The organism is Pseudomonas sp. Yb2C2 (genome assembly GCF_052112325.1).
Lineage (GTDB): Bacteria > Pseudomonadota > Gammaproteobacteria > Pseudomonadales > Pseudomonadaceae > Aquipseudomonas > Aquipseudomonas marginalis.
This window is the reverse complement of record NZ_JAVAJK010000004.1, coordinates 225,468-279,550: the sequence shown is the minus strand read 5'-3', so window position 1 is coordinate 279,550 and position 54,083 is coordinate 225,468. Positions and strand designations below refer to the sequence as shown.

The following is a 54,083-nucleotide window of genomic DNA, read 5'->3' as shown; positions in this document are numbered from 1 at the left end:
GAGGCTGACGCAAAAGGTGGTGGCGCTGTCGATGCCTTGCAGGATGTTCATGTCATAGGTGACAGCGGCCTGGGTCTGCACGTCGCCGCTCAGCCGGTAGTTCCAGCTGGCCCAGGCGAGTTTGCGGTCGGGCAGCAGGCGCGTGTCGGTATGCAGCACCACGTCATTGTCGGCGTAGGGCAGGGCGCCGAGGATCTCCTGCTCGGCCTGGCTCGGGTCGCCGAGCAAAGCGAGTGCCTGGTCGCTGTGGCAGGCGAACACCACCTTGTCGAAGGCTTCGGTGCCGGCGGCGCTGTGGATAATCACCCCCTCAGCGTCACGCTCGACCAAGTGCACGGGGCAGTTGAGGCGCACGTGTTCACGAAAGCTGCGGGTCAGCGGTTCGATATAACGGCTGGAACCGCCCTCGATCACGCACCACTGTGGACGGTTGTTCACCGAGAGCAAGCCGTGGTTCTTGAAGAAGCGCACAAAGAACTGCAGCGGAAAGTTCAGCATGTCCGCCAGGGACATCGACCAGATCGCCGCGCCCATCGGTACGATGTAATGCCGTATAAATCGCGGCCCGTAACCCCCAGCCTCGAGGTAGTCACCCAAGGTCATCTCGGCGCTGATGCGCTGCTCTTGCAGGTCCAGCGGCGCCTGGCGATTGAAGCGCAGGATGTCACGCAGCATGCCCCAGAAGCCCGGCGACAGAATATTGCGGCGCTGGGCAAACAAGCTGTTGAGGTTGTTGCCGTTGTACTCGAAGCCGCTGCCCTGGTCGCACACCGAAAAGCTCATTTCGGTAGGCTTGAAGGTGACGCCGATCTGCCCCAGCAAGCGGATGAAGTTGGGGTAGGTCCAGTCGTTGAACACGATGAAGCCGGTATCCACCGCATAGGGTTTGCCCTCGACGGTGACGTTGACCGTGTGGGTATGCCCGCCGATACGGTCGCCCGCCTCGAACAGCGTGATGTCGTGACGGCGGCTGAGCAGGTAGGCGCTGGTCAGCCCGGCGATGCCGCTGCCGATAATGGCGATCTTCACAGGTCGTCCTTTTTCGGTGGCGGGCTGCGCAACATGCGTTTGCCGATGATCAATTGCGCGCGGTTCGGCAGTTTCGACAGCGGCCACAGCGTGGCGATAAACAGCGCGGGGAAGGCGATCTCCAGCGGGCGTTTTTCCAGCTTGGCGAAGATATGCCGCGCAGCCTTGTCGGCTGGCCAGCTCAGGGGCATCGGGAAGTCATTGCGCTCGGTGAGTGGGGTGTCGACGAAGCCCGGGCTGATCACCGTGACATCGATGTTTTCGGGCGACAGGCTGATGCGCAGGGATTCGAACAGGTAGCGCAGCCCGGCCTTGGACGCGCCATACGCTTCGGCCCGTGGCATCGGCAGGTAGGTCACGGCGCTGGCGACGCCCACCAGGTGTGGTGTGCGCCCGGCGCGCAACAACGGCAGCGCCGCTTCAATGCAGTAACTGCTCGCCAGCAGATTGGTGCGCACCACGTGTTCGATAATCGAGGCATCGAATTGCCTGGCGTCGACATATTCACAGGTGCCGGCGTTGAGGATCACGCTGTCGACCGAACCCCAGGCCGCGCCGATGTGTTCACCGATCTCGCGCACGGTCTGGCTGTTGGTCAGGTCGCCGGCCACCACCAGCACCTGGCCGGGGTACCGTTGGGCGAGCGCTTCCAGCGGGCCTTTGGTGCGTGAACTGAGGGCCACGTGGGCGCCGCTGTTGAGCAGCTCCACGGCCAGCGCGGCGCCGATGCCACTGCTGGCACCGGTCAGCCAATAACGACGGGGCGGCAGTGCGTTCATCCCACTCTCCTTTTCAACCAACTGACGACCCCACCCAACACGGGAAGGTGTTCGTACAACAGGGCGCCGGCGTCGAAGTAATCGCGGTGGCGGTACACCTTGTCACGCCACATCAAATGCGAGCAGCCCTCCACGCGGATGATCTTGCCTTTGCCCAGGCGCGGGTGGCAGAAACTCATGTTCCAGCGCAGGTAACCTTCGCCTTCGGCCACCTGGTCGAAACCATGGAAGTCGAAGCGCAGCTGGCTGACGTTGCTGTACAGCTCGGCGAAATACGTGTGCAGCGCGGTCAGTCCATGGACTTCATGCAGCGGGTCGGTGAACGCGATGTCCTGGCTGTAGAGGCTGTCGAGCAGTTGCAGGTTGTGCTTGTCCAGCGAGGCAAAGGCCTGGGCGAAGCGGCGCAGGAAGTCACTCATGTTCGGCGACCTCCTGGCGTGAAGGCAGGTTGCGAAAGGCTGCGAGGGCGCGTTCGCGGGATTTTTTCAGGTCGACAATCGAGCGCGGGTAATCCGCCACGCCAAACAGGCCGCCGAGCGCCTGCGGGTTGTGCACTTCCTTCTTGTTCAGCGTGGCCAGCTCCGGCAGCCAGTGCTTGATAAACACGCCTTCGCTGTCGAATTTTTCCGACTGGCTCAGCGGGCTGAAAATCCGGAAATACGGCGCCGAATCGGTGCCGGTGGATGAACTCCATTGCCAGCCGCCGTTGTTGGCGGCCAGGTCGCCGTCGATCAGGTGGCGCATGAAGAAGCGCTCGCCTTCGCGCCAGTCGATCAACAGGTTCTTGGTCAGGAACATCGCCACCACCATGCGCAGGCGGTTATGCATCCAGCCGGTTTCCAGCAACTGGCGCATGGCGGCATCGATGATCGGCAGGCCGGTGCGCGCCTGTTGCCAGGCGGCGAGGTCCTCGGGCGCATCGCGCCAGGCCAGGGCTTCGGTCTCGGGACGGAAAGCGCGGTGACGGGAGACCCGTGGGTAGCCGACCAGAATGTGCTTGTAGAACTCACGCCATAGCAGCTCGTTGATCCAGGTGATGGCGCCGATGTCGCCGCTTTCGAACTCGCCCTGGTTGGTTTGCAGGGCGGCGTGCAGGCATTGGCGCGGCGAAACCACGCCGGCGGCCAGGTAGGCGGAGAGCTGGCTGGTGCCGGGCTTGGCCGGAAAATCCCGTTCGTCTTTGTAGTAGCTGATCTGCTGGTCGGCAAAGGCGTCGAGGCGGCGACGGGCTTCGTCTTCGCCGGCGGGCCAGAGGGCGCGCAAGGTGTCGCTGGGCGGTTCGAAGCCGTCGACCTGTTCGGGAATCGGATCGCTCTTGAGCGTGAGCACGGCTTGGGCCTTGGGCGTTGCGACCCGACGCGGCAGGGCGCTGTGCAGGCGCGCGTAGCAGACCTTGCGGAACTGGCTGAACACCTGGAAGTAGGTGCCGGTCTTGGTCAGCACGCTGCCCGGTTGGAAAAGCAGTTGGTCCAGGTAGCTGTGGAACGTCACGCCGCCGGCTTCCAGCGTCTCAGCGACAGCTGCATCGCGACGGCTTTCATGGATGCCGTATTCCTCGTTGACGTGCACCGACTCTACGGCCAGTTCCCGGCACAGTTCACTTAACACGGCGGGAACCTGATCCCAGGTAGCAGCGTGGCGGATCAGCAAGGGAATGTTCAGGGTGCCCAGGGCCTGGCTCAAGTGCTGCAGGTTGCGCAGCCAGAAATCCACTTTGCAGGGGGCATCGTCATGGGCCAGCCATTGCTCGGGCGTGACCAGGTACACGGCCGCCACCGGGCCTCGCTGGCAGGCCGCGGCCAGGGCGGTGTTGTCGTGAAGGCGCAAGTCGGTGCGCAGCCAGATCAAGTGCATTTAGATAAGTCCACGCTGGATCAGGAGCTGATGGGCCGACAACGGGTCTTCGGCCACGAACAATTGCGCAATGTCTTGGGTTAATACGGCCAGCTCGGCCTGGTGGATGCAGACCGTGGGTCCGACGAGCAGTTTTGCGCAATTGACGCCAGCCAGCAGCTTGGTCAATGCCGGCAATTGCAGGGCCTTGCTCGAGTACAGGAGCACGGCGCGCGGTTGCAGGTGTTCCGCCGCAAGGGCCAACTCGCCGGTGGGCAACGGCCAGTCGAAGACTTCCACCGGGCAATCGGCGCTGCTGGCCAGCCAGGCGCTGAGCCACAGGTGCGGCTCCAGGGGCAGGTCGGAGTGGTTGACCAGCAGCAACGGCGCGCCGTGCAACTGCCGGTTGTTGTGGTAGATGCGTGCACCAAACTTGCTGCGCAACCAGGACAGGAAAAACACCCGCTCCATCTGAGCGCCAAACTGGCCTTGCCAGCGCTGTTCCAGCTCCTGCAGCAGCGGCAGCAGCAATTGCTCGCACAGGGTGCGCGGCGGGTACAGCGCCATGGCCTGGTTAAACACATCGTCCACCCGGCGTTCGGCCAGTTCGCTGACGGCCTGCACCAGGTTCTGGCGCAAGGCTTGCCATTCGTTCTCTACGGCATCGGGAAGGGCCTGGGCGGAATCGATCAGGCCTTTTACCTGGCTGACCGGCACGCCGCGATTGAGCCAGGTGAGGATGGTGTGGATGCGTTGTACATGCTCGGCATTGAACAGCCGATGGCCCTTGGGGGTGCGCTGGGGCACGATCAGGCCATAGCGGCGTTCCCAGGCGCGCAGGGTCACGGCGTTGACGCCGGTCTGGCGCGCCACTTCACGAATCGGCAGCCAGCCGTCTTCGAGGGCTTGGGCGATGTCTGCGCCGGGTTCGTCTTGCAAGATAGCGGTCATGACGCTTTTCATGGTTTAGATCGCATTACGCAGGCTGAGATTTTCCGGGTGCGGCTGCAAGTAGGCCTGCTGCGCGATGTAGCGGTCCGGGTGTTGGCGAAAGTGATGCTTGAGCAGGGTCAATGGCACCACCAGCGGCACGATGCCCTGGTGATACTGGCTGATGACTGTCTGCATTTCCTGTTTGTCGTCGGCGCTGATGGCCTGCTTGAGGTAGCCGCTGATGTGTTGCAGCACGTTGGTGTGGGTGCCGCGGGTGGCGCACTTTTTCAGGCCGGTCATCAGGTCGCTGAAATAGCAGGCGGCCACCTCGTCGAGGTTGACGTCCCTGGCCATGCTGCCGAGGCGGTGGCCCAGGCTCTTGTAATGCATCAGGCTGTGGGCCATCAGCAAATACTTGTAGCGCGCGTGAAACGCCAGCAGGCGGTGGCGGGTCAGGCCCTCGGCCAGCAGTTGCTGCCAACTGGCGTAGACGAAGACGCGGGTCAGGAAGTTTTCCCGCAGTACCGGGTCATTCAGGCGGCCATCTTCTTCCACAGGCAGGTTCGGGTGGCGCGCGCAGAACGCCTGGGCGTAGATGCCACGCCCGCCGCCCTCCACCGGCGCTCCGTTTTCACGGTAGACCTTGACGCGTTCCAGGCCGCAGGACGGCGACTTCTGCATGAAGATGTAGCCGCACAGGTCGGTGTGTTCGGCGGCCATTTTGCGGCCGTATGCGTTCAGCGGCGCGGTGACATTCAGTTCGCGGTGTACGGTGCCGACGGCCTGGGGCTGTTCGGCATCGCCCACCAGGCGAATGGTTTCACGGGGGATACCCAGGCCGATCGCCACTTCCGGGCACAGCGGCACGAAGTCGAAGTACTCGGCGAGGACCTCGCTGCATAGCTGGGATTGCTTGTGACCGCCATTGAAACGCACGTTTTCGCCCAGCAGGCAGGCGCTGATGCCAATCTTCGGCTTGATGGACGGTGTGCTGGGCATGGCCAAACCTCTGCAAGATTCCTGTACAAGATCTGAAATCTGTACAACTAAATCTCATCATAGGTTTGGTGCTGTACAAGTCAAATATTTTGTACAAGTATTTGCGTGGAGGCTATTTCCAGCCGATTTGCCAAGCCTCGGCATTTTGCAGGGTTTGCCAGGCCAGGCGCTCAGCGCGCAGGGTCATGACGGCTTGCAACTCGATTTCCAGCACTGTGCCGTCCTCGTCACGAAACAGTTCGGTGACCAGGAAGTGTTTTTCCTTGTTGCGGGGCCGGGCTGCCGTCCACTTCGACAGCAGCAATTTGGCCGGGTTGATGCGGTTCATTGCAGGTGCTCGATCAACCGTCGCGCGGCTTCCTGGCCACTGAGCCATGCCCCTTCCACGCGCCCCGAGAGGCACCAGTCGCCACACACGTACAGGCCCAGGTCGGCGTCGGCCAGCACCCCGAACTCATGGGCGCCTGACGGTCGTGCGTAGAGCCAGCGGTGGGCCAGGCTGAAGGACGGTGGGGGCATGGCGCTGTGCAGCAATTCGGCGAAGGCGCCGTGCAGGTGTTCGATCACCGCTTCCTTGGACAGGTCCAGGTGGGCCTTGCTCCAGGTGCTGGTGGCGTGCAGCACCCAGGTATCGAGGGTCGTATCGCGCCCAGGCTTGCTGCGGTTGCGCGCCAGCCAGTCCAGCGGGCTGTCTTGCACGAAGCAGCCTTCCATGGGGGTATCCAGGGGCTTGTCGAAGGCCAGGGCAATGGCCCAGGACGGGTCCATCTTCACGCCGGCGGCGGCACTCGCCAATTTGGGCGCTGCCGCCAACAGGGCCGTGGCCTGGGGGGCGGGCGTGGCGATGATCACATGGCTGAACGGGCCGTGGTTTTCGCCGTCGGCATCCAGCAGGTTCCAGTGTTGCTTGCCTTGGAACACCTCGGTGATCCGGCAGCCGAACTCCACCGGCAGGTCGTCAAGCAGGGCGCGGGTGATGGCGCTCATGCGCGGCGTGCCGACCCAGCGGATCTGTTCATCGGGGGAGGGGGTGAGTTGGCCGGACTTGAAATTGTACAGCTGGGGCTTCCATTGCTCGGCCCAGCCGTTGCTTTGCCAGCGCTGCACTTCGTTGACGAAGCGTCGGTCGCGGGCGGTGAAGTATTGGGCACCCATGTCCAGTGCGCCGGCGTCGCTGCGCTTGCTGGACATGCGGCCGCCGCTGCCGCGGCTTTTATCGAAGAGTTGTACAACGTGCCCGGCGTCTTGTAACGCTCGGGCGGCGGAGAGACCGGCGATGCCGGTGCCGATGATCGCGATGGGGACAGTCATGGGAGGCCTCGTTTTACCGTTGGGTACAGGCTACGCCGACACCAATAGCTGTACAATATTATTTTTTGGTATAAGTTTTGGCGTACCTGATCGCTTGGCGTGACCTATGGTTAACCATGAGGCTTAAACAAAAGTCACGCTCGATTACAAATTGATCCCTGCTTATAAAATAGACTAGTGATCGGCGGCGAACGTTACATGAGGAGCGTCCCATGCATATTTTGCTGACCGGCGGTACCGGCCTGATCGGTCGCCAACTCTGCCAACACTGGATTGCCCAAGGTCATCGCCTGACGGTGTGGAGCCGCCATCCTGAAGACGTCGCCCGGTTATGCGGTGCAACGGTGCTCGGGGTGGCTCGTCTGGAGGAGGTGATTGGCGCGGTGGACGCGGTGGTCAACCTGGCGGGTGCGCCGATTGCTGACCGTCCCTGGACCCACAAACGCAAGGCGCTGCTCTGGAGCAGCCGCATCGGCTTGACCGAAACCCTGCTGGCCTGGCTCGAAAGCCAGGCGCAGAAACCGGCGGTGCTGGTTTCCGGTTCGGCGGTGGGCTGGTACGGCGACGGTGGCGAGCGCGAACTGACCGAGGCCAGCGGCCCGGTACAGGACGATTTCCCCAGCCAACTCTGCATCGCCTGGGAAGAAACCGCCCAACGTGCCGAAGCGATGGGCATCCGCGTGGTGCTGGTGCGCACCGGCCTGGTACTGGCGGCCGAGGGCGGCTTTTTGTCGCGCCTGTTGCTGCCGTTCAAACTCGGGCTGGGCGGGCCTATCGGCAGCGGGCGGCAGTGGATGCCGTGGGTTCATATCAAGGATCAAATCGCCCTGATTGATTTTCTTCTGCACAAGGATGACGCCAGCGGTCCTTATAATGCCTGCGCGCCGCACCCAGTGCGTAACCGCGAGTTCGCCAAGACATTGGGCCAGGCGCTGCACCGCCCGGCGTTCATGCCGATGCCGGCCTTTGCATTGAAGGTGGGTTTGGGCGAGTTATCGGGGCTGTTGCTGGGCGGGCAGAAGGCGATCCCCGAACGCTTGATGGCCGCCGGTTTCATTTTCCAGTTCACTGAGTTGCATGCGGCTTTGGATGACTTGTCCAGCCGCCTCTAAGAGATAGGATGTTGCATGACGGATCACGCGTTGTTACTGGTCAACTTGGGTTCACCGGCCTCCACTTCGGTGGCCGATGTGCGCAGCTACCTCAATCAGTTCCTGATGGACCCTTATGTCATCGACCTGCCGTGGCCGGTGCGGCGCTTGCTGGTGTCGTTGATCCTGATCAAGCGCCCTGAGCAATCTGCGCATGCCTACGCCTCTATATGGTGGGACGAGGGTTCGCCGCTGGTGGTGCTCAGTCGTCGCCTGCAACAGCAGATGACCGCGCAGTGGACCCAGGGGCCCGTGGAGTTGGCGATGCGTTATGGCGAGCCTTCCCTGGAAACGACGCTCACGCGGTTGGCCGCCCAAGGTATTCAGAAAGTGACTCTGGCGCCTCTGTACCCGCAGTTTGCCGACAGCACCGTGACCACGGTGATTGAAGAAGCCAAGCGGGTAGTGCGCGAGAAAAAGCTCAACGTACAGTTCTCGATCCTGCAGCCATTCTACGATCAGGCGGAATACCTCGACGCGTTGGCCGCCAGCGCCCGACCTTATATAGACGCGCATTACGACCACTTGCTGCTGAGCTTCCACGGCTTGCCCGAGCGCCATCTGAAAAAGCTCGACCCGACCGGCCAGCATTGTTTCAAGGATGCGGACTGCTGCAAGAACGCCTCGCCTGAGGTGCTCGCGACCTGCTACCGCGCACAATGCTTCAGCGTTGCCCGCGACTTCGCCGCGCGCCTGGGCTTGCCTGACGACAAATGGTCAGTGGCGTTCCAGTCGCGCCTGGGCCGTGCGAAGTGGATCGAACCCTACACCGAGGCACGCCTGGAAGCGCTGGCCCGTCAAGGGGTGAAAAAGCTGCTGGTGATGTGCCCCGCGTTTGTTGCCGACTGCATCGAGACCCTGGAAGAGATCGGTGATCGTGGTCGGGAGCAATTCCGCGAGGCGGGCGGTGAGGAGTTGGTGCTGGTGCCGTGTTTGAATGACGATCCGCAGTGGGCGGCAGCGCTCAATACGCTCTGCGAAAGAGCACCGCTGTCACTGTAGGAGCGAGGGACGCCTAGTTCTTGCTCGCGAAGGTCGTTAACGATAACGCAGCGCCTCTGGGGTAACGCGGCGCTCTCAGGTGCTTCGCGAGCAAGCTCGCTCCTACAAGGGGGGGGTTACAGGTTGAGGGTCAGGCTGACGGTGAGGTTGCGCGGTTCGCCGGGATTGACCCAGTAATTGCTGTAGGACCGTTCGTAGTACTTTTCATCGAACAGGTTGTTGAGGTTCAGGCCCACGGTGACGTTCTGCGTGGCCTTGTAATGGGCCAGCAAATCGACGGTGTGGTAAGCGGGCAGTTCAAAGCGGCTGCCGGCTTCACCTGAGCGATCCCCCACATAGGTGAACGCCGCGCCCAGGTCTGAACCGCGCAGCGCGCCGTCCTGGAATTCATACACCCCCAACAGGCTGCCACTGTGCTTGGCTACGCCGAGGATGCGGCTGCCCGCAGGAATGGCTTTATCACCCTTGGTCACTTCGGCGTCGATGTAGGCAAAGGCGCCGATCACGCGTACCGCATCGGTCAGTTGTCCTGTCAGTTGCAGGTCGAAGCCCTGGCTGCGTGCCTTGCCCATGGCGCGGTTGGTATTGGTGGCCGAGTCCAGGGCCAGTACGTTTTCCTTTTCGATATGGAAGGCGGCGAGGGTGGCGCTGAGGCGGTCGTCGAACAGCTCGCTCTTGATCCCCACCTCATAGCCCACGCCTTCTTCGGGCTTGAAGGTCTTACCGCTGGCGTCCAGGCCGCTGTTGGGCTTGAACGAGGTGGAAGCGTTGGCGAATACGCCGACCTCTGGCGTCAGTTGATACAGCAGGCCGGCGCGCTGGGTAAGTGCGTCGTGGGTTTGCCGACTCTTGGCGTGGTTGCGGGTGAAGTCGTCGGTGCTTTGTTCGAAATGCTCGAAGCGCGCGCCGACCATGCCGCGCAGGCGGTCGGTGAAGATGATCTGGTCTTGCAGGTTCAGCGCCTGGCTTTTGGTCTGTTCGAAGAAGTCGGTGCCGGAGCGTGCGCCATTGGGTTTGGGCTGGCCGTAGACCGGGTTGTAGAGGTCGATGGCGTAGGGGCTGCCGGCTATGGCGGTGACGCGCTCCTTCTTGCGGTAGTCCTCGTATTCGGTGCCGACCAGCAATTCGTGCTGCCAACTGCCAAGGTCGAACAGGCCGCGCAGTTCCAGCTGGGTGATGCTGTCGTGCCAGCCCGTGGAGCGTTCGCGGTAACGGCGGTTAAGGGTATGGCCGTCGGTGTTCAGTGCGCGGTTTTCCGAGGCGTCGCCCCACAGGCTGCCTTGTTTGTAATGGCTGGCCAGGCGCAGTTTCCAGGCGTCGTTGAGATGATGCTCGAGGGTCGCCTGGATGCGGTTGTTGTGGTTGTCGATATCGCCGTCGTTGGGTTCGCCGAGGAAGGTGGAGCGCGATACGCCTGGGGCATCGACGATGCCCCGGTCGAAGGTGGAGCTGTGGCGTACGAATTCGCTCTCCACCAGCAGGGACGTGTCCGGGGCCAGCTGCCAGCTGAATGAGGGCGCGACAAATACACGCTTGCTCTCGACGTGATCGCGGAAGCTGTTGTTGTCTTCCACCGCCAGGTTGACCCGCGACAGCAGGTTGCCCTCGCTGTCCAGCGGCGTATTGACGTCGACGGCGGTGCGATAGCGGTCCCAACTGCCGGCGCTGGTTTGCAGGGTGGTGAAGGCTTCAGGCTGAGGTTTTTTGGTGACGATATTCACGGTGCCGCCGGGATCACCACGGCCATACAGGCTGGCGGCCGGGCCTTTGAGCACTTCGATGCGTTCGATATTGGCCGCGTCCGGGGTGCTCGGGTAGCCCCGGTTGGCGCTGAAGCCGTCTTGGTAGAACTCTGATGTGGTAAAGCCGCGCACGCTGTATTCGTAGAGCGTGAGGCCGCCAAAGTTGTTCTGCTTGGACACGCCGCCGGCAAATTCCAGGGCGCGCTCCACGTTGGTGCTGCCCAGGTCCGTGAGTACCGAGGCGGGAATCACGCTGATGGACTGTGGGATGTCGCGCAGGGCGGTGTCGGTTTTAGTCGCGCTGGCAGAGCGGGTGGCGCGGTAGCCGTTGACCGGGCCGGTGGCGGATTCATAGGCGTCGGTGGTGACGCTGATGGTCTCCAGCTCAACGGTGTTGTCTTCGGCAAAGGCGGGATCCAGCAGCAAACCCAAGGCCAGGCCAGCCAGGGGGGCAAACGTTCGAGACGGCATGATAGAGCGTTCCAATAGCGGTATTGAAACAATATAACATGTCTAATGAGAATGGATTTGCTTTGAAATATGAGCTTACAGGTACCCGCGAACGGGTACCTGCCGAGGTGATTTATTCCTCTTCCTTGACCGGTGCAGGCGGTGGGCGCAGGCCGATTTCCGCCAGCAGCTTGATCTCTTTACCGTTGCGCATAACTTGGATCGCCACCTTGTCGGTCGGCTTGATCCGCGCCACCTGGTTCATCGACTTACGGCCATCGCCGGCCGGTTCGCCGTTGATACTGAGGATCACGTCCCCGAGTTGCAGGCCGGCTTTCTGCGCCGGGCCATCGCGGAAGATCCCGGCGACCACTATACCTGGGCGCCCGGTCAGGCCAAACGACTCGGCCAGTTCCTTGGTCAACGGCTGTACTTCAATCCCCAGCCAGCCGCGAATTACCTGGCCGTGCTCGATGATCGACTTCATCACTTCCATCGCCAGCTTTACCGGGATCGCAAAGCCGATGCCCTGGGAGCCGCCGGACTTGGAGAAAATCGCCGTGTTGATGCCAGTCAGGTTGCCATTGGCATCCACCAGTGCGCCGCCGGAGTTGCCCGGGTTGATCGCCGCGTCGGTCTGGATGAAATCTTCGTAGCTGTTAAGCCCCAGTTGGTTACGCCCGGTGGCGCTGATGATGCCCATGGTCACCGTCTGGCCCACCCCGAACGGGTTGCCGATGGCCAGTGCCACATCACCCACCCGCAGCCCATCGGAGCGGCCTAGGGTGATGGACGGCAGGTTTTTCAAATCGATCTTCAGGACCGCGAGGTCGGTTTCCGGGTCGCTGCCCACCACACGGGCCAGGGTTTCGCGGCCGTCACGCAGGGCCACCACAATCTGGTCGGCGCCGGTGGTCACATGGTTATTGGTGAGGATGTAGCCTTCGGGGCTCATGATCACCCCCGAACCCAGGCTGGACTCCATGCGGCGCTGTTTGGGCCCGTTGTCACCGAAGTAGCGGCGGAACTGCGGGTCTTCAAACAGCGGATGGGCCGGCTTGTTGATGACCTTGGTGGTGTACAGGTTGACCACGGCAGGGGCCGCAATGACTACCGCATCTGCATAAGTCACCGGGCCTTGCACTACCGCACTGGTTTGCGGTGCCTGTTGCAGGTTCACATCAAGGCTGGGTAAGCCCACCCACTGGGGATAACGCTGAATAATCAGCATCGCGATCAGCACGCCAGCCAACAATGGCCATCCAAAAAAACGCAGTGCCTTGAGCATCAAGTAAGTCCTGACAGGTTGCAGGGGGCGGGAGAGCGCCCATAATGTCGCGCATTATACGAGGCTGCGAGCGCCTCGGAACGGGATATTTAGGAGTCTTTTATGGCCGTCCCCCTTACCACCCTCGTCGAGGAAGCGGACCGCTACCTTGGCAGCGCAAAAATTGCCGATTACTGCCCCAATGGCCTGCAGGTCGAGGGGCGGCCGCAAGTGATGCGCATCGTCAGCGGCGTTACCGCAAGCCTTGCCCTGCTGGACGCGGCCGTCGAAGCCCAGGCCGATTTGATCCTGGTGCACCACGGTTATTTCTGGAAAGGCGAAAACCCCTGCATCACCGGCATGAAGCAACGCCGCCTGAAAACCCTGCTCAAGCACGACATCAGCCTGCTGGCCTACCACCTGCCGCTGGACCTGCACCCCGACGTTGGCAATAACGTGCAACTCGCCCGCCAGTTGGACATCACCGTCGAAGGCCCACTGGACCCGAGCAACCCCAGGATCGTCGGCCTGGTCGGCTCGCTCGCCGAACCGCTGTCGCCCCGCGACTTCGCCCGGCGTGTGCAGGATGTGATGGGCCGCGAGCCGCTGCTGATCGAAGGCAGCCAGATGATCCGCCGCATCGGCTGGTGCACCGGCGGTGGCCAGGGTTACATCGACAACGCCATCGCCGCGGGCGTCGACCTGTTCCTGAGCGGCGAAGCTTCCGAGCAAACCTTTCACAGCGCGCGCGAAAACGACATCAGCTTTATCGCCGCCGGACACCACGCCACTGAGCGTTACGGTGTACAGGCGCTGGGCGATTACCTGGCGCGGCGCTTTGCCTTGGAGCATCTGTTCATCGATTGCCCCAACCCGATTTGACTGCCAAACCTTGGGGCATATTGATATACCGTTTCGATCTAGCTGGTGCCCTGAATAGAAGAAGGTGCTGTGCTAGCATGCCCCGCTCGAACACGGCCCGCTGGCCGTCCATAAGATCGTTTTTCCGTGAGTAACCATGGTCGACAAACTGACGCATCTGAAACAGCTGGAGGCGGAAAGCATCCACATCATCCGCGAGGTCGCCGCCGAGTTCGACAACCCGGTGATGCTCTACTCGATCGGTAAAGACTCCGCCGTGATGCTGCACCTGGCGCGCAAGGCCTTCTTCCCGGGCAAGCTGCCGTTCCCGGTGATGCACGTCGACACCCGCTGGAAATTCCAGGAGATGTACAAGTTCCGCGACAAAATGGTCGAGGAGCTGGGCCTGGACCTGATCACCCACGTCAACCCGGATGGCGTGGCGCAGGGCATCAACCCGTTCACCCACGGCAGCGCCAAGCACACCGACATCATGAAGACCGAAGGTCTCAAGCAGGCCTTGGACAAGCATGGTTTCGACGCCGCCTTCGGCGGTGCCCGTCGCGATGAAGAGAAATCCCGTGCCAAAGAGCGCGTGTACTCGTTCCGCGACAGCAAGCACCGCTGGGACCCGAAGAACCAGCGCCCGGAGCTGTGGAACGTCTACAACGGCAACGTCAACAAGGGTGAGTCGATCCGTGTGTTCCCGCTGTCCAACTGGACCGAGCTGGACATCTGGCAGTACATCTACCTGGAAGGCATCCCGATCGTGCCGCTGTACTTCGCCGCCGAACGCGATGTCATCGAGAAGAACGGCACGTTGATCATGATCGACGACGACCGCATCCTCGAGCACTTGTCCGACGAAGACAAAGCCCGAATCGTCAAAAAGAAAGTACGTTTCCGTACCCTTGGCTGCTACCCGTTGACGGGCGCGGTGGAGTCCGAAGCCGAGACGCTGACGGACATCATTCAGGAAATGCTCCTGACGCGAACTTCCGAGCGCCAGGGCCGTGTCATCGACCACGATGGTGCCGGCTCGATGGAAGATAAAAAACGTCAAGGCTATTTCTAAGGGGCTGTCATGTCGCATCAATCTGATTTGATCAGCGAGGACATCCTCGCCTACCTGGGCCAGCACGAGCGCAAGGAAATGTTGCGCTTCCTGACCTGTGGCAACGTCGACGACGGCAAGAGCACCCTGATCGGGCGCCTGCTGCACGACTCCAAGATGATCTACGAAGATCACCTGGAAGCCATCACCCGTGACTCGAAGAAGTCCGGCACCACCGGTGACGACATCGACCTGGCGTTGCTGGTCGACGGCCTGCAGGCCGAGCGTGAGCAGGGCATCACCATCGATGTCGCCTACCGCTACTTTTCCACCGCCAAGCGCAAATTCATCATCGCCGACACCCCCGGCCATGAGCAGTACACCCGCAACATGGCCACCGGTGCATCCACCTGTGACCTGGCGATCATCCTGATCGACGCGCGCTACGGCGTGCAGACCCAGACCCGTCGCCACAGCTATATCGCCTCGTTGCTGGGCATCAAGCACATCGTGATCGCCGTCAACAAGATGGACATCAATGGCTTTGACCAAAGTGTGTTCGAGTCGATCAAGGCCGATTACCTGAAGTTCGCCGAGGGCATCGCCTTCAAGCCGAGCACCATGGCATTCGTGCCGATGTCGGCACTCAAGGGCGACAACGTGGTGAACAAGAGCGAGCACTCGCCCTGGTACACCGGCCAGTCGCTGATGGAGATCCTCGAGACTGTCGAGATCGCCAACGACCGCAACTACACCGACCTGCGTTTCCCGGTGCAGTACGTCAACCGTCCGAACCTGAACTTCCGTGGGTTTGCCGGCACCCTGGCCAGCGGCATTGTGCATAAGGGCGACGAAGTCGTGGTGCTGCCGTCAGGCAAGAGCAGCCGCGTCAAATCCATCGTCACCTTCGAAGGTGAGCTGGAACACGCCGGCCCAGGCCAGGCCGTGACCCTGACCATGGAAGACGAGATCGACATCTCTCGTGGCGACCTGCTGGTGCATGCCGACAACGTGCCGCAAGTGACCGACGCCTTCGACGCCATGCTGGTGTGGATGGCCGAAGAGCCGATGCTGCCGGGCAAGAAATACGACATCAAGCGCGCCACCAGCTACGTGCCGGGTTCCATCACCAGCATCGTGCACCGTGTGGACGTGAACACCCTGGCCGAAGGCCCGGCGAGTTCGCTGCAGTTGAACGAGATCGGCCGGGTCAAGGTCAGCCTCGATGCTGCCATTGCGTTGGATGGCTATGACAGCAACCGCACCACCGGTGCGTTTATCGTCATCGACCGCCTGACCAACGGCACCGTGGGCGCCGGCATGATCATCGCACCGCCGGTCACCCACGGCAGTGCGGCGCATCACGGCAAGTTGGCCCATGTCGCCACCGAGGAGCGCGCCCAGCGTTTCGGCCAGCAACCGGCTACCGTGTTGTTCAGCGGCCTGTCAGGCGCGGGCAAGAGCACCTTGGCCTATGCGGTCGAGCGCAAGCTGTTCGACATGGGCCGTGCGGTGTTCGTGCTGGATGGCCAGAACCTGCGCCACGACCTGAACAAGGGCTTGCCCCAGGACCGTGCCGGGCGTACCGAAAACTGGCGCCGTGCCGCTCACGTGGCGCGTCAGTTCAACGAAGCCGGCCTGCTGACCCTGGCCGCATTCGTCGCCCCGGATGCCGAAGGCCGTGAACAGGCCAAGGCGCTGATTGGCAGCGACCGCCTGCTGACCGTGTACGTGCAGGCCTCCCCGCAGGTGTGCGCCGAGCGTGATCCGCAGGGCTTGTACGCGGCGGGTGGGGATAACATCCCTGGCGAATCCTTCCCGTACGACGTGCCGTTGAATGCCGACCTGGTAATCGATACCCAGGCCCTGTCACTGGAAGACAGCGTCAAGCAAGTGCTGGAACTGTTGCGTCAGCGCGGCGCGATCTAAGTCTCGCGGCCACAAAAAAGCCCGCCACCGAGTGATCGGTGGCGGGCTTTTTCACATCTTCAAGACCGGGCGCGGTCAAATGTGGGAGGGGGCAAGCCCTAATGCCAGTCAGTTAAGCTTACATCGCCTCCTGTAGGAGCGAGCTTGCTCGCGAAAAACGTCAACGATAACGCGTGCTTCCTGAATGAGCGCGGCGCCTGTGAGTTTTTCGCGAGCAAGCTCGCTCCTACAAAAAGCCTTAACTGACTGGCATTTGGGCAAGCCCCCTCCCACAGGTTGATCATCGCTTGCTTGGGAATTCGGTGTGAAGCTGATCCAGCAACGCATCCTTGGTTTCCCACAGCTGGTTGATCCACCCCTGGAACGCCAGTCGATACTCCCCATCCTGCTCATAATTCCTGCCGATAAACTCTGCCGGAATCTGCACCTCTTCAAACTGCACCACCACGTCCTGCACCTTCCCGCACAGCAGGTCCCAATACCCAGGACGTCCGCCAGGGTAGTGAATGGTCACATTGACCAGTGATTTCAGCTGTTCCCCCATGGCATCCAGCACAAACGCGATACCACCCGCCTTGGGCTTGAGCAGGTAGCGAAACGGCGACTTCTGCTGCGCATGCTTGCCCGGTGTAAAACGCGTGCCTTCGGCAAAGTTGAAAATACCCACGGGGTTGTCGCGAAACTTCGCACAGGTCTTGCGAGTGGTTTCCAGGTCCTTGCCTTTCTTCTCCGGGTGTTTTTCCAGGTAGGCCTTGGTGTAGCGCTTCATGAAGGGAAAACCCAGTGCCCACCACGCCAGGCCAATCACCGGCACCCAGATCAACTCCTGCTTGAGGAAGAATTTCAGCGGGCGAATCCGACGATTGAGCACGTATTGCAGGACCATGATGTCGACCCAGCTCTGGTGATTGCTGGTCACCAGGTACGAGTGCTGGTAGTCCAGGCCTTCAAGGCCTTTAAGGTGCCAACGGGTATGGCGCACCAGGTTCATCCAGCCCTTGTTGTTGGTGACCCAGGCTTCGTGGGTGTGGTTCATCAGCCATTCGCTGAAGCGCTTGGCGAAGGGCAGCGCCTTGAACAGCGCCACGATAAACAGGAACGAACACAGCAGGATCGTATTCAGCGCCAACAGCAGCGAAGCGATCACCCCGCGTACGGCGGCAGGTAGAAAATCCAGCATTTAGATATCCATAGGTCGGTTGGCGGCTTGGATCGCAGTCAGCGCGATGGTGTACACGATGTCGTCGACCTGGGCGCCGCGTGGCAGGTCGTTGACCGGTTTGCGCAGGCCCTGGAGCATCGGCCCCAGGCTGACGCAATCGGCACTGCGTTGCACGGCCTTGTGCGTGGTGTTGCCGGTGTTCAGGTCCGGGAACACGAACACGGTGGCTTTGCCGGCGACCAGGCTGTCGGGGGCCAGTTGGCGGGCGACGGTTTCGTTGGCGGCGGCGTCGTATTGCAGCGGGCCGTCGATCAGCAGTGAGCTTTGCTGTTCATGGGCGAGCAGGGTGGCTTCGCGGACTTTCTCCACTTCCTCACCGCTGGCCGAGTCGCCGCTGGAGTAGCTGATCATCGCCACACGCGGGGTGATGCCGAAGGCGGCGGCCGAGTCGGCGCTTTGCAGGGCGATTTCCGCCAGCTCGGCGGCACTGGGGTGCGGGTTCATCACGCAGTCGCCGTAGACCAGCACCTGCTCGGGGAACAGCATGAAGAACACCGACGACACCAGGGTGCAGCCCGGTGCGGTCTTGATCAACTGCAGGGCCGGGCGAATGGTGTTGGCGGTGGAGTGGATAACACCGGAAACCAAGCCGTCCACTTCATCCAGTGCGAGCATCATGGTGGCGATCACCACGGTGTCTTCCAGTTGCTGCTCGGCCATCGGTGCATTCAGGCTCTTGCTCTTGCGCAGGGCAACCATGGGCTCCACGTAGCGCTGGCGAATCAGGTCCGGGTCGAGAATCTCCAGGCCTTCGGGCAATTCGATGCCCTGGGCGCGCGCGACCGCTTCTACGTCAGCCGGCTTGGCCAGCAGCACGCAGCGCGCGATGCCCCTTGCCTGGCAGATAGCGGCGGCTTGCACGGTCAGCGGCTCGCTGCCCTCGGGCAGCACAATGCGTTTGTTGGCCGCCTGGGCGCGCTGGATCAACTGGTAGCGGAACACCGCCGGCGACAGGCGCATCTCCCGTGGCGTGCCGCAGCGCTGGTGCAGCCAGCGCGCATCGAGGTGGCTGGCGACGAAATCGGTGATGATCTCCGCGCGCTCGCGGTCATCGATGGGGATTTCCTTGTTGAGGTTGTTGAGCAGGTTGGCGGTCTCGTAGGAACCGGTACTCACCGACAAAACCGGCAGCCCAGCCTGGAACGCGCCGCGGCACAGATCCATGATGCGCGGGTCGGGCAGGGTGTCGCTGGTCAGCAGCAGGCCGGCCAGGGGCACACCGTTGATCGCGGCCAGGCTGACGGCGAGGATGATGTCGTCACGGTCGCCGGGGGTCACCACCAGCACGCCGGGCTTGAGCAGCTCCACGGTGTTACGCATGGTGCGGGCGCAGATGATGATCTTGGTCATGCGCCGGGTTTCGTAGTCGCCGGCGTTGAGGATCTGCGCGCCCATCAGGTCGGCCACGTCGCGGGTGCGCGGCGCGTTGAGTTCCGGCTGGTAAGGAATGCAGCCGAGCAGGCGGAAATCACCGCTGCGCAGCAAGGGCGAATGCTCCTTGAGGCGCGCCGAGAAGGCTTCCATGCTTTCGTCGGTGCGCACCTTGTTCAGGATCACGCCGAGCACTTTCGGGTCTTTCGGGCCGCCGAACAGCTGGGCCTGCAGTTCCACGCGGCCGGAGAGTTCGGTGAGCACTTCGTTTTCCGGGGCCGAGACCAGGATCACTTCCGCATCCAGGCTCTTGGCCAGGTGCAGGTTGACCCGGGCCGCATAGCTGGCGCTGCGGGTCGGTACCATACCTTCGACGATCAGCACGTCCTTGCCCACGGCGGCCTGCTGATAAAGGGTGATGATTTCTTCGAGCAGCTCGTCGAGCTGGCCGTCGCCGAGCATGCGTTCCACGTGAGCCAGGCCTAGCGGTTGTGGCGGCTTGAGGCCATGGGTGCGAGCCACCAGCTCGGTGGAGCGTTCGGGGCCGGTATCGCCGGGATGTGGCTGGGCAATCGGCTTGAAAAAACCGACTTTCAGGCCGGCTCGCTCAAGGGTACGCACCAGCCCAAGGCTGATGGAGGTCAGACCCACACCAAAATCGGTGGGCGCGATAAAAAAAGTCTGCATGCGAATTCTCTGGAGGTGCATGGCTTCGGTGGCGCCCTATGGTTGAGTGCCTACCGGGAATCAGGCGCCAAGGTTATCGTTATTCGGGCGCTTGCGCACACCAGCCGCAGGCAAAGGGCTGGCCTATTTTTTCCAGGCGCTGTGTGGCGTCGAGTACCCAGGCGCGAGACTGCCATGGCGGCTGGTGGCGCAGGTGCTGGGTGTGGCCGCAGGACAGCTCGGCAACCCAGTGACCCTCCTCGTCCTGGTGGAAGCCGATGATCAAGGATGCCGTTGATCGGCCCCGTCCGTCCGGGTTCTGTTCGCTTTCGGGCAAATCCTTGTTTAGACTTGTCCGTTCTTCATTCTTATGCAAAAGGTCTCGCCCCATGACGATCGCCGCTAACAAGGCTGTCTCCATCGACTATACCCTGACCAACGACGCTGGTGAGGTCATCGACAGCTCAGCCGGCGGCGCGCCGCTGGTCTACCTGCAAGGCGCAGGTAACATCATCCCAGGCCTGGAAAAGGCTCTGGAAGGCAAGAGCGTTGGTGATGAGCTGACCGTTGCCGTAGAACCTGAAGATGCCTACGGCGAATACTCCGCCGAACTGGTCAGCACCCTGAGCCGCAGCATGTTCGAAGGTGTTGATGAGTTGGAAGTGGGCATGCAGTTCCACGCCTCCGCGCCGGACGGTCAAATGCAGATCGTCACCATTCGTGATCTGGACGGCGACGACGTCACCGTCGACGGCAACCACCCTCTGGCTGGCCAGCGCCTGAACTTCCAAGTGAAGATCGTTGCCATCCGCGACGCTTCCCAGGAAGAAGTGGCCCACGGTCACGTCCACGGTGAAGGCGGTCATCACCATTGATTGATGTTTTGATCAAGTGGTAGCAAAAAAAACGCCCCGACTGGTTCGGGGCGTTTTTTGTGCGCTTGAAAATCTCTACCGGATCCCCCCGCCACATTTTGATCGTGGTGTATTTTCAGGCACAAACAAAAATGCCCCAGACCTTTCGGTACGGGGCATTTCTTAACTGTTTCGCAACCTGGGCTGCGTGGCAGTTGTTACCACTTAGGCAGCAGCAGGAACGCTCAGAGCCTTGATGTGGCCATTCAGGCGGCTCTTATGACGAGCGGCCTTGTTCTTGTGGATGATGCCTTTATCGGCCATACGGTCGATAACTGGCACAGCCAGAACGTAAGCTGCTTGAGCTTTTTCAGCGTCTTTGGTGTCGATGGCTTTAACTACATTCTTGATGTAGGTACGAACCATGGAACGCAGGCTGGCGTTGTGGCTGCGACGCTTCTCAGCCTGTTTTGCACGTTTTTTGGCGGAAGGTGTGTTGGCCACCGTCGAGCTCCTCGAAAGACTTTTTAGGAAATAGCAAACAAAATAGGCCGCGAATCATGCCGATGACTTGATGTGTTGTCAAGGCCGGCTGATGCGAACTGCTGAGTGGTCGATCTGAAGAGGCGGGTGATTTATTTCCGGCGCTTGACCTGTAAACTCGCGAGCTTTGGCGCTGTGCTGTTGCAGGCGCGCAGTATCGCATAAGTAGGCGCTTAGTTCGCCTGCTCTTTATCTATAGGCGCAAACTCTTTCAATGAATCTGCTCAAATCGTTGGCCGCCGTCAGCTCTATCACGATGATCTCCCGGGTTTTGGGGTTCGTGCGTGACACCCTGCTGGCGCGTATTTTTGGCGCCAGCATGGCCACGGATGCGTTCTTTATTGCGTTCAAACTGCCCAACCTGCTGCGGCGGATCTTTGCCGAGGGCGCGTTTTCCCAGGCGTTCGTGCCGATTCTGGCCGAGTACAAGACCCAGCAGGGGGAGGAGGCGACCCGTACCTTCATTGCCTATGTCTCGGGCCTGCTCACCCTGGTGTTGATGCTGGTGACCATCGTCGGCATGCTCGCCGCGCCCTGGGTGATCTGGGCCACGGCGCCGGGTTTTGCCAATACGCCGGAAAAATTCGCGCTGACCACTGACCTGTTGCGGGTGACCTTTCCTTATATATTGCTGATCTCACTGTCATCCCTGGCCGGTGCGATCCTCAACACCTGGAACCGTTTCTCGGTGCCGGCGTTCGTGCCGACGCTGCTTAACGTCAGCATGATTATTTTTGCGCTGTTCCTGACACCTTACTTCGATCCGCCGGTCATGGCCCTTGGCTGGGCCGTGCTGGCCGGTGGCCTGGCGCAGTTGCTCTACCAACTGCCGCACCTGAAAAAGATCGGCATGCTCGTATTGCCGCGCCTGAACCTCAAGGACACCGGCGTCTGGCGCGTGATGCGCAATATGTTGCCGGCGATCCTTGGGGTGTCGGTGAGCCAGATTTCCCTGATCATCAACACCGCGTTCGCCTCGCTGCTGGTATCCGGCTCGGTGTCATGGATGTATTACGCCGACCGCCTCATGGAACTGCCGTCTGGCGTGCTGGGCGTAGCCCTCGGCACCATTTTGCTGCCGACGCTGGCACGCACCTATGCCAGCAAGGATCGCCAGGAATACTCGCGCATCCTCGATTGGGGACTGCGCCTGTGTTTCGTGCTGGTGCTGCCGTGCGCACTGGCGTTGGGGATCCTGGCCGAGCCGCTGACAGTGTCGCTGTTCCAATACGGGCAATTCGATGCCCATGACGCGTTGATGACCCAGCATGCGCTGGTGGCTTATTCCGTCGGCCTGCTCGGCATCATCGTGATCAAGGTGCTGGCGCCTGGCTTCTATGCCCAGCAGAACATCCGCACGCCGGTAAAGATCGCGATCTTCACCCTGATCGTCACGCAACTGCTCAACCTGGTGTTTATTGGTCCGCTGGCCCACGCCGGCCTGGCCCTGGCCATCAGTGCCGGTGCGTGCATCAATGCCGGCCTGCTGTTTTATCAGCTGCGCAAACAACAGATGTTCCAGCCTCAGCCTGGCTGGGGCATGTTCGCCCTCAAGTTGCTGGTGGCGGTTGCGATGATGTCGGCGGTATTGCTCGGCCTGATGCACTTCACGCCGGCCTGGGATGAGGGGCATATGCTGGAGCGCTTCATGCGCCTGGGCGTGCTGGTCGTGGCCGGCGTGGTGGTGTACTTCGGGATGTTGCTGCTGCAAGGCTTCCGCCTGCGGGATTTCAATCGCAAGTCGTTGAGCTAGAGAGTTTGCCGCGATAAAACGGTTGTTTTATCGATTCGATCCATTTGCCCTGCGCTGTTGCCTGTCGTCCGGGGCCGGGTGTGGTTATAATCGACCACTTTATGAGCAAGAAGCGCGTTATGCAGCTGGTTCGAGGTCTCCACAACCTGCGCCCTGAGCATCGGGGCTGCGTCGCCACTATTGGCAACTTTGACGGTGTTCACCGTGGCCACCAGGCTATCCTGGCCCGGCTGCGCGAGCGTGCGGTCGAGTTGGGCGTACCCAGCTGCGTGGTGATTTTCGAGCCGCAGCCGCGGGAATATTTCACCCCGGAAACGGCACCGGCACGTCTGGCCCGTCTGCGGGACAAGCTGCAACTGCTGGCCGAAGAAGGCGTGGACCGCGTCCTCTGCCTGGCTTTCAACCAGCGTTTGCAAAGTCTCAGCGCTGCCGAGTTCGTCGACCGCATACTGGTAGATGGCCTGGGCGTACAGCATTTGGAGGTCGGCGACGACTTCCGTTTTGGCTGCGACCGGGTCGGGGATTTCGAGTTCCTGCAACACGCCGGTATCACCCAGGGCTTTACCGTCGAAGCCGCGCAAACCGTCGAACTGGACGGCCTGCGCGTGAGCAGCACCCAGGTGCGTAACGCCCTGGCCGCTGCCGACTTCGCCTTGGCCGAGCGTTTGCTCGGTCGCCCGTTCCGCATTGCCGGGCGGGTACTGCACGGCCAGAAGCTGGCGCGCCAACTGGGCACGCCAACCGCCAACGTGCAACTCAAGCGCCGCCGTGTGCCGCTGACCGGGGTTTACCTGGTGAGCGTCGATATCGACGGCCAATCGTGGCCGGGAGTCGCCAACATAGGCGTCAGGCCCACGGTTGCAGGTGATGGCAAGGCCCACCTGGAAGTTCATCTGTTGGATTTTGCCGGTGATCTGTATGACCGGCGTTTGACGGTGGTTTTCCACCAGAAGCTGCGTGAAGAGCAGCGTTTCGCCTCGCTTGAGGCGTTGAAAACGGCGATCAATGCGGATGTCGCCGCCGCCCGTGCACTAGCCGCACCTAGCGCCCATCGCTAACCGAAGAGCCTTAAATGACCGACTATAAAGCCACGCTAAACCTTCCGGACACCGCCTTCCCAATGAAGGCCGGCCTGCCACAGCGCGAACCGCAGATCCTGCAGCGCTGGGACAGTATTGGCCTGTACGGAAAGTTGCGCGAAATTGGCAAGGATCGTCCGAAATTCGTCCTGCACGACGGCCCTCCTTATGCCAACGGCACGATTCACATCGGTCATGCGCTGAACAAGATTCTCAAGGACATGATCCTGCGCTCGAAAACCCTTTCGGGCTTCGACGCGCCTTATGTCCCAGGTTGGGACTGCCACGGCCTGCCGATCGAACACAAGGTCGAAGTGACCTACGGCAAGAACCTGGGCGCGGATAAAACCCGCGAACTGTGCCGTGCCTACGCTGCCGAGCAGATCGAAGGGCAGAAGTCCGAGTTCATCCGCCTGGGTGTGCTGGGCGAGTGGGACAACCCGTACAAAACCATGAACTTCAAGAACGAGGCCGGTGAAATCCGTGCCTTGGCCGAAATCGTCAAGGGCGGTTTCGTGTTCAAGGGCCTCAAGCCCGTGAACTGGTGCTTCGATTGCGGCTCGGCCCTGGCTGAAGCGGAAGTCGAATACGAAGACAAGAAGTCCTCGACCATCGACGTGGCCTTCCCGATCGCCGACGACGCCAAGCTGGCCGAGGCCTTTGGCCTGGCAAGCCTGAGCAAACCGGCTGCCATCGTGATCTGGACCACCACCCCGTGGACCATTCCCGCCAACCAGGCGCTGAACGTGCACCCGGAATTCACCTACGCCCTGGTGGACGTCGGTGATCGCCTGCTGGTGCTGGCCGAGGAAATGGTCGAAGCGTGCCTGGCTCGCTACGAGCTGCAAGGTTCGGTAATTGCCACCACTACCGGTTCCGCGCTGGAGCTGATCAACTTCCGTCATCCGTTCTATGACCGTCTGTCGCCGGTGTACCTGGCTGACTACGTCGAGTTGGGTTCGGGTACAGGTGTGGTTCACTGCTCGCCGGCCTATGGCGTGGACGACTTCGTGATCTGCAAGAAGTACGGCATGGTCAACGATGAGATCATCAACCCGGTGCAAAGCAACGGTGTTTATGTGCCTTCGCTGGAGTTCTTCGGCGGCCAGTTCATCTTCAAGGCCGACCAGCCGATCATCGACAAGCTGCGTGAAGTCGGTGCGCTGATGCAAACCGACACCATCAAGCACAGCTACATGCACTGCTGGCGCCACAAGACCCCGCTGATCTACCGCGCCACCGCGCAATGGTTTATCGGCATGGACAAAGAGCCGGCCAGCGGCGATACCCTGCGTGTACGCTCGCTCAAGGCTATCGAAGACACCCAGTTCGTCCCGGCCTGGGGCCAGGCGCGCCTGCATTCGATGATCGCCAACCGTCCGGACTGGTGCATCTCCCGTCAACGCAACTGGGGTGTGCCGATCCCGTTCTTCCTCAACAAGGAAAGCGGTGAGCTGCACCCACGCACCGTCGAACTGATGGAAGTGGTGGCCCAGCGTGTCGAACAGGAAGGCATTGAAGCCTGGTTCAAGCTGGACGCCGCCGAGTTGCTGGGTGACGAAGCGCCGCTGTACGACAAGATCAGCGACACCCTCGACGTATGGTTCGACTCCGGTACCACCCACTGGCACGTGCTGCGCGGCTCGCACCCGATGGGTCACGAAACCGGCCCGCGTGCCGACCTGTACCTGGAAGGCTCCGACCAACACCGGGGCTGGTTCCACTCGTCGCTGCTGACCGGTTGCGCCATCGACAACCACGCCCCGTATCGCGAGCTGCTGACCCACGGATTCACCGTCGACGAGACGGGCCGCAAGATGTCCAAGTCGCTGAAGAACGTGATCGAGCCGAAAAAGATCAACGACACCTTGGGCGCCGACATCATGCGCCTGTGGGTGGCGTCGACCGATTACTCCGGCGAGATCGCCGTGTCGGACCAGATCCTGGCCCGTAGCGCCGATGCCTACCGCCGTATCCGTAATACCGCACGCTTCCTGCTGTCGAACCTGACCGGTTTCAACCCGGCCACCGACATCCTGCCGGCCGAGGACATGCTCGCCCTGGACCGTTGGGCCGTGGACCGTACCCTGTTGCTGCAGCGCGAGTTGCAGGAGCACTACGGCGAATACCGCTTCTGGAACGTGTACTCGAAGATCCACAACTTCTGTGTGCAGGAGTTGGGTGGTTTCTACCTCGACATCATCAAGGACCGCCAGTACACCACCGGTGCCAACAGCAAGGCCCGCCGTTCGGCGCAGACCGCGCTGTACCACATCTCCGAAGCGCTGGTGCGCTGGATCGCACCGATCCTGGCCTTCACCGCCGATGAGCTGTGGGAATACCTGCCGGGCGAGCGTAACGAGTCCGTCATGCTCAATACCTGGTACGAAGGCTTGACCGAACTGCCGGCCGACTTCGAACTGGGCCGCGAGTACTGGGAAGGCGTAATGGCCGTCAAGGTTGCGGTGAACAAGGAGCTGGAGGTTCAGCGTGCGGCCAAGGCCGTCGGTGGCAACCTCCAGGCCGAAGTCACCCTGTTTGCCGAGGAAGGCCTGACTGCCGACCTGACCAAGCTGAGCAATGAGCTGCGCTTCGTGTTGATCACTTCCACTGCGAGCCTGGCACCGTTTGCCCAGGCACCGGCGGATGCCGTAGCCACCGAAGTGCCGGGCCTCAAGCTCAAGGTGGTCAAGTCGGCCTTCCCTAAGTGCGCCCGTTGCTGGCACTGCCGTGAAGACGTCGGGGTGAACCCTGAGCATCCGGAAATCTGCGGTCGTTGCGTCGACAACATCTCGGGTGAAGGCGAGGTTCGCCACTATGCCTAATGCAGCCAGTCGTTTCGGACGCCTGGGCTGGCTCGTACTGAGCGTGCTGGTCCTGGTCATCGATCAGGTCAGCAAGGCTCATTTCGAGGGCTCCCTGGAAATGTTCCAGCAAATCGTGGTGATCCCGGATTACTTCAGCTGGACCCTGGCCTACAACACCGGCGCCGCCTTCAGCTTCCTGGCTGACGGCGGCGGCTGGCAGCGCTGGCTGTTCGCCCTGATCGCAGTGGTGGTCAGTGCGGTGCTCGTGGTCTGGCTCAAACGCCTGGGCCGCGATGACACCTGGCTGGCCATCGCCTTGGCCCTGGTGTTGGGCGGTGCCCTGGGCAACCTGTACGACCGTATTGCCCTGGGCCATGTGATCGACTTTATCCTGGTGCATTGGCAGAACCGCCATTACTTCCCGGCGTTCAATTTTGCCGACAGCGCCATCACCGTCGGTGCAATCATGCTGGCGCTGGACATGTTCAAAAGTAAGAAAACCGGAGAGACCGTCAATGACTGATCAGGTATTGGCTGGGCAACGCATCGGCCAGAACACGGAAGTCACCTTGCATTTCGCACTGCGCCTGGAGAATGGCGACACGGTCGACAGCACGTTCGACAAAGCCCCGGCGACTTTCAAGGTCGGCGACGGCAACCTGTTGCCAGGTTTTGAAGCGGCCCTGTTCGGTTTCAAGGCCGGCGACAAGCGCACCCTGCAGATCCTGCCGGAAAACGCCTTTGGCCAGCCCAACCCACAAAACGTGCAGATCATCCCGCGTTCGCAGTTCCAGGACATGGACCTGTCGGAAGGCCTGCTGGTGATCTTCAACGATGCGGCGAATACCGAACTGCCCGGTGTGGTCAAAACCTTCGATGACGCGCAGGTAACCATCGACTTCAACCACCCGTTGGCCGGTAAAACCTTGACGTTCGACGTTGAAATCATCGACGTTAAAGCTCTTTGATCAACGCCCCGATCTAAAATGTGGGAGGGGGCAAGCCCGCTCCCGCCCTTGGTCGCCATTGTCAGTTCAGTAGCATCAACTCTGGCCCAAGCGCCAGACACGAGGCACAGCATGCAAATCAAACTCGCCAACCCCCGTGGCTTCTGCGCCGGCGTGGACCGGGCGATCGAAATCGTCAACCGCGCCCTGGAAGTCTTCGGGCCGCCGATCTATGTGCGCCATGAGGTCGTCCATAACAAGTTCGTGGTCGAAGACCTGCGCGCACGTGGCGCCATCTTTGTCGAAGAACTGGAGCAGGTGCCGGACGACGTTATTGTTATCTTCAGCGCCCACGGTGTTTCCCAGGCCGTACGTACCGAAGCGGCTGGCCGTGGCCTGAAAGTATTCGACGCCACCTGTCCGCTGGTCACCAAGGTACATATCGAAGTCGCGCGCTACAGCCGTGATGGTCGCGAATGCATCCTGATTGGCCATGCCGGTCACCCGGAAGTCGAAGGCACCATGGGCCAATACGACGGCAGCAATGGTGGCGCCATCTACCTTGTGGAAGACGAAAAAGACGTCGCCAGCTTGCAGGTTCACAACCCGGAGCGTTTGGCGTTCGTGACCCAGACCACCTTGTCCATGGACGACACCAGCCGCGTCATCGACGCGCTGCGCAGCCGCTTCCCGGCCATTGGTGGGCCACGCAAGGACGACATCTGCTACGCCACCCAAAACCGCCAGGATGCAGTCAAACAGTTGGCCGATGAATGCGATGTAGTGCTGGTGGTCGGCAGCCCTAACAGCTCCAATTCCAACCGCCTGCGCGAATTGGCCGAACGCATGGCGACACCGGCGTACCTGATCGACGGTGCTGAAGATATGCAGCGCAGCTGGTTCGATGGTGTCGAGCGTATTGGCATCACGGCTGGCGCTTCGGCCCCGGAAGTCCTGGTGCGCGGCGTCATCCAGCAGTTGCATGCCTGGGGGGCTACGGGCGCCGATGAGTTGGCCGGTCGTGAAGAGAACATCACTTTCTCCATGCCCAAGGAGCTGCGGGTTCGCTCCCTCCTCTGAATGCCAGGGTGCCGGAGTAACTTCGGCACAACGCCTGTTCGGCTCTATCGCTGCGCAGGCTGATGCGCCCACTGGGCGCCAGCACCACCTGGTACAGGCTCTGTACCGAGTCCGTGGCGCATATATGTACAGTGCCGGCACGAAAACCTCCCCCAGCAAATACCGGCTCGCCCAATCCGCTGAAGCGTACCTGGCTTTTGACCGGTCCATTCCCGACGATCGGCACCCGTCCGCTGCCCTGGCGCTCCAGTAACACCGGGTTGTCGTCGTCCAGATGGCCACGCCCGCTTACATCCAGCACGACCCGCCAACCCCGGCTCCAGTCATCGTCCAGTGCGTGGATGACCACCGCGCGGTTACGCGTGATGGCTTCAGTGCGTGCGAAGCGAAATCCGTTTGTCAGTGATTGCGCCGCGCTTTGTCGCTGCTGTGATTCCAGCAGGCCGGTGAAACTGGGCGTAGCCAGATGCGCCAGGATGCCGCTCACGATCAGTCCGAGCAGCAGTTCGATCAGGGTGAAACCTCGTTGCTCCATAGGCCGTCCCTCCGTGGGCGTGTGTACATACAGGGTTGAAACATAGGTATAGCGTCCGGCTCGGAGTGTCGAATGATGGCCTTTATGTCCAAAGTATTTCCCTTTGTTCCGTAACCGGCGCCGGCGAAAAACCGACGCTAGTCTTGGGTCTCACAGCAGGGTTTTCCTGCTTTTTTCGGCCCTCGACACGGATGACGACGGTAATGCCTGCCTGCCTGAAAACCTGTTTCTTCCCGACTTTTCCTCGGTACCAAATCGGCATGACATTGATTGAAGTGCTGGTGGCGGTGCTGATTCTCGCCGTCGGGCTGTTAGGTGCAGTGATGCTCCAGCTCAACGCCCTCAAGTACACCGACAGTTCGAGGATGACCAGCCAGGCCAGTTTCATCGCCTACGATATGCTCGACCGAATCCGTGCCAATTCCGGTGCCGACTACTCGTTGCGTCGTGGCGCTCGAGCGCCGGCCAGTACCGCGACCACCAGCGTGCGTGACGTGGACCTGCATGATTTTGAAGCCAATATTCGCGGTTTTGCCGGGGAGAGCGGCAAAGGCTCTGTGGCGGTCAGTGCAGATGAAGTGACTGTCAGTATCAGTTGGGATGACAGCCGGGGTGCAAACACGCCTGGCACGCGGGAAACCTTCACCCTGACCAGTCGCATCGATAATGAGCCGGGGGTGATGCAATGAGGCATCGGGTTAGAGGTTTCAACCTGGTGGAATTGTTGCTGGCCCTGGCCGTCGGTTTGGTGCTGGTGCTTGGCGGGAGCCAGGTGCTGATCAATTCCCGAGCGACCCACGCCAGCCAGCAGGCGGCCATGTTGCTGCAGGATGATGCGCGGTTTGTGCTGGGCAAGATGATCCGGGATATTCGCCAGGCGGGTATGTTTGGCTGTTTGGCCCCGGCCTTTATCGAGAATGCCCCGCCAGCCTTTGAAAGGCCGGTCAGCTGGAATGCCGGGGGCAGTTCAAAGTCGCTGACGCTGGTCACTGCCGATGTCGGCGGCGGCAGGCCTGACTGGACGGTGCTCTCCGACTGCACTGCTGGCGCCCAAGCCTATTCAGGCAGCTCACCTGCACCTGCTCCCGGGCAGATTCGATTTGCGATTCGGCAACTGACCTACACCTTCGAGGCGGGCCAGTTGAAGGTCAGCACGCTTGCGTCGCCGGCCAGGGCTGTGTTGGTGGATAACGTACGGGCTTTCGATGTCAGTTTCGGCGTGGCTGCCAGCCCGGTATCCGTTCGGGTTGTGCGTTATGACGCTATCCCGACCGATGAGTCCTTGATCCGCAGTGTGCGCATCCGCATGACGTTGCAAGACCCGACGGGGCGGGTAAAAGATCAAACCTACAGCGTCGTGGCGGCGCTGCGAAACCGCTTGGGCTAGGGCGACCATGGTGCTTGCTGGGGGTGTTTCTTCGCGGCAGGGGGGGATGGTCCTGCTGATAAGCCTGGTGTTTTTGCTGCTGTTGTCGTTGATCGGCCTGTCTTCGATACAGGGGGCGGTCACCCAGCAAAAGATCACCGGTAGCCTGTGGCACCGCAACCAGTCGCTGCAAGCCGCAGAAAGTGGCTTGAGGCTGGGAGAGCAAGGTGTGAGGCGAAAGGGCGCGGCCTTGCCGCAGTGCCAGTCGATCGCTGCCTGCGGACCACCGGATGAAGCGTTTTCGGTGGTGGGTGCCGGGCCCCATCCTGTGTCATCGGTTAACTGGGTTGCCATCAAGGGTGGGCTCTACGGTATTCAGTCCCTGGGGCCTGGCGCAGGGCTGCCGCATGTGCCGCCGCAAGCCCTGGCGACGTTGTACCGGGTAACAGCGGTCGGGCTCAGTGGTCAATCGCGCACGGTATTGGAGAGCGTATATGCGCGGGTGGAGGAGGAGAGTGGCTCGCGGTTTCGGCGGGTTTCGTGGCGGCAACTTCAATAAGGAGCAATGGAATGGGCATGGACAGCCAGGGTTTTACCCTGATCGAGCTATTGATCACCGTGGCGATCATCGCGTTTCTGGCCGGAATCGCTTACCCCGGGTACACCGGCCATGTGAAAAAGGTCTATCGCACGGAAATCGTCGCGCTGTTGACCGAGCAGGCTCAGCGCCTGGAGCGGTTTCATATGAGGAACGGCACTTTTATTGACGCAAGCGGCGTCAGTACGGGCAATGATCGCTATAGAATCACCGTAGCGTTGAACCCTCAGGATTTCTACCTGGTTGCTACACCGGGCGCCGATTCGTTGATGGCCGGCGACCCTTGCGGTGACTTCAGCCTGGACAGCAGCGGTGCGCGTGGCAATCCGGGGGCGGCACCTGAAATGTCGCGCCAGACATGCTGGGGGCAATGATGAGGGTGCTGGATGATTGGGCGCCGGGGGCGTTTATTCCTATTTATCGACTGGATCAAATGATGGCTAAGCAACAGCAAGTGGTGATTGTCGGTGGCGGAGTCATCGGCTTGTTGACGGCGTTCAATCTGGCAACCCAGGGGCAGGCTGTGATCTTGCTGGAGCGTGCCGGTGTGGGGCAGGAGTCGTCATGGGCGGGCGGAGGCATTGTTTCGCCACTGTATCCGTGGCGCTATAGCCCGGCGGTCACAGCGTTGGCCCATTGGTCCCAGGATTTTTATCCGCAACTGGCTGAGCGGCTGTTTGCCGCTACCGGTGTCGACCCGGAGGTCCATACCACGGGGTTGTACTGGCTGGACCTGGACGATGAAACCGAGGCGCTGGACTGGGCTGCTCGTGAAGGTCGGCCTCTGAGCAAGGTCGATGTGTCTGCCGCCCATGACGCGGTTCCTGTCTTGGGTGGCGGGTATTCCCAGGCGATCTATATGGCCAACGTGGCCAACGTGCGCAACCCGCGCCTGGTCAAATCCCTGAAGGCCGCGCTATTGGCCCTGCCTGCCGTGACCGTTCACGAACAGTGCGCAGTGACCGGTTTTGTTCTGGATGGCGGCAACGTAGTGGGCGTGGATACGGCAGAGGGGCCGATTCTAGGGGATCAGGTGGTGCTTGCAGCGGGGGCGTGGAGCGGCGAGTTGCTCGGCACACTGGGCTTGGCGCTGCCGGTAGAGCCGGTCAAGGGGCAGATGATTTTGTACAAATGCGCGTCGGACTTCCTGTCGAGCATGGTCCTGGCCAAAGGGCGTTATGCGATCCCTCGGCGTGATGGGCACATCCTCATCGGCAGCACTCTGGAATATGAGGGGTTCGACAAGACGCCAACCGACACCGCGCTGGAAAGCCTCAAGGCTTCGGCTGTGGAACTGATTCCCGCCCTGGCCGACGCCGAAGTGGTGGGGCATTGGGCCGGCTTGCGGCCCGGCTCGCCGGAGGGCATCCCCTATATCGGTCGGGTACCCGGCTTCAGCGGGCTGTGGCTCAACTGCGGGCATTACCGCAACGGGTTGGTCCTGGCGCCGGCATCGTGCCAGTTATTTGTCGATTTGCTGCTGGAGCGTGCGCCGATCATCGATCCGGCACCCTATGCCCCCGAAGGTCGGATCAACGCTGGATAGACTTCGGTCCTTGCTCCAGATGCGCCTGGGTGCAATACCACTCCTGGCGCGAACTCAGGGCGCGATCCTGCGGCAAGTGCACACCGCAATGTGCGCAGCGCACCATCAACGCAGCGCCGGGCTCGCTGGTGCGTTGCTGCCTGGCGGTCGGGCTTTTGAATTTGCGCCAGAACCATACCGCGGCAGCAATAACGGCAATCCAGAACAGAAGACGAAGCATGATGGGCGGTTTCTCGATAAGGAATGCGCCAGTTTAGCCAAGGACGTGGCAGGCGCACAGCGCAATAATCCTTGCCCATAAAAAAGGAGCCCCGAAAGGCTCCTTTTTGCGTTGCGTCGACAGGCTCAGTCGAACACACCGAAGGTCATGTAGCTGAACCACGAGCGGTCCTGGTTGTTGCCCAGGGCCTGCGGCTCTTCTTCTTCGATCACGTCGCCGTTCTCGTCGTGCGGCTTGAGGTCCGAAGGAATGGCTTCCTTGGCATCCTGGAACTGCTTGATCACGTCCTGGTTGGCGCGAGTTTCGCCCGGCGGCAACGGCGGCCGCGACTCGATCAAGCCCAGGGTGTACTTGCTCAGCCACGAGCGGTTGTCTGCTTCGGCAACCTGAGGCACGAACTGGCCGTCTTTCAGGCTCGGGTGATCAGGGTAGTTGAGCTTCAGGGTTTCCAGGCTGGTGCTGGCCAAGTCGTCCAGGTGCAGACGTTGGTAAGCCTCGGTCATCACCGCCAGGCCGTCACCCACGGAAGGGGTTTCCTGGAAGTTTTCCACCACATAACGACCACGGTTGGCGGCAGCTACATACGCCTGGCGGGTCAGGTAGTAGTGGGCCACGTGGATTTCGTAGGAAGCCAGCAGGTTACGCAGGTAGATCATGCGCTGCTTGGCGTCCGGCGCGTAGCGGCTGTTTGGGTAGCGGCTGGTCAACTGGGCGAACTCGTTGTAGGAGTCGCGAGCGGCGCCTGGGTCTCGCTTGGTCATGTCCAGCGGCAGGAAGCGCGCCAGCAGGCCAACATCCTGGTCGAACGAGGTCAGGCCCTTCATGTAGTAGGCGTAGTCCACGTTCGGGTGTTGCGGGTGCAGGCGGATGAAGCGCTCGGCGGCGGACTTGGCAGCCTCCGGCTCGGCGTTCTTGTAGTTGGCGTAGATCAGCTCAAGCTGGGCCTGGTCGGCGTAGCGCCCGAACGGATAGCGCGACTCCAGGGCCTTCAGCTTCGCTGTGGCGCTGGTGTAGCTATTATTGTCCAAGTCTTTCTGTGCCAGTTGGTACAGCTCGACTTCGCTCAGGTTTTCGTCGACGACTTCCTTTGTTGACGAGCAAGCAGCAGTCATGGCGAGGATGGCGATCAGCAGCAGGTGTTTCACTTGCATGGCGGCTTGCGTCCCTATGACGGCCGCTGTCTTGGGCGGGGCCGTCCTGTTATGATGAGCGCCCCGTTGAAAGCCTCGGGGCAAAAGACGCCGTATTTAACCACAAGCGCGCAGCCGAAACCAAAGGCTGTGCCACGCCTAGTCTGAGCATGTCCGATAAAATTGAACTTCGCGCAGAGGTGCCGTCCGAATTGGGCGGCCAACGCCTCGATCAAGTCGCCGCACAATTATTCGCTGAGCACTCGCGCTCGCGCCTTTCCGCCTGGATCAAAGACGGCCGCCTGACTGTGGATGGAGCGGTTATCCGCCCGCGAGACATAGTCCATGGCGGTGCGATTCTTGAGCTGACTGCCGAGCAGGAAGCCCAGGGAGAATGGGTCGCCCAGGACATCGAGCTGGACATCGTCTATGAAGACGACGACATCCTGGTCATCAACAAACCCGCAGGCCTGGTGGTTCACCCGGCGGCCGGGCACGCTGATGGCACCTTGCTCAATGCCCTGTTGCACCACATCCCCGACATCGTCAACGTGCCGCGTTGCGGCATCGTGCACCGTCTGGACAAGGACACCACCGGCTTGATGGTGGTGGCCAAGACCATTCAGGCGCAGACGCAACTGGTTACGCAATTGCAGAGCCGTAGCGTCAGCCGTATCTACGAGTGCATCGTGATCGGTGTGGTCGTGGCTGGCGGCAAGATCAATGCCCCAATCGGTCGCCACGGCCAGCAGCGCCAGCGTATGGCGGTGATGGAAGGCGGCAAGCAGGCGGTGAGCCACTACCGCGTGCTCGAGCGTTTCCGTTCCCACACCCATGTGCGGGTCAAGCTGGAAACCGGTCGTACCCACCAGATTCGCGTGCATATGGCCCACATCAACTTCCCGTTGGTGGGCGATCCGGCCTATGGCGGCCGCTTCCGCATTCCGCCTGCGGCGAGCCAGACCATGGTCGAATCGCTCAAGACGTTCCCGCGCCAGGCCTTGCATGCACGTTTCCTGGAGCTGGACCATCCGACGAGCGGTAAGCGCATGAGCTGGGAATCGCCACTTCCAGACGATTTTGTCTGGTTGCTGTCGCTGCTCAAGCAGGATCGCGAGGCGTTTGTCGGATGAATGACTGGCTGATTCCTGACTGGCCCGCGCCTGTCGGGGTGAAAGCCTGTGTGACTACCCGTACGGGCGGCGTCAGCCAGGCGCCGTTCGACAGCCTTAACCTGGGCGATCACGTTGAGGACAGCCTTGAGGCCGTCCTTGAGAATCGTCGTCGCCTTACCGAAGCCTTTGATATTCAGCCGGCCTGGCTGCGCCAGGTTCATGGCGTGGATGTGGTCGAGGCCGACCCTGGCCGCACCGCCGAAGCCGACGGTAGCTGGAGCAGCACCCCCGGCATCGCCTGCACCGCGATGACCGCCGATTGCCTGCCTGCGTTGTTCTGCAACCGTGCCGGCACTCGTGTGGCTGCGGCCCATGCCGGTTGGCGTGGGCTGGCGGCGGGCGTGCTGGAGGCGGCCTTCGAAAGCCTCGACGCAGAGCCTTCGGACGTCTTGGTATGGCTGGGCCCGGCGATTGGCCCACAAGCTTTTGAGGTTGGCCCTGAAGTGCGTGAAGTCTTCATGCAGCACCTGCCGACAACTGCCGAAGCCTTTGTACCAAGCCTCAATCCCGGCAAATTCATGGCCGACATCTATCAGTTGGCCCGCCTGCGCCTTGCTGCGCGGGGCATCACCGCTGTTTATGGTGGTGGCTTCTGCACCGTGACCGACCCGCGCTTCTTTTCGTACCGGCGCAGCCCCCGCACCGGACGTTTTGCCTCCCTTATCTGGCTTGAACGCTAGACTCTGCTGATCTGGGTCAACGCTGATCCATATCAACCGCCGCTCGCTTGAATCTTCCAGAATCCACCCCATCTATAAGGGTATCTGGCAGGTTTCTTCATTCAGGATGTTTTATAGCTCCGGCCTGCTCAAAAGGAAGGTGACTAATGCGTATTGATCGTTTAACCAGCAAATTGCAGTTGGCCTTATCGGACTCCCAATCCTTGGCGGTGGGGCTTGACCACCCGGCCATTGAGCCTGCGCACTTGATGCAGGCACTCCTGGAACAGCAAGGTGGTTCTATCAAGCCCTTGCTGATGCAGGTGGGCTTTGATGTCAATAGCCTGCGCAAGGAGTTGAGCAAAGAGCTCGACCAACTGCCGAAAATCCAAAACCCTACCGGCGACGTGAATATGTCGCAGGATCTGGCGCGCCTGCTTAACCAGGCCGACCGCCTGGCCCAGCAGAAGGGGGACCAGTTCATCTCCAGCGAACTGGTGCTGCTCGCCGCCATGGACGAGAGCAGCAAGCTTGGTAAGTTGTTGCTCGGCCAAGGCGTGAGCAAGAAGGCCCTGGAAAACGCCATCAACAACCTGCGGGGCGGTGATGCGGTTAACGACCCTAACCACGAGGAGTCGCGCCAGGCCCTGGACAAGTACACCGTCGACCTGACCAAGCGTGCCGAAGAGGGCAAGCTTGACCCGGTGATCGGCCGTGACGATGAAATTCGTCGCACCATCCAGGTTCTGCAGCGTCGCACCAAGAACAACCCGGTGTTGATCGGTGAACCTGGCGTGGGTAAAACCGCGATTGCCGAAGGCCTGGCCCAGCGCATCATCAATGGTGAAGTGCCGGACGGCCTTAAAGGCAAACGCCTGCTGTCCCTGGATATGGGGTCGTTGATCGCCGGTGCAAAGTTCCGCGGTGAATTCGAAGAGCGCCTGAAATCCCTGCTTAATGAACTGTCGAAGCAGGAAGGGCAGATCATTCTGTTTATCGACGAGCTGCACACCATGGTCGGCGCCGGCAAAGGCGAGGGCTCAATGGATGCTGGCAACATGCTTAAGCCCGCCTTGGCGCGAGGTGAGCTGCATTGTGTCGGTGCTACCACGCTTAACGAATATCGCCAGTACATTGAGAAAGATGCGGCCCTTGAGCGTCGTTTCCAGAAAGTCCTGGTGGAAGAACCGAGCGAAGAGGACACCATCGCGATCCTGCGGGGCCTGAAAGAGCGCTACGAGGTCCACCATAAAGTGGCGATCACCGACGGCGCGATCATTGCGGCGGCCAAATTGAGCCATCGCTACATTACCGACCGTCAATTGCCGGACAAGGCCATCGACTTGATCGACGAAGCGGCCAGCCGCATTCGCATGGAGATCGACTCCAAGCCGGAAGTGCTCGACCGCCTGGATCGTCGCCTGATTCAGCTGAAAGTCGAATCCCAGGCCCTCAAGAAAGAAGAGGACGACGCGGCCAAGAAACGCCTGGAAAAACTCCAGGAGGAAATCGTCCGCCTGGAGCGCGAGTATTCGGATCTCGAAGAAATCTGGACCTCGGAAAAAGCCGAAGTACAGGGCTCTGCGCAGATCCAGCAAAAGATCGAGCAGTCGCGCCAGGAGCTGGAAGCCGCACGTCGTAAAGGTGACCTGAACCGCATGGCCGAGTTGCAGTACGGGGTGATCCCGGACCTGGAACGCAGCCTGCAAATGGTCGACCAGCACGGTAAGGCTGAAAATCAGCTGTTGCGCAGCAAGGTGACCGAGGAAGAAATCGCCGAAGTCGTTTCCAAGTGGACCGGCATCCCGGTGTCGAAAATGCTTGAAGGCGAGCGTGACAAGCTGCTGAAGATGGAGCACCTGTTGCACCAGCGCGTGATCGGCCAGGAAGAGGCGGTCGTGGCGGTGTCCAACGCGGTACGGCGTTCCCGCGCCGGCTTGTCCGACCCGAACCGTCCGAGCGGCTCGTTCATGTTCCTCGGCCCGACCGGCGTGGGTAAGACCGAGCTGTGCAAGGCCCTGGCCGAGTTCCTCTTTGATACTGAAGAGGCCATGGTACGGATCGACATGTCCGAATTCATGGAGAAGCATTCGGTGGCTCGCCTGATCGGGGCTCCACCAGGCTATGTGGGCTACGAGGAGGGCGGTTACCTGACCGAGGCCGTGCGGCGTAAGCCTTACTCGGTGATCCTGCTGGATGAGGTCGAGAAGGCTCACCCGGACGTGTTCAACATCTTGCTGCAAGTGCTGGAAGATGGACGACTCACGGACAGCCACGGGCGCACTGTGGACTTCCGCAACACGGTGATCGTCATGACCTCCAACCTGGGCTCGGCGCAGATCCAGGAACTGGTAGGTGATCGTGAGGCCCAGCGCGCTGCTGTAATGGATGCATTGACCACGCACTTCCGTCCGGAATTCATCAACCGGGTCGACGAAGTGGTGATCTTCGAGCCATTGGCGCGGGATCAGATCGCGGGCATCACCGAGATCCAGCTGGGGCGTCTGCGCGGTCGCCTGGCGGAACGCGAGTTGTCGCTGGAGCTGAGCCGCGAGGCGTTGGACAAGCTGATCGCGGTTGGTTACGACCCGGTGTATGGCGCACGGCCTCTGAAACGTGCGATCCAGCGCTGGATCGAGAACCCGCTGGCGCAGTTGATCCTGTCGGGCAGCTTTATGCCGGGCACCAGCGTCGAGGCGACTGTGGAGAACGACGAAATCGTCTTCCACTGAGCCCGGATTGCACTGCAATAAGAGAAGGCCCTGCATCCCAGGGCCTTTTTTTTCGATAGGGCGTTGAACTGTAAGGCAAAGGCTTGTAAAGTGCGCCCCGCAGCAACGTCAGCCCACGGGTTTCTTCTCCCCAAGAAGAAATCAGAAAGAAGCGCAAATCATTGTCTTAAAAGCAATTTAAAGGGTTGACAGGGGTTTTTAAGATTGTAGAATAGCGCGCCTCAGAGACGCTAACGTAGCGATACGGACAGGGTCGAAGAGAAGGTTACACAGCAGTAAAAGTTGTACTTTGAAATATGTAGTTCCGTGATAGCTCAGTCGGTAGAGCAAATGACTGTTAATCATTGGGTCCCAGGTTCGAGTCCTGGTCACGGAGCCAATTTCAAACCGGGGTATAGCGCAGTCCGGTAGCGCGCCTGCTTTGGGAGCAGGATGTCGGGAGTTCGAATCCCCCTACCCCGACCATATTTGGGTCGTTAGCTCAGTTGGTAGAGCAGTTGGCTTTTAACCAATTGGTCGTAGGTTCGAATCCCACACGACCCACCATTTTTGAGACCAGTTAACGCTGGAATCGAATCTTAAGATCAGAGGCCAAAAGCGCTGATCGAAGAAGGCGACTGAAAGGTCGCCTTTTTTTTACCGGGGTATAGCGCAGTCCGGTAGCGCGCCTGCTTTGGGAGCAGGATGTCAGGAGTTCGAATCCCCTTACCCCGACCATATTAAAAATCCTCGTATCGAAAGATACGGGGATTTTTTTTGCCTTAAATTATCTCAACTCCAACACAATACTAATGTGGAAGGGAGCAAGCCCCTCCCACATTGACCGAGTCCCACCAGGGACTCTGTTGTCAGTGAAGTTTCAGGCGCGGCTCAGTCCCGCGTCCAATCTTGCTGCCCAGCATCAGCATCGCCGTGCGGAAGAAGCCATACAGTGCCATCTGGTGCATGCGGTACAGCGACACATAGAACATCCGCGCCAGCCAGCCTTCCAGCATCACGCTTCCGGTCAGGTTGCCCATCAGGTTACCCACCGCCGAGAAACGCGACAGCGAGATCAGCGACCCATAGTCGGTGTACTTGTACGCTGGCAGGTCCTTGCCCTCGATACGCAGTTTCAATGACTTGGCCAGCAACGAGGCCTGTTGGTGCGCGGCCTGGGCCCGTGGCGGCACATTGCGGTCGGTGCCCGGTTGCGGGCACGCGGCGCAGTCGCCAAAGGCGAAGATGTTTTCATCACGGGTGGTTTGCAGCGTCGGCAGCACTTGCAGTTGATTGATGCGATTGGTTTCCAGGCCATCGATGTCCTTGAGGAAAACCGGGGCACGAATCCCGGCGGCCCACACCTTGAGACTGGCAGGAATCACCTGGCCACTGCTGGTGATCAATGCGTCGGCGGTCACTTCGCTGACCGCTGAGTTGGTCAGCACCGTCACCCCGAGCTTTTCCAGGGTTTTATGCACAGGCCCGCCAATCCGCTCCGGCAAGGCAGGCAGTACACGAGGGCCGGCTTCGATCAGGGTGATGTGCATGTTTTCCGGCTTGATGCGGTCCAGGCCGTACGCCGCCAGTTCGTGGGCCGCGTTATGCAACTCTGCGGCCAGTTCGACGCCCGTTGCACCCGCACCGACGATGGCGACGCTGATCTTTTCCACCACATCGGTCTGCCCGGCATGGGCGCGCAGGTAGTGGTTGAGCAGCTGTTGGTGGAAACGCTCGGCCTGCTTGCGGGTATCGAGGAACAGGCAGTGCTGCGCCGCGCCCTCGGTGCCGAAATCGTTGGTGGTGCTGCCTACCGCAATCACCAGGCTGTCATAGCCCAGCACGCGTGCAGGCACCAATTCGCGGCCTTCTTCGTCGAGGGTGGCGGCCAGCTGGATTTTCTTCTGTTCGCGGTCGAGCCCGCTCATGCGCCCCAGTTGGAACTCGAAGTGGTTCCATTTGGCCTGGGCGACGTAATTGAGTTCGTCTTCCGAGGAGTTCAGTGAGCCGGCAGCGACTTCGTGCAGCAAAGGCTTCCAGATATGGGTGAGGTTGGCGTCCACCAGCGTGATGCTGGCGGTGCCGCGCTTGCCCAGAGTCTTACCCAGGCGGGTAGCCAACTCCAGGCCGCCGGCGCCGCCGCCGACGATAATAATACGATGGGTCATGGGGGTATCTCGCAAGGCTAAAGGAAATCGGAGCAGTTACCCCCGCGAGCGCCAGGCAGCTCATAGCGTCAGGTAACTCAAAAGGCGGCTGAGCAGACCGAGCCCGATCACCACCACCAGCACCACACCAAGGAGCAGCCACGGCCGGAAAGGCTTGCGCTCGACTCGGTTCTGGGAGAGTTGCAGGTACTCTTCGACATGCTGTTGGTCGTCGGGGTTCAGGCGGCTGGTCATATAAGGCCTCGTCAGGTAGACGTTGCAAAAGGGCGCCACGTTACAGTGGGGGATCAGAGGCTGATGCCCACATCGAACACTATGCTGCGCCCCAGGTTGTTGCGCAAGAAATCCGGCGCGTCCGGGTGGGCGAACAGCACCCGGGCAAATGTCGGCCCCACCAGCGACAGCGAGCGCCAGCCCTGGCGCAAGTATTCGGTGGGTGGGGGGAAGTGGCTGTTGAGGTCGAGCACTTCGCGCTTGAGGCTGGTGAACGCGACGATATCCAATTCGCCCAGGTCCATCCCGCGCTCTTTGTAGTTATGGGCCTTCTTGCGCAACGTGGGCGCCAGGCGCAGCAGGAATTCATGGGCGGGGATACGCCGCGGCTTGGCTTCGCGCCGCACCAGCTGGCTCAGGGAGAATGCACTGCGTCGACGCAACAGCTCGTCACGCCATTCGTCGTTCAGGCGGCGCCCTTCATCGAGTACGAAAAACACCTCGAAACTGGCATCGCGAAACAACACATCGGGCGGTTCTTGCCCGGCGGGGTGAAACTCTTCGGCGCGGTAGGGCACATTCAAGCCTTGCAACAGGCGCTGGCAGACCCAACGCTCACGCTCCCATTTGCGGGCATTGGACAGGAACGCATTGGCTTGTTCGGCTGCTACGGTGAGCAGGCGCAAATAATCTGAGTCATCCATGCCTGCAGCTTAGCGTCCAAATGATGACCGCAGGAAGTCCTGCTGCAAAAGCCAGGGTGTAGACTGGCCTTTCAAGCGTAATTCCCCCGAATGAGGAGCGTGCAGTGAAGTGTCTGGTGGTGCTGTTGCTGAGTCTTTTGCCGGTATGGGCACAGGCTGTTGAAGTGGGCGAACGCCTCGCTCCCTGGACCTTGCTCGATCAATTCGACCAAGCCTATACCCTCGATAACCAGGCACGGACTCTGTTGGTGGCGCGCAGCATGGACGCGGCCAAGCTGGTCGACGCGGCGCTGCAAGGCCAACCTGCAGGCTACCTCGAAGCGCGGCATGCCGTGTTCGTCGCTGACATCCAGCGCATGCCTCGACTGATCGCCAAATTGTTTGCGGTGCCGGCCATGCAATCCTACAACTACCGCGTCATGCTGGACCGTGACGCACGTATCGCCCCGCGTTATCCCGCGGCGGCGGATAAAGTGCTGTGGCTGCAGTTGGATCACGGTACGTTGGTTTCTCAACATGAATACGGCACTGCTGCCGAACTGCGCCAGGCCCTGGAGCAGGTGAAGCCGTGATCAGTGCCGCAGTGCTGGCGCCCACAACCCTCGGCATCGGCTGGCTGTTGTATGCACCGGTGCTGCTATGGGCGATCCTGCGCTCGCCATGGGTCGAGTTGTTTGCCGACCGGCGGCGCCAGCATTTGTTGTTCGGTACGGTGTTCGCACTGTTCATGTTGTGGCTGGTACGACGGGATTTCGACACCGGTGTGTCCTACCACTTTATCGGTATGACCGCCGTAACCCTGCTGTTGGATTGGCCCCTGGCCATCGTCGGTGGTTTTGCCGCCCAGTTCGGGTTAATGCTGCTTGGACGCCAGGACCTGGCAGCCCTTGGCATCAATGGCCTGCTGCTGGTCGTGCTGCCGGTGCTGGTCACCGAGGGCTGTGCGCTTGTGGTCGAGCGAGCGCAGCCACGCAATCCCTTCGTGTATATCTTCTGCTCCGGTTTTTTTGCTGCCGCGTTGTCGGCCTTGTTTTGCCTGCTGCTGGGGCTGGGGTTGCTGTGGTTCGACGGTCGTTTTGCCATGCCTGAATGGCTGGAGGATTTCGTCGGCTACCTGTGGCTGATCATCTTCCCCGAAGCCTTTATCAACGGCATGGTGATCAGCGCCCTGGTGGTGTTTTGTCCGGAATGGCTGGAGACATTCAACCGCACACGCTACCTCTCGGCGCCCTGGAAGGATGACGAATCGCAGCGTTGACCCAGATCAAATCCCGCGCAGCCGAGCAGGCCCATGCTCTGCGAAATTTTCCTAGGCAAGGCGGGAGCACGAATCATGAGTGTGTACGAGTGGGCACGGCAGGAGTTGCGCAGAAGCCAGGATGCGGCACAGGAAATCGGTTTCGACCCGGGCTTGACCCTGCGCGCGATGCTCAGCGCGGTGGTGCAGCAGAGCAAGGGCGTACGCAGTTTCGAAGACCTGGCCGACGAGCTGCAATACCTCGCAGAAAACCTCGACGACCAGCAGGAATACGCCTTTATGCGGCCTTAGTGGCGCGGCGGCAAGTCTTCGGAAAACAGCTCGTCTTCGGCATCCGGCGCCACGGGAATCTTGTGTTCCTCGGCGGCCCACGCGCCCAGGTCGATGAGTTTGCAACGGTCCGAGCAGAACGGCCGGTTGGGGTAGGCTGCATTCCATTCCACGGGTGCACCGCAGGTTGGGCAGTCGACGGTCAAGGGTTGGCTCATGATCGGCCTCCACGCAAAGTAAGGTAAAAGTGGTGCAGTCGCTCGACCTCGCTGTGCAGCCAGGCGAGATCCTGGTCATTGACCAGCACGTCGTCGGCATGGTTCAGGCGGTCTTCACGGCTGGACTGTGCCTTGAGAATTGCCTGAACCTGTTGTTCGCTGATGCCGTCGCGCTGCAGGGTACGCTGAATTTGCAGCGATTGCGGCACGTCGATCACCAGGATGCGCTGGGTCATGCTGTACTGGCCGGATTCGATCAGCAGCGGGGACACCAGGATCGCGTAAGGCGAGCGGGCGCGAGCCAGGTGACCACGAATCTCCTCGCCAATCAACGGGTGCAGCAAGGCTTCCAGCCAGCGGCGCTCTTCGGGCACCTCAAAGATCAGCTTGCGCAACGCGGCGCGGTCCAACTGGCCGTCGGGCTGCAATACGCCAGCACCAAAATGCTCGGCGATGCGGGCCAGCGCCGGCCGGCCGGGTTCGACCACCCAGCGCGCGGCGTGATCGGCGTCCACCAGGTCAATGCCCAGGTCGATAAAGTGCTGGGCTGCCGCACTTTTACCGCTGCCGATGCCACCGGTGAGGCCGAGAATCCAAGGTGTTGCAACAGGAGTGGTCATCTGAAACCGACAGACTGCAAATAGAAGTCGGTTATTTGACCACCCCAGAGCAATGCAATCCAGCCGGCAATTGCCAGATACGGACCAAACGGCATCGGTGTGGACGCCAGGGTCTTGCGCAGGCGCATCAGGATCAACCCGACAAACACCCCTACCAGCGACGACATCAACAGTGTCATCGGCAATATCTGCCAGCCGCCCCAGGCGCCGAGCAAGGCCAGCAACTTGAAATCACCGTGGCCCATGCCGTCTTTGCCGGTGACCAGCTTGAACAGCCAGAACACGCTCCACAGGCTCATGTAGCCGATCACGGTGCCCCATAGTGCGTCGGGTAATGTCGTCAGTAATCCAAAGCTGTTGACGATCAGCCCCAGCCACAGCAATGGCAGCACCAGCACATCAGGCAGCAACTGGTGGTCTGCGTCGATCAGGCTCATTGCCAGCAACCCCCAACTCAACACCAGCACCGCTGCGGCCTGCCAGCCAAAGCCGAAATGCCAGGCAACCCAGGCCGAGATCAACCCACAGGCGAGTTCCGTGAAAGGGTAGCGGGGGCTGATGGCTCCCTGGCAATGGGCGCAGCGCCCCCTGAGCATCAGGTAGCTGAGCAGTGGGATATTTTCCCACGGCCGGATTGGATGATCACAGTGTGGGCAGCATGAGTTGGGGTGCATCAGGTTGTAGGTCGGCCCGCCAGGTTCGGCAGGCAAGCCGAGCACTTCATGGGCCTGGTCACGCCATTCCCGTTCGAGCATTTTTGGCAGGCGCCAGACCAGCACGTTGAGGAAACTGCCGACGATCAGCCCCAGTACCAGCGCGATGGTGACAAAGGCCAATGGGTACTCGTTCAGCAGCAGGCTCAAAATGCACTCCCCAGCTGGAAGACCGGCAGGTACATGGCGATGACCAGCGCGCCGACGATGCCCCCCAGCACCACCATGATCAATGGCTCCATCAGGCTGGTGAGGTTGTCGACCTGGTTGTCCACGTCAGCCTCATAGTGGTTGGCGACCTTTTCCAGCATGTGTTCCAGGGTGCCCGACTCTTCGCCGATCGCCGTCAGTTGGATCGCCATGCCGGGAAACAGGCCGCTGTTGGCCATGGATTGATTCAGTTGCATGCCGTTGGATACATCGTGACGCATATGTTCGATTGCCTGTTTGAACGGGCCGTTTCCCACGGCGCCGGCGACTGAATCCAATGCCTGGACCAGTGGAACACCGGCGGCGAAGGTCGTGGAGAGCGTGCGGGCGTAGCGGGCCACGGCGGATTTTGTCAGCAGTTTGCCTGCCAGGGGCGCTTTCAACAAACCTGTGTCCAGCCAGTAGCGAAAGCCCGACGAATCCCGATAGGCCTGGCGCAGCCCAGCGGCTCCCGCGACTATGCCCAATACCAGCATCCACCATGCGTGCTGCATGAACGCCGACAGGGCGATCACGTGCAAGGTAAATGCCGGCAGTTTGCCGTCGACTCCGGCGAACAGGGCCTGGAACTGCGGTACCACGTGGACCAGCAGTATGCCGGTGACCAGGCTGGCAACCACCAGGACAGCAATGGGGTAGGTCATGGCCTTTTTGATCCTGGCCTTGAGCTGTTCACTCTTTTCCCGGTGGATCGCCACCCTTTCCAGCAGTGTCTCAAGCGCCCCGGCCTGTTCGCCGGCGGCCACCAGGTTGCAGTACAACTCATCGAAATAACGCGGTTGTTTGCGTAATGCCTCAGCCAGGCTGCTGCCGGCGGCGATCGCCTGTTTAAGTCCCAGCACCTGCTCACGCACAGCGCGATTGTCGACGCCTTCGCTGATGATGTCGAAGGCTTGCAGGAGTGGAACCCCAGCCTTCAGCAACGTAGCCAGTTGGCGCGTGAACAGCGTGATGTCAGCCGCTTTGACTGATGGGGTGAGGCTTGGCGGCAGCGGGGATTGCTTGCGCACACGACCGGGGCTGATCCCTTGCTGGCGCAGTTGTGCCTTGACCAGGGCTGCGTTGTGCCCCTTGGTTTGCCCGGACACCCTGCGCCCTTTGCGGTCGATGCCTTCCCAGGCGTAAGTCGTTGAAGCGTTGTCCATGTCGCGGTTCCGCATACAGGCTGTCGAAGATTTATAGCTTAGTCAGGTGACGGATTCGGGCATGCCGATGGCGCGGGATAAAAATGTCAGAATGTGCGTCTTGAGCGCGATTGGCCGCTTGCGGGTGAGTACACTGGCGCCGTTGCAAAAACGGGGTGCAGGACGCGCCTTGTCATGAGTTCTATTCTGGAGAGTGAATGTGATACGTCAGAAAGGCTTTACCTTGATCGAGTTGTTGATCGTCGTGGCAATCATCGGCATTTTGGCCACCATCGGCCTGCCCATGTACACCACCCACCAGGCCAAGGCCAAGTTCACTGCCGGCCTGGCTGAAATTGCCGCGTTGAAGGCTGGTTACGAAGACACCATGAACCAGGGCACCGTACCTACCGTGGCCTTGATCGGCGGCACCAGCCCTACGGCCAACTGCAAGATCGACGTGGCAGGCGATGTGGCCACGGGGGCGGGCTCCATCAGCTGCGAAATACTCGACGCACCGGCACCGGTGCTGGGCAAGACCATCATCCTGGTCCGCAGCGCCGCCGGCTGGAAGTGCGCGACGACCGCTGAAGCGAAATATGCCAGCAAGGGCTGCGGCGCCGACGGCGCATAACTGCTAAACCATCCACAGGGAAGTAGAGGTGGCCGATGGTGTTATCCGTACAGCAGCGAGGCGGTGTTTTCCTGGTAGCAGCGGTGTGCCTGTTGAGTGTCGGCATCTGTGCACCGTTCGGCGGGCATGATCTACAGCGTGTCATGCAAATTGCCATCGGGTTTTGCGCGGTGCTGTATGGGTTGTCGGTTACCTCCACTGAACCCTGGGTAGACAGGCCCACTGCCTGGGGCGTGGTGCTGGTTGTGGTGCTGGGCCTGCTGTCCTCGGCGCTGGCCCATCAGCCGCTGTGGGCACTCACCGAAGTGGCGCTGTTTGTCAGCTGCGCGGCGATTGCCGTCGCCTTTGCCCTGCTTCGTCGTCACGGCGGCGAGCCTCTGGATCGCGTGCTGATCCTGGTTGTGGTGTTGCTGTGCCTGATCAAGTCGCTCCAGTATCTGTATGCCGGTACGCTGGCGTTCACCAGCGGCGAGCGCATGCTGGATCCTGACCGACTGCTCTCCGGCTTTTCCAACAAGCGTTTCTACGGACAGTTTCAGACATTTACCTTGCCATTGCTGGCGCTGCCTTTGCTGATACCCAATGTCTCCCGCGCCTTGCGGGGGATGGTGTTTGCGTTGCTGTGTGTCTGGTGGCTGATAGCAATCAGCGGCGGTACGCGGGGTACCTGGCTTGGCATGGGCGTGGCGGGCGTGGTGTTGGCGCTGCTTGGGCCATGGGGGCGTCGCTGGCTGGGCTGGCAATTGGTCGCGGTGTTGGTTGGGCTGTTGCTGTATTGGCTGATATTCACGGGGCTGGCGGATTACCTGGGGATTGAACTCACCAGTGATGCCGCGGATCGCCTCACCACTTCGCTGTCGGGACGGGGCCCGATCTGGTGGCAGGCGTGGCATATGCTCGTCGAGCGACCGTGGCTTGGTTACGGACCGATGCATTTTGCCGATATTGCCAACAGGATTGCCGCTCATCCCCATCAGGCGATCCTGCAATGGGCCAGCGAGTGGGGTGTACCCTCGGCGCTGTGCGTGGCGGTGTTGGCATGGCGAGGCGGCTGGACCACCTTGGCTGTGCTACGCGAGCGAGCGCTGTCCGCCGCGCGGGTTGACCTGCTGCGCTTGTGCCTGTTTGCGGCGTTGGTGGGGACGCTGGTGCAGGCCATGGTCGATGGCGTGATCGTGATGCCCAACTCCCAGGTCTGGTTGGCGCTGGTGGTGGGCTGGCTGATGGCGCTGCATGAGTTGCGCGTGCCAGCAAGCGCTGTGCTGCCGTTGGCGCGGAACCTATGGAAAGCCTTGGGTGTGTTGGCCGTTGGTCTGTTGGTATTTATCGCGGTGCGCGATGTGCCTCACCTCCAACAAGCCCAGCAGCAGTACCAGGACCGCAAAGGTAATTACCTGCAACCACGCTTCTGGGCTCAGGGGGTGATTGCTCGTTGAAGGGTGCAAGTTGCCGGACGCCCGATGCGGTGCTAGCTTTAGTCCACCGCCCGTGTAGCTCAGTTGGTAGAGCAGCGCACTCGTAACGCGAAGGTCGCAGGTTCGATTCCTGTCTCGGGCAAAAAGGCGCTACTTTTTTAGCGGCAGTGCTTCAAAGGCAATGTTTTCAGATGATCCCAGAATGGTTCTGAAGGCCAGACGAGTTGGCACGTGTGCCGGCTCTTTTGTATCTGCGCAACCTTGATGACCCAGATGCATCCCCATTCCTCGATCTAAGAGAACGACATGACCACGACTGAAATGACCCAGGAAGTTCGGCATCAAGCAGCCCTCGAAAAATACCTTGAGGAATCGCCGCAGCTTAAAGAAGAGATCAAGGACCTGAGCGCCGATGATCAGCGCGACCAGATCCAGTGGGCGTTTGAGGACGAGGCCGAGAGCCAGGGCTTCCAGCCTTGGGAACTGACCCTCAAGTACACCTCGACGCCGGAAGAGTTCGAAGCGGCACGGCTGGCCTTGCACAAAGAGGCGGCCGAGGTGCTGGGTGTCGAATGGGAAGAATACTGCGAGATGAACGACCTGGTCGTTTAGACGCAGCTTGTAGGAGCGAGCTTGCTCGCGAAAATCGCTAACGATGACGCGGGCTGCCTGGTTCCCTGCGGCGTTCTCAGGTTTTTCGCGAGCAAGCTCGCTCCTACAGTTAAGGTGCTCAGATACTGAGGCGCATCGACAAATCCACCGCCTTCACATCCTTGGTCATCGCACCAATGGAGATGTAGTCCACCCCCGTCTCTGCGATAGGCAGCAGGGTGCTTTCATTGATCCCGCCGCTGGCTTCCAGCTTGGCCTTGCCGCCATTCAGGCGCACGGCTTCCCGCATGTCTTCCAGGCTCAATTCATCGAGCATGACGATGTCGGCGCCCGCCGCCAGCGCTTCGCGCAGTTCGTCCAGGCTCTCCACTTCAATTTCCACCGGCTTGCCGGGTGCGATCTTGTGGGCGGCGCTGATGGCCTGGGCAATCCCGCCGCTGGCAGCGATGTGGTTTTCCTTGATCAGGAAGGCGTCATACAAACCGATACGGTGGTTGTGGCAGCCACCGCAGGTCACCGCGTACTTCTGCGCGAGGCGCAGGCCGGGCAGGGTTTTTCGAGTGTCCAGCAGCTTGACCTGGGTGCTGGCGACAAAATCCGCCAGGAACCGGGCGCGTGTGGCGACCCCGGAGAGTAACTGCAGGAAGTTCAAGGCAGAGCGCTCGCCACTGAGCAGCGAACGCGCCGGCCCCTCCAGGTGGAACAGTGCCTGGTTGGGGCTGACGCGTTCGCCGTCGGCCACCTGCCAGTGCACGGCGACCCGTGGGTCCAGTTGGCGGAATACGGCATCCACCCACGCAGTGCCGGCGATGACGGCGGCGTCGCGGGTAATGATGGTGGCCGTGGCCAGCCGTTCGGCCGGGATCAACTGTGCGGTGATGTCGCCGCTGCCGATGTCTTCCAGGAGCGCGCGGCGCACGTTGGCTTCGATTTCGGCGGTGAGGTCGGCTAGACGGAGGTTCGGCATATCAGGCTCCACAAACAAAGTGTCCCGATTATAGGGGCAGCGTGCGTTTGAACCCAGGCTCACCACTCATTTACAGCGCAATGTCAGAGTTTGCTGGCGCAACGGCACTCATTTGCAAGATAATCTCGCGCCTTGCAATTGGCGTCATAGCTTTGACGTCCTGGTGATAACCGGTTATCCACAGCCTTATTGGGCCTGTACCCGATCTTTCCCCAACGCTTTACCGCCGTTTCAGGAGGCCAGGATGCACAATGACGGAAAGGTGGTGCCAATCAACAAGGCACAAGCCACGCCATCGCCGCTCGCGCGCCTGCCGGTGGTGCTGCTGCAGGTTCGCGACAAGGCGGCGCAGCAGTTGCAGCAGGGTTTACAGGAACTGTTCGATAACGCCGACGACACCTTGTTCGAAATGGCCGACAAGGCCCGCAACAACGTGGACCACCATATCTTCTTTGAAGCCATGCGCGACCTGCGCCTCAAGCGCAAGAATTTCGAGCGTGTGTTCATGGAGCGGCTGTTCGAAGCCTTTGGCAACCTGGGGCTGGCGGGCCGTGGTGAACTTCAGTTGGTGCCGGTGGTGTCCTATGACGCGGCCTCAGGCACGTCCAAGGATGACCTGGAAAAAGCCGTCGCGCTTGAAGCCATGCTGGGCCGGGTGCGCCACCGCGACGGCCTGGCGCTGTCGCAACTCACGGCACGCCTGAGTGTCTTGCTCGGCAATCGCCTGGACGACTGTGAAAACCCCCTGGGTCCGGCGCTGCTGTGCGAGTTTTTCCTGCGTGCCGGGCGTAGCCTGGGCGTGGAGATCCGCGTCAAGCTGATCATGCTCAAGCTGTTTGAAAAGTACGTACTCAGTGATGCTGACCAACTGTACGGTGAAGCCAATCAGCTGCTGGTCGCGACCGGCGTGTTGCCGGAACTCAAGGCCGCGCCGTCCCGCCGCCCCTGTGGCCGTGCCGCCCGTGATCATCAGCGTGAAGAGGTATTGCCGAGCACCGACCAACACGTCGACGAAAATGGCCAGCAAGCCTTCAGCGCCTTGCAGGCGTTGTTGACCGTCGTGCGTGGTAGCGTGTCGCCTACCCTTGAAGCCAGTGCCGAACCCCAGCCTATCGCCACCCGCGACCTGCTGCGGCTGTTATCCCACTTGCAGCAGTACGTCCCGGAGCCGGAAGCCGAGGATGATTTCGACCTGTGTAACCAACTCGAGCAGTTGCTTACCCGTGTCAGCGTCAAGAGTGGCAAGTCGCGGGTGGTGGAGGATGCGGATGAAGATGTGATCAACCTGATCGCCCTGCTGTTCGAATTCATCCTCAATGACCGCGCAGTGCCGGACGCCTTCAAGGCCTTGATCGGCCGTCTGCAGATCCCGATGCTGAAAGTGGCGGTGCTGGACAAGAGTTTTTTCAGTCGCCCCGGTCATCCGGCGCGGCGCCTGTTGAATGAAATCGCTACCACCGCCATGGGCTGGAGTCCGGTCGATGACTTCCAGCGCGACAGCCTGTACCTGCGCATAGAGCAGGTGGTTCAGCGTTTACTCAATGATTTTGTTGAAGACCCGGCGATTTTTTCCCAATTGCTGACTGAATTCACTGCGTTCACCGCCGATGAGCGTCGTCGCAGCGAATTGCTTGAACAGCACACCCGCCATGCTGAAGAAGGGCGCGTGCGCACAGAAGCGGCGCGGGCACGGGTGGCCGAGGTACTGAATCGACGGATGCTGGGCAAGGTTTTGCCGCAGGCGGTGGTGCAGTTCCTGCAACAGGCCTGGAGCCAGGTGCTGTTGCTGGCCAGCCTCAAGCACGGCGAGCAGTCGGTGCAATGGCAAGCAGGGCTGCGCACCATGGATGAGCTGATCTGGAGTGTCAGCCTGCCGGCAGACACTGAAGCCGGGGTGCACTTGCTGGAGCAGTTGCCTGGGTTGCTCAAGGCACTGCGCGACGGTTTGACCAGCGCTGCATTCGACCCCTTCAGCACCCGTGATTTTTTTGTGCGCTTGCAGACCCTGCATGTCCGGCCGCCAGAGGGGGGCGATGGATGGCTCGAAGTGCGTGAACCCTTCGTGTTCAGCGTACTGCCGCTCGATCCCGTCGAGGGCCTGCCGGAGGATGATCCGGACCTGGCCAAGGTGCACCAATTGCGAGTCGGTGACTGGATCGTGTTCCAGCAGGGCCCGGCAGGCACCCTGCGGTGCAAGCTGACGGCGATCATGGCGCCGGCCAACACCTACGTTTTCGTCGGCCGTACCGGGCTCAAGGTTCTGGAGAAAAGTGCGGGCCAACTGGCAATGGCGCTCAAACGTGGCGCGCTGCATCACCTCGACGAGGAGCCGCTGTTCGAGCGGGCGCTGGCGGCGGTGGTGGGCAAGCTGCGTCAACTCAATCGCGGCAAGTGATCGCAACCACGGGGTCGAACGCGGCATACTGGTCACACTTAGTCACGTTCAAGGATCCTGTATGCAGTTGGACCCCGCCAGCGGCTGGTGCCAGGGCATTCGCCATTGCCCTTCACCCAACTTCAACGAGCGCCCGGCAGGCGAAATCTCACTGTTGGTGGTGCATAACATCAGCCTGCCGCCCGCGCAGTTTGCTACCGGCAAAGTGCAGGAGTTTTTCCAGAACCGCCTGGACGTCACGGAACATCCCTACTTTGAAGGGATTGCCGACCTACGGGTGTCTGCGCATTTTCTGATTGAGCGCGACGGCACGGTGACGCAGTTTGTGTCCTGTATCGACCGGGCCTGGCATGCCGGGGTCTCGTGCTTCGAAGGGCGTGAGACGTGCAATGACTTTTCCTTGGGGATAGAGCTTGAGGGCACGGATGATTTGCCGTTCACCAACCCCCAGTATGTATCGCTGATCGACCTGACCCGTCAGTTGCTGGCAGCCTACCCAGGTATTACGCCGCAACGTATTTGTGGCCATAGCGACATCGCTCCGGGGCGCAAGACCGATCCCGGCCCCGCTTTTGATTGGACGCGCTTTCGCAGCGCCCTGCAGGATGGAGGACACGCACGATGAGTTTTCTGGTGTTGGTGTTGGCCGTGTGGATCGAGAAGTTCTCGGCCCTGCGCCAGCGGTTGCAGCGTGATGGCGGCTGGTTGCGCGAATTGGCCAAGTTGGAGTCGAGCCCGCGCATGGGCAAGCAGCCGTGGCTGATTCTGGTCCTGCTGGTGTTGCTGCCGGTGGCGTTGCTGGCGTTGTTGTTGCTGGTGCTGGAACCGGTGGCCTATGGTTTGTTGGCGCTGCCGGTGCACTTGCTGGTGGTGATCTACAGCCTGGGCCGTGGCGATCTATTGGCTGGGCTGGGGCCATTTCGCGATGCCTGGCGCCGTGGTGACCTGCAGGCGGCCGAACATGTGGCCGAGCGTGACCTGAAGTTGGGCGCCGACAGCGGCGAGCAACTGTTGGAGCGCGTCCAGGGCCATCTGTTGTGGCAGGCCTACCAGAGCTTCTTTGCCGTGATTTTCTGGTACTTCCTGTTGGGGCCGGTCGCCGCGCTGGCCTATCGACTGCTGGCGCTCGCCAGTGAGCACAGCCAGAACCCTCTGGTGGCTGAGCGCGCCGGGCAGCTGCGTCACGCGTTTGACTGGCTGCCGGTGCGCCTGCTGGCGGCCAGTTTTGCCCTGGTGGGCAACTTCGTCGCGGTCAGCCGTGTCATGCTCCACGAGTTGTTGAGCTGGGACATCAGCGCCGCGCAACTGGTGGAAAAAGTTGGCCTGGCCGCCGCTGAAATCCCACCGCCCGTAGTGGGTGCAGACGGTATCAACAGCCTGGATCGCCTGTGGGAACTGCTGCTGCGTGCGGCGGTGCTGTGGTATGCCGGGTTTGCGATCTGGATCGTGCTCCCCTGATTCCTGTGGTGAGCGGGCTTGCCCCGCGACGGGCTGCGCAGCAGCCCCCTGCCACTCTCACTCGTTAACTTTACGTTACAAAACTCCCTTTCAAATTGAGCTATACAGACAGAGCGCCAAATAGTGGCTTTCTGCCGCCGCCCTGCGCCTGAATAAAAATAAAACAAAGGGGAGGTCACCTGTGAAGAGCTTGCTCTATCCCGCCGTCGCGCTGATGAACCGTCTTAGCTTCGGCCTGAAGTTCAGCCTGATCAGCGTGCTGTTCCTGCTGCCGATGCTGGCCACCAACTATTACCTGGTGCGTGATTCCTGGCGCGAATTCCAGGGCACCCGTGTCGAGCTGCAAAGCCTGGATTTGCTCGGCAGCAGCCTGGTCCTGCGCCGTGACCTGGAAACCCTCAATAACCAGGTGCAGATCAACGCAACGCTCGGTCAGTCCGGCAAGGCCGCTGACCTTGAGGGCAAGATCAGCGCCTTGGAGCAGAGCGTGCTCGCCCGTCTG

The 54,083-nt window shown here is 60.9% G+C and carries 54 protein-coding genes, 5 tRNA genes and 2 pseudogenes (2 of these 61 cut by a window edge); 36 read left to right on the top strand and 25 right to left on the bottom strand.

Annotation, left to right across the window (positions count from 1 at the left end; all coding sequences use genetic code 11):
• The 8 genes from Q8X51_RS07590 to Q8X51_RS07555 all read right to left on the bottom strand — a co-directional run.
• Positions 1-1,029, bottom strand: partial view of an NAD(P)/FAD-dependent oxidoreductase gene (locus Q8X51_RS07590; RefSeq protein WP_065948470.1) — the 5' portion only. The gene continues 219 nt to the left of window position 1, outside the view; only the first 1,029 of its 1,248 coding nucleotides appear in the window; it begins with the start codon at positions 1,027-1,029; its stop codon lies off the left edge, out of view.
• Complete coding sequence (locus tag Q8X51_RS07585) at positions 1,026-1,808, bottom strand: SDR family NAD(P)-dependent oxidoreductase (protein ID WP_065924055.1); 783 nt, start codon at positions 1,806-1,808, stop codon at positions 1,026-1,028. Before Q8X51_RS07585 ends, Q8X51_RS07590 begins: the two co-directional genes overlap by 4 nt.
• Complete coding sequence (locus Q8X51_RS07580) at positions 1,805-2,227, bottom strand: nuclear transport factor 2 family protein (RefSeq protein WP_065924056.1); 423 nt, start codon at positions 2,225-2,227, stop codon at positions 1,805-1,807. Before Q8X51_RS07580 ends, Q8X51_RS07585 begins: the two co-directional genes overlap by 4 nt.
• Positions 2,220-3,662, bottom strand: a complete 1,443-nt coding sequence (gene phrB, locus Q8X51_RS07575; RefSeq protein WP_407693101.1) for a deoxyribodipyrimidine photo-lyase — start codon at positions 3,660-3,662, stop codon at positions 2,220-2,222. Before phrB ends, Q8X51_RS07580 begins: the two co-directional genes overlap by 8 nt.
• Entirely contained in the window at positions 3,663-4,592 is a 930-nt protein-coding gene (locus Q8X51_RS07570) for a MerR family transcriptional regulator (protein WP_065924058.1), read from the bottom strand.
• A gap of 15 nt (positions 4,593-4,607) precedes the next feature.
• Entirely contained in the window at positions 4,608-5,573 is a 966-nt protein-coding gene (locus Q8X51_RS07565) for a YbgA family protein (RefSeq protein ID WP_407693102.1), read from the bottom strand.
• Positions 5,574-5,685: 112 nt separating this feature from the next.
• The gene (locus tag Q8X51_RS07560; RefSeq protein WP_065924060.1) at positions 5,686-5,901 is read right to left on the bottom strand and encodes a TIGR02450 family Trp-rich protein; all 216 of its coding nucleotides are present in this window, start codon (positions 5,899-5,901) and stop codon (positions 5,686-5,688) included.
• On the bottom strand, positions 5,898-6,884 hold the full coding sequence (locus tag Q8X51_RS07555; protein ID WP_407693103.1) for an NAD(P)/FAD-dependent oxidoreductase: 987 nt from the start codon (positions 6,882-6,884) through the stop codon (positions 5,898-5,900). The genes Q8X51_RS07560 and Q8X51_RS07555 overlap by 4 nt, the downstream gene beginning before the upstream one ends.
• 212 nt (positions 6,885-7,096) lie before the next feature.
• Here Q8X51_RS07555 and Q8X51_RS07550 point away from each other — a divergent pair, with 212 nt between their 5' ends.
• Together Q8X51_RS07550 and hemH are read left to right on the top strand one after the other, a co-directional pair.
• Positions 7,097-7,996 (top strand): TIGR01777 family oxidoreductase, encoded by a 900-nt coding sequence (locus tag Q8X51_RS07550; RefSeq protein ID WP_137212618.1) that lies wholly within the window; start codon positions 7,097-7,099, stop codon positions 7,994-7,996.
• A gap of 15 nt (positions 7,997-8,011) precedes the next feature.
• Positions 8,012-9,037 carry a ferrochelatase gene (hemH, locus tag Q8X51_RS07545; protein ID WP_065924063.1) on the top strand — a complete coding sequence of 342 codons (1,026 nt, stop codon included), beginning with the start codon at positions 8,012-8,014 and terminating at the stop codon, positions 9,035-9,037.
• A 116-nt stretch (positions 9,038-9,153) separates the two neighbouring features.
• Here hemH and Q8X51_RS07540 read toward each other — a convergent pair whose 3' ends face one another.
• A complete protein-coding gene (locus Q8X51_RS07540) occupies positions 9,154-11,250 on the bottom strand; it encodes a TonB-dependent siderophore receptor (protein ID WP_407693104.1) in 2,097 nt (698 codons plus the stop codon).
• A 112-nt stretch (positions 11,251-11,362) separates the two neighbouring features.
• A complete protein-coding gene (algW, locus tag Q8X51_RS07535) occupies positions 11,363-12,517 on the bottom strand; it encodes a Do family serine endopeptidase AlgW (protein ID WP_053131789.1) in 1,155 nt (384 codons plus the stop codon).
• A 102-nt stretch (positions 12,518-12,619) separates the two neighbouring features.
• Between algW and Q8X51_RS07530 the strand changes: the two genes are divergently transcribed.
• From Q8X51_RS07530 to cysN, 3 genes are all read left to right on the top strand, one after another.
• Positions 12,620-13,378, top strand: a complete 759-nt coding sequence (locus tag Q8X51_RS07530; protein WP_407693105.1) for a Nif3-like dinuclear metal center hexameric protein — start codon at positions 12,620-12,622, stop codon at positions 13,376-13,378.
• Positions 13,379-13,514: 136 nt separating this feature from the next.
• On the top strand, positions 13,515-14,432 hold the full coding sequence (cysD, locus tag Q8X51_RS07525; protein ID WP_017137614.1) for a sulfate adenylyltransferase subunit CysD: 918 nt from the start codon (positions 13,515-13,517) through the stop codon (positions 14,430-14,432).
• Positions 14,433-14,441: 9 nt separating this feature from the next.
• Positions 14,442-16,340: a sulfate adenylyltransferase subunit CysN gene (gene cysN / locus Q8X51_RS07520; protein WP_065924067.1), complete on the top strand. Its 1,899-nt coding sequence runs from the start codon at positions 14,442-14,444 to the stop codon at positions 16,338-16,340.
• Positions 16,341-16,620: 280 nt separating this feature from the next.
• Here the strand turns inward: cysN and Q8X51_RS07515 are convergent, their stop codons facing one another.
• From Q8X51_RS07515 to Q8X51_RS07505, 3 genes are all read right to left on the bottom strand, one after another.
• Positions 16,621-17,520: an acyltransferase gene (locus Q8X51_RS07515; RefSeq protein WP_065924068.1), complete on the bottom strand. Its 900-nt coding sequence runs from the start codon at positions 17,518-17,520 to the stop codon at positions 16,621-16,623.
• Complete coding sequence (pta, locus tag Q8X51_RS07510; protein ID WP_065924069.1) at positions 17,521-19,620, bottom strand: phosphate acetyltransferase; 2,100 nt, start codon at positions 19,618-19,620, stop codon at positions 17,521-17,523. It lies immediately after the preceding gene.
• A 79-nt stretch (positions 19,621-19,699) separates the two neighbouring features.
• Positions 19,700-19,990: a DUF3565 domain-containing protein gene (locus tag Q8X51_RS07505; RefSeq protein ID WP_065948463.1), complete on the bottom strand. Its 291-nt coding sequence runs from the start codon at positions 19,988-19,990 to the stop codon at positions 19,700-19,702.
• Here Q8X51_RS07505 and Q8X51_RS07500 point away from each other — a divergent pair.
• Entirely contained in the window at positions 19,989-20,474 is a 486-nt protein-coding gene (locus Q8X51_RS07500; protein ID WP_027606858.1) for an FKBP-type peptidyl-prolyl cis-trans isomerase, read from the top strand. The genes Q8X51_RS07505 and Q8X51_RS07500 overlap by 2 nt on opposite strands.
• Before the next feature lie 204 nt (positions 20,475-20,678).
• Here Q8X51_RS07500 and rpsT read toward each other — a convergent pair whose 3' ends face one another.
• Positions 20,679-20,957 carry a 30S ribosomal protein S20 gene (rpsT, locus tag Q8X51_RS07495; protein ID WP_003188401.1) on the bottom strand — a complete coding sequence of 93 codons (279 nt, stop codon included), beginning with the start codon at positions 20,955-20,957 and terminating at the stop codon, positions 20,679-20,681.
• A gap of 253 nt (positions 20,958-21,210) precedes the next feature.
• Between rpsT and murJ the strand changes: the two genes are divergently transcribed.
• From murJ to ispH, 6 genes are all read left to right on the top strand, one after another.
• A complete protein-coding gene (gene murJ, locus Q8X51_RS07490) occupies positions 21,211-22,749 on the top strand; it encodes a murein biosynthesis integral membrane protein MurJ (RefSeq protein WP_407693106.1) in 1,539 nt (512 codons plus the stop codon).
• 119 nt (positions 22,750-22,868) lie between these two features.
• The gene (gene ribF, locus Q8X51_RS07485; protein WP_065924072.1) at positions 22,869-23,807 is read left to right on the top strand and encodes a bifunctional riboflavin kinase/FAD synthetase; all 939 of its coding nucleotides are present in this window, start codon (positions 22,869-22,871) and stop codon (positions 23,805-23,807) included.
• A gap of 14 nt (positions 23,808-23,821) precedes the next feature.
• Positions 23,822-26,653, top strand: coding sequence for an isoleucine--tRNA ligase (gene ileS / locus Q8X51_RS07480; protein WP_407693107.1), 2,832 nt, complete (start codon positions 23,822-23,824; stop codon positions 26,651-26,653).
• A complete protein-coding gene (lspA, locus tag Q8X51_RS07475) occupies positions 26,646-27,158 on the top strand; it encodes a signal peptidase II (RefSeq protein WP_027606854.1) in 513 nt (170 codons plus the stop codon). The genes ileS and lspA overlap by 8 nt, the downstream gene beginning before the upstream one ends.
• A complete protein-coding gene (gene fkpB / locus Q8X51_RS07470) occupies positions 27,151-27,603 on the top strand; it encodes an FKBP-type peptidyl-prolyl cis-trans isomerase (RefSeq protein WP_065938471.1) in 453 nt (150 codons plus the stop codon). Before lspA ends, fkpB begins: the two co-directional genes overlap by 8 nt.
• A gap of 111 nt (positions 27,604-27,714) precedes the next feature.
• The gene (gene ispH / locus Q8X51_RS07465) at positions 27,715-28,662 is read left to right on the top strand and encodes a 4-hydroxy-3-methylbut-2-enyl diphosphate reductase (RefSeq protein WP_027606852.1); all 948 of its coding nucleotides are present in this window, start codon (positions 27,715-27,717) and stop codon (positions 28,660-28,662) included.
• Here the strand turns inward: ispH and Q8X51_RS07460 are convergent.
• Positions 28,616-29,197 (bottom strand): GspH/FimT family pseudopilin, encoded by a 582-nt coding sequence (locus tag Q8X51_RS07460; protein WP_065924074.1) that lies wholly within the window; start codon positions 29,195-29,197, stop codon positions 28,616-28,618. The two genes, ispH and Q8X51_RS07460, sit on opposite strands and share 47 nt — an antisense overlap.
• 203 nt (positions 29,198-29,400) lie before the next feature.
• On the opposite strand from Q8X51_RS07460, the gene pilV reads away from it, so the two are divergent.
• The 5 genes from pilV to thiO all read left to right on the top strand — a co-directional run bounded on the left by pilV (position 29,401) and on the right by thiO (position 32,707).
• On the top strand, positions 29,401-29,886 hold the full coding sequence (gene pilV, locus Q8X51_RS07455; RefSeq protein ID WP_407693108.1) for a type IV pilus modification protein PilV: 486 nt from the start codon (positions 29,401-29,403) through the stop codon (positions 29,884-29,886).
• A complete protein-coding gene (locus Q8X51_RS07450; RefSeq protein WP_407693109.1) occupies positions 29,883-30,584 on the top strand; it encodes a PilW family protein in 702 nt (233 codons plus the stop codon). Before pilV ends, Q8X51_RS07450 begins: the two co-directional genes overlap by 4 nt.
• A gap of 7 nt (positions 30,585-30,591) precedes the next feature.
• Entirely contained in the window at positions 30,592-31,122 is a 531-nt protein-coding gene (locus Q8X51_RS07445) for a pilus assembly PilX family protein (protein ID WP_065924077.1), read from the top strand.
• Between the two features lie 11 nt (positions 31,123-31,133).
• On the top strand, positions 31,134-31,535 hold the full coding sequence (locus Q8X51_RS07440) for a type IV pilin protein (protein WP_407693110.1): 402 nt from the start codon (positions 31,134-31,136) through the stop codon (positions 31,533-31,535).
• Between the two features lie 62 nt (positions 31,536-31,597).
• Positions 31,598-32,707, top strand: a complete 1,110-nt coding sequence (thiO, locus tag Q8X51_RS07435; RefSeq protein ID WP_407693111.1) for a glycine oxidase ThiO — start codon at positions 31,598-31,600, stop codon at positions 32,705-32,707.
• On the opposite strand, the gene Q8X51_RS07430 is transcribed toward thiO, so the two are convergent.
• Together Q8X51_RS07430 and Q8X51_RS07425 are read right to left on the bottom strand one after the other, a co-directional pair.
• Entirely contained in the window at positions 32,694-32,927 is a 234-nt protein-coding gene (locus Q8X51_RS07430) for a PP0621 family protein (RefSeq protein ID WP_027606845.1), read from the bottom strand. The two genes, thiO and Q8X51_RS07430, sit on opposite strands and share 14 nt — an antisense overlap.
• 125 nt (positions 32,928-33,052) lie before the next feature.
• Entirely contained in the window at positions 33,053-34,078 is a 1,026-nt protein-coding gene (locus Q8X51_RS07425; protein ID WP_027606844.1) for an outer membrane protein assembly factor BamD, read from the bottom strand.
• 149 nt (positions 34,079-34,227) lie between these two features.
• Here Q8X51_RS07425 and rluD point away from each other — a divergent pair, with 149 nt between their 5' ends.
• The 7 genes from rluD (at position 34,228) to Q8X51_RS07390 (ending at position 39,340) form a co-directional block, all read left to right on the top strand.
• The gene (gene rluD, locus Q8X51_RS07420; protein ID WP_027606843.1) at positions 34,228-35,190 is read left to right on the top strand and encodes a 23S rRNA pseudouridine(1911/1915/1917) synthase RluD; all 963 of its coding nucleotides are present in this window, start codon (positions 34,228-34,230) and stop codon (positions 35,188-35,190) included.
• Entirely contained in the window at positions 35,187-35,912 is a 726-nt protein-coding gene (pgeF, locus tag Q8X51_RS07415) for a peptidoglycan editing factor PgeF (RefSeq protein ID WP_407693112.1), read from the top strand. The genes rluD and pgeF overlap by 4 nt, the downstream gene beginning before the upstream one ends.
• A gap of 146 nt (positions 35,913-36,058) precedes the next feature.
• A complete protein-coding gene (clpB, locus tag Q8X51_RS07410) occupies positions 36,059-38,623 on the top strand; it encodes an ATP-dependent chaperone ClpB (protein WP_137212612.1) in 2,565 nt (854 codons plus the stop codon).
• A gap of 303 nt (positions 38,624-38,926) precedes the next feature.
• Positions 38,927-39,002 (top strand) — tRNA-Asn (locus Q8X51_RS07405).
• A gap of 9 nt (positions 39,003-39,011) precedes the next feature.
• Positions 39,012-39,088 (top strand) — tRNA-Pro (locus Q8X51_RS07400).
• A gap of 5 nt (positions 39,089-39,093) precedes the next feature.
• Positions 39,094-39,169 (top strand) — tRNA-Lys (locus Q8X51_RS07395).
• Between the two features lie 94 nt (positions 39,170-39,263).
• Positions 39,264-39,340: transfer RNA gene (locus Q8X51_RS07390), tRNA-Pro, on the top strand.
• A gap of 131 nt (positions 39,341-39,471) precedes the next feature.
• On the opposite strand, the gene Q8X51_RS07385 is transcribed toward Q8X51_RS07390, so the two are convergent.
• From Q8X51_RS07385 to Q8X51_RS07375, 3 genes are read right to left on the bottom strand one after another with little or no spacing between them, the layout of a single operon-like run.
• Positions 39,472-40,770: an NAD(P)/FAD-dependent oxidoreductase gene (locus Q8X51_RS07385; protein WP_407693113.1), complete on the bottom strand. Its 1,299-nt coding sequence runs from the start codon at positions 40,768-40,770 to the stop codon at positions 39,472-39,474.
• A 60-nt stretch (positions 40,771-40,830) separates the two neighbouring features.
• The gene (locus Q8X51_RS07380) at positions 40,831-41,004 is read right to left on the bottom strand and encodes a DUF3094 family protein (RefSeq protein WP_016976295.1); all 174 of its coding nucleotides are present in this window, start codon (positions 41,002-41,004) and stop codon (positions 40,831-40,833) included.
• 53 nt (positions 41,005-41,057) lie between these two features.
• Entirely contained in the window at positions 41,058-41,687 is a 630-nt protein-coding gene (locus Q8X51_RS07375; protein ID WP_027604891.1) for a DUF1780 domain-containing protein, read from the bottom strand.
• Positions 41,688-41,791: 104 nt separating this feature from the next.
• On the opposite strand from Q8X51_RS07375, the gene Q8X51_RS07370 reads away from it, so the two are divergent.
• The 3 genes from Q8X51_RS07370 (at position 41,792) to Q8X51_RS07360 (ending at position 43,236) form a co-directional block, all read left to right on the top strand.
• Positions 41,792-42,259, top strand: a complete 468-nt coding sequence (locus Q8X51_RS07370) for an FAD/FMN-containing dehydrogenase (RefSeq protein WP_407693114.1) — start codon at positions 41,792-41,794, stop codon at positions 42,257-42,259.
• Positions 42,256-42,945, top strand: a complete 690-nt coding sequence (locus Q8X51_RS07365) for an energy-coupling factor ABC transporter permease (protein WP_065924081.1) — start codon at positions 42,256-42,258, stop codon at positions 42,943-42,945. Before Q8X51_RS07370 ends, Q8X51_RS07365 begins: the two co-directional genes overlap by 4 nt.
• 75 nt (positions 42,946-43,020) lie before the next feature.
• A complete protein-coding gene (locus Q8X51_RS07360; protein WP_003171680.1) occupies positions 43,021-43,236 on the top strand; it encodes a hypothetical protein in 216 nt (71 codons plus the stop codon).
• On the opposite strand, the gene yacG is transcribed toward Q8X51_RS07360, so the two are convergent.
• Genes yacG through Q8X51_RS07340 form a run of 4 tightly spaced genes read right to left on the bottom strand, consistent with a single transcriptional unit; the run spans position 43,233 to position 46,121 of the window.
• A complete protein-coding gene (gene yacG, locus Q8X51_RS07355) occupies positions 43,233-43,433 on the bottom strand; it encodes a DNA gyrase inhibitor YacG (protein ID WP_065924082.1) in 201 nt (66 codons plus the stop codon). The genes Q8X51_RS07360 and yacG overlap by 4 nt on opposite strands.
• Positions 43,430-44,053, bottom strand: a complete 624-nt coding sequence (gene coaE, locus Q8X51_RS07350) for a dephospho-CoA kinase (protein WP_065948454.1) — start codon at positions 44,051-44,053, stop codon at positions 43,430-43,432. The genes yacG and coaE overlap by 4 nt, the downstream gene beginning before the upstream one ends.
• The gene (locus tag Q8X51_RS07345; RefSeq protein WP_323145753.1) at positions 44,050-44,916 is read right to left on the bottom strand and encodes a prepilin peptidase; all 867 of its coding nucleotides are present in this window, start codon (positions 44,914-44,916) and stop codon (positions 44,050-44,052) included. Before Q8X51_RS07345 ends, coaE begins: the two co-directional genes overlap by 4 nt.
• The gene (locus tag Q8X51_RS07340; protein WP_407693115.1) at positions 44,913-46,121 is read right to left on the bottom strand and encodes a type II secretion system F family protein; all 1,209 of its coding nucleotides are present in this window, start codon (positions 46,119-46,121) and stop codon (positions 44,913-44,915) included. The genes Q8X51_RS07345 and Q8X51_RS07340 overlap by 4 nt, the downstream gene beginning before the upstream one ends.
• Positions 46,122-46,323: 202 nt before the next feature.
• Here Q8X51_RS07340 and Q8X51_RS07335 point away from each other — a divergent pair, with 202 nt between their 5' ends.
• The 5 genes and pseudogenes from Q8X51_RS07335 to Q8X51_RS07315 all read left to right on the top strand — a co-directional run.
• Positions 46,324-46,734 (top strand): pilin, encoded by a 411-nt coding sequence (locus tag Q8X51_RS07335; RefSeq protein ID WP_407693363.1) that lies wholly within the window; start codon positions 46,324-46,326, stop codon positions 46,732-46,734.
• Positions 46,735-46,769: 35 nt separating this feature from the next.
• The gene (locus tag Q8X51_RS07330; protein ID WP_065924086.1) at positions 46,770-48,170 is read left to right on the top strand and encodes an O-antigen ligase family protein; all 1,401 of its coding nucleotides are present in this window, start codon (positions 46,770-46,772) and stop codon (positions 48,168-48,170) included.
• Positions 48,171-48,218: 48 nt separating this feature from the next.
• A tRNA-Thr gene (locus Q8X51_RS07325) sits at positions 48,219-48,291 on the top strand.
• 164 nt (positions 48,292-48,455) lie between these two features.
• Entirely contained in the window at positions 48,456-48,761 is a 306-nt protein-coding gene (locus Q8X51_RS07320; RefSeq protein WP_027604882.1) for a DUF6388 family protein, read from the top strand.
• Positions 48,762-48,782: 21 nt separating this feature from the next.
• Positions 48,783-48,872 (top strand): annotated as a pseudogene (locus Q8X51_RS07315) (outer membrane lipoprotein carrier protein LolA); the annotation flags it as partial.
• 7 nt (positions 48,873-48,879) lie between these two features.
• On the opposite strand, the gene nadC reads toward Q8X51_RS07315, so the two are convergent.
• Positions 48,880-49,728 (bottom strand): carboxylating nicotinate-nucleotide diphosphorylase, encoded by an 849-nt coding sequence (nadC, locus tag Q8X51_RS07310; protein ID WP_027604881.1) that lies wholly within the window; start codon positions 49,726-49,728, stop codon positions 48,880-48,882.
• 244 nt (positions 49,729-49,972) lie between these two features.
• Here nadC and Q8X51_RS07305 point away from each other — a divergent pair, with 244 nt between their 5' ends.
• From Q8X51_RS07305 to Q8X51_RS07290, 4 genes and pseudogenes are all read left to right on the top strand, one after another.
• Complete coding sequence (locus Q8X51_RS07305; protein ID WP_407693116.1) at positions 49,973-52,123, top strand: DUF1631 domain-containing protein; 2,151 nt, start codon at positions 49,973-49,975, stop codon at positions 52,121-52,123.
• 61 nt (positions 52,124-52,184) lie between these two features.
• Positions 52,185-52,748 carry a 1,6-anhydro-N-acetylmuramyl-L-alanine amidase AmpD gene (gene ampD / locus Q8X51_RS07300; protein ID WP_407693117.1) on the top strand — a complete coding sequence of 188 codons (564 nt, stop codon included), beginning with the start codon at positions 52,185-52,187 and terminating at the stop codon, positions 52,746-52,748.
• Positions 52,745-53,581: a regulatory signaling modulator protein AmpE gene (gene ampE / locus Q8X51_RS07295; RefSeq protein ID WP_065924089.1), complete on the top strand. Its 837-nt coding sequence runs from the start codon at positions 52,745-52,747 to the stop codon at positions 53,579-53,581. Before ampD ends, ampE begins: the two co-directional genes overlap by 4 nt.
• A gap of 214 nt (positions 53,582-53,795) precedes the next feature.
• A pseudogene (locus Q8X51_RS07290) lies at positions 53,796-54,083 on the top strand (HAMP domain-containing protein); its annotated part runs 852 nt beyond the window's last position; the annotation flags it as partial.

What these genes read in the sequence shown, in the direction of transcription:
- Q8X51_RS07585 (WP_065924055.1), bottom strand. Translation starts at nt 1,808, where the DNA reads ATGAACGCACTGCCGCCCCGTCGTTATTGGCTGACCGGTGCCAGCAGT.
- Q8X51_RS07580 (WP_065924056.1), bottom strand. Translation starts at nt 2,227, where the DNA reads ATGAGTGACTTCCTGCGCCGCTTCGCCCAGGCCTTTGCCTCGCTGGAC.
- phrB (WP_407693101.1), bottom strand. Translation starts at nt 3,662, where the DNA reads ATGCACTTGATCTGGCTGCGCACCGACTTGCGCCTTCACGACAACACC.
- Q8X51_RS07570 (WP_065924058.1), bottom strand. Translation starts at nt 4,592, where the DNA reads ATGACCGCTATCTTGCAAGACGAACCCGGCGCAGACATCGCCCAAGCC.
- Q8X51_RS07565 (WP_407693102.1), bottom strand. Translation starts at nt 5,573, where the DNA reads ATGCCCAGCACACCGTCCATCAAGCCGAAGATTGGCATCAGCGCCTGC.
- Q8X51_RS07560 (WP_065924060.1), bottom strand. Translation starts at nt 5,901, where the DNA reads ATGAACCGCATCAACCCGGCCAAATTGCTGCTGTCGAAGTGGACGGCA.
- Q8X51_RS07555 (WP_407693103.1), bottom strand. Translation starts at nt 6,884, where the DNA reads ATGACTGTCCCCATCGCGATCATCGGCACCGGCATCGCCGGTCTCTCC.
- Q8X51_RS07550 (WP_137212618.1), top strand. Translation starts at nt 7,097, where the DNA reads ATGCATATTTTGCTGACCGGCGGTACCGGCCTGATCGGTCGCCAACTC.
- hemH (WP_065924063.1), top strand. Translation starts at nt 8,012, where the DNA reads ATGACGGATCACGCGTTGTTACTGGTCAACTTGGGTTCACCGGCCTCC.
- Q8X51_RS07540 (WP_407693104.1), bottom strand. Translation starts at nt 11,250, where the DNA reads ATGCCGTCTCGAACGTTTGCCCCCCTGGCTGGCCTGGCCTTGGGTTTG.
- algW (WP_053131789.1), bottom strand. Translation starts at nt 12,517, where the DNA reads ATGCTCAAGGCACTGCGTTTTTTTGGATGGCCATTGTTGGCTGGCGTG.
- Q8X51_RS07530 (WP_407693105.1), top strand. Translation starts at nt 12,620, where the DNA reads ATGGCCGTCCCCCTTACCACCCTCGTCGAGGAAGCGGACCGCTACCTT.
- cysD (WP_017137614.1), top strand. Translation starts at nt 13,515, where the DNA reads ATGGTCGACAAACTGACGCATCTGAAACAGCTGGAGGCGGAAAGCATC.
- cysN (WP_065924067.1), top strand. Translation starts at nt 14,442, where the DNA reads ATGTCGCATCAATCTGATTTGATCAGCGAGGACATCCTCGCCTACCTG.
- Q8X51_RS07515 (WP_065924068.1), bottom strand. Translation starts at nt 17,520, where the DNA reads ATGCTGGATTTTCTACCTGCCGCCGTACGCGGGGTGATCGCTTCGCTG.
- pta (WP_065924069.1), bottom strand. Translation starts at nt 19,620, where the DNA reads ATGCAGACTTTTTTTATCGCGCCCACCGATTTTGGTGTGGGTCTGACC.
- Q8X51_RS07500 (WP_027606858.1), top strand. Translation starts at nt 19,989, where the DNA reads ATGACGATCGCCGCTAACAAGGCTGTCTCCATCGACTATACCCTGACC.
- Q8X51_RS07505 (WP_065948463.1), bottom strand. Translation starts at nt 19,990, where the DNA reads ATGGGGCGAGACCTTTTGCATAAGAATGAAGAACGGACAAGTCTAAAC.
- murJ (WP_407693106.1), top strand. Translation starts at nt 21,211, where the DNA reads ATGAATCTGCTCAAATCGTTGGCCGCCGTCAGCTCTATCACGATGATC.
- ribF (WP_065924072.1), top strand. Translation starts at nt 22,869, where the DNA reads ATGCAGCTGGTTCGAGGTCTCCACAACCTGCGCCCTGAGCATCGGGGC.
- ileS (WP_407693107.1), top strand. Translation starts at nt 23,822, where the DNA reads ATGACCGACTATAAAGCCACGCTAAACCTTCCGGACACCGCCTTCCCA.
- lspA (WP_027606854.1), top strand. Translation starts at nt 26,646, where the DNA reads ATGCCTAATGCAGCCAGTCGTTTCGGACGCCTGGGCTGGCTCGTACTG.
- fkpB (WP_065938471.1), top strand. Translation starts at nt 27,151, where the DNA reads ATGACTGATCAGGTATTGGCTGGGCAACGCATCGGCCAGAACACGGAA.
- ispH (WP_027606852.1), top strand. Translation starts at nt 27,715, where the DNA reads ATGCAAATCAAACTCGCCAACCCCCGTGGCTTCTGCGCCGGCGTGGAC.
- Q8X51_RS07460 (WP_065924074.1), bottom strand. Translation starts at nt 29,197, where the DNA reads ATGGAGCAACGAGGTTTCACCCTGATCGAACTGCTGCTCGGACTGATC.
- pilV (WP_407693108.1), top strand. Translation starts at nt 29,401, where the DNA reads ATGCCTGCCTGCCTGAAAACCTGTTTCTTCCCGACTTTTCCTCGGTAC.
- Q8X51_RS07450 (WP_407693109.1), top strand. Translation starts at nt 29,883, where the DNA reads ATGAGGCATCGGGTTAGAGGTTTCAACCTGGTGGAATTGTTGCTGGCC.
- Q8X51_RS07445 (WP_065924077.1), top strand. Translation starts at nt 30,592, where the DNA reads ATGGTGCTTGCTGGGGGTGTTTCTTCGCGGCAGGGGGGGATGGTCCTG.
- Q8X51_RS07440 (WP_407693110.1), top strand. Translation starts at nt 31,134, where the DNA reads ATGGGCATGGACAGCCAGGGTTTTACCCTGATCGAGCTATTGATCACC.
- thiO (WP_407693111.1), top strand. Translation starts at nt 31,598, where the DNA reads ATGGCTAAGCAACAGCAAGTGGTGATTGTCGGTGGCGGAGTCATCGGC.
- Q8X51_RS07430 (WP_027606845.1), bottom strand. Translation starts at nt 32,927, where the DNA reads ATGCTTCGTCTTCTGTTCTGGATTGCCGTTATTGCTGCCGCGGTATGG.
- Q8X51_RS07425 (WP_027606844.1), bottom strand. Translation starts at nt 34,078, where the DNA reads ATGCAAGTGAAACACCTGCTGCTGATCGCCATCCTCGCCATGACTGCT.
- rluD (WP_027606843.1), top strand. Translation starts at nt 34,228, where the DNA reads ATGTCCGATAAAATTGAACTTCGCGCAGAGGTGCCGTCCGAATTGGGC.
- pgeF (WP_407693112.1), top strand. Translation starts at nt 35,187, where the DNA reads ATGAATGACTGGCTGATTCCTGACTGGCCCGCGCCTGTCGGGGTGAAA.
- clpB (WP_137212612.1), top strand. Translation starts at nt 36,059, where the DNA reads ATGCGTATTGATCGTTTAACCAGCAAATTGCAGTTGGCCTTATCGGAC.
- Q8X51_RS07385 (WP_407693113.1), bottom strand. Translation starts at nt 40,770, where the DNA reads ATGACCCATCGTATTATTATCGTCGGCGGCGGCGCCGGCGGCCTGGAG.
- Q8X51_RS07380 (WP_016976295.1), bottom strand. Translation starts at nt 41,004, where the DNA reads ATGACCAGCCGCCTGAACCCCGACGACCAACAGCATGTCGAAGAGTAC.
- Q8X51_RS07375 (WP_027604891.1), bottom strand. Translation starts at nt 41,687, where the DNA reads ATGGATGACTCAGATTATTTGCGCCTGCTCACCGTAGCAGCCGAACAA.
- Q8X51_RS07360 (WP_003171680.1), top strand. Translation starts at nt 43,021, where the DNA reads ATGAGTGTGTACGAGTGGGCACGGCAGGAGTTGCGCAGAAGCCAGGAT.
- yacG (WP_065924082.1), bottom strand. Translation starts at nt 43,433, where the DNA reads ATGAGCCAACCCTTGACCGTCGACTGCCCAACCTGCGGTGCACCCGTG.
- coaE (WP_065948454.1), bottom strand. Translation starts at nt 44,053, where the DNA reads ATGACCACTCCTGTTGCAACACCTTGGATTCTCGGCCTCACCGGTGGC.
- Q8X51_RS07340 (WP_407693115.1), bottom strand. Translation starts at nt 46,121, where the DNA reads ATGGACAACGCTTCAACGACTTACGCCTGGGAAGGCATCGACCGCAAA.
- Q8X51_RS07330 (WP_065924086.1), top strand. Translation starts at nt 46,770, where the DNA reads ATGGTGTTATCCGTACAGCAGCGAGGCGGTGTTTTCCTGGTAGCAGCG.
- Q8X51_RS07320 (WP_027604882.1), top strand. Translation starts at nt 48,456, where the DNA reads ATGACCACGACTGAAATGACCCAGGAAGTTCGGCATCAAGCAGCCCTC.
- nadC (WP_027604881.1), bottom strand. Translation starts at nt 49,728, where the DNA reads ATGCCGAACCTCCGTCTAGCCGACCTCACCGCCGAAATCGAAGCCAAC.
- Q8X51_RS07305 (WP_407693116.1), top strand. Translation starts at nt 49,973, where the DNA reads ATGCACAATGACGGAAAGGTGGTGCCAATCAACAAGGCACAAGCCACG.
- ampD (WP_407693117.1), top strand. Translation starts at nt 52,185, where the DNA reads ATGCAGTTGGACCCCGCCAGCGGCTGGTGCCAGGGCATTCGCCATTGC.
- ampE (WP_065924089.1), top strand. Translation starts at nt 52,745, where the DNA reads ATGAGTTTTCTGGTGTTGGTGTTGGCCGTGTGGATCGAGAAGTTCTCG.